The following is a 53,793-nucleotide window of genomic DNA, read 5'->3' on the forward strand; positions in this document are numbered from 1 at the left end:
CCGATCTTGGCAAAGATCGCCGTCAGCGCGGCAAATGCCGCCGAGAACAACGCCCAGAACTGCCAGGAGGCCAGCACGACTTTCATGGGCATCTCCGAAAGTCGGAACCGAAAGGGGTCGTGACGAGCAGCCGCCGAACCGAGCAACATGCAACGCTGTTCGACGGTCTTATGCGGATGCCGATGACCCACGGCGCCGTGGCGCTGCCTCGCCCCGGCAAGATGGAGCGGGGCGAGGCTGCCGCCTCAGCATTCCGCCGGCGCCGGAAGGGAGGTCGCCCCGGCCTGCCCGCCCCTTCGGCATCGGTGAAGCCCTCACGCATCTGGGGTTGACGTGGACCGGGAGCAGGAAGGAAACACGGGTCGCTCGCTTAAACCGGGCGGCGGGTCGGTCAGAGGCGGTCGAACACGGAACCCATCCTCGGGCTGAACAAGCGCTCGTAAGTGCGCATGAGGAAGGCGTCGGTCATGCCGGCCACGTGGTCGCAGATTACGCGCCGACCGTCAGGCGCCTTTTCGTACGCCTCGTAGGTCGACCGCGGCAGGAACGACTTCGGCTCCGAGGCGAGGGCCTCGAACACCGCGACGACCATACCCTGACCCTTGAATTCGAGGTGCTGGACCCCCGGGCTGCGAATGACGACCTCCCGGACCAGTTCCTTCAGCGCTTCCAGGAAGGTGTTCGCTCCGGCTTCGATGGCAGCCCGATATCGAACGAGGGGCTCGTCGAACTCCTCCCTGGTCTCGATCACGCAGTTCGTGATCAGGTGATGGACCATCCGGCCGATGCACCTCTTCCGGGTATCGCCGGCACCGAACAGCCGATCAAGGAATCCCTCATAGACGTTGTTGCCGAACTCCTCCGGGTATTTCTCCTTGAGACTGTTGAGGAAACTTGAGCTCTTCTCCTCGGTCACGTGCGCCTCGAAATCCACCCGCGTTACCAGGCCAAGGGCGAGGGCATCCTCCAGGTCATGGATGCCGAAGCCGATGTCGTCGGCGACGTCCATAATGCTGCAATCGAACGACTTGTGGAGGGGCTTGCGGTGCTTGCCCTCCTGATCGCGGGCCTCGGTGAAGGCGTTGCGGTCCTTTTCGCTGAGTGGGGCGAGGATCCAGTCGACGACGTCTTGCTCGCAATCCAGGTAGCACTTGGGCGGCTTGGAGGCCTCGCGGTCGATGATCCGGATCGACTCCGGGCCGACGTGGAGGGCGGGGCGGATGTCCACGTTCATCGCGAGGCTGAAGGGCACGGGATACTTCAGAACCCCGAGCAGGGTGCGCCGCATCAGGTTCGCGCCGGCGACCTTGGAGAACTTTTCCAGCCTGGACAGGATGCGCAGGGTCTGGCCGTTGCCCTCGAAACCGCCGGCACCGCGCATGCAGAAATTCAGGGCAACCTCGCCGCCGTGGCCGAACGGGGGGTGGCCGAGGTCGTGGGTCATGCCCACGGCCTGGATCATGCTGAGGTCCGGGATGTATTGCCGGGCGGCATGGTCGGCATAAACCTTCTCGAACCGCCGCGCGATCCCGCCGGCAATCTGCGCGACCTCAAGCGAATGGGTGAGCCTCGTCCGGTAGAAGTCGCTGTCGCCGAGGTTCAGGATTTGCGTCTTGCCCTGCAAACGCCGGAACGACGCGGAGTGGATGACCCGGCTGTAATCGGTGGCGGCCCCATCGCGGGCGTCGTCGGCCTGGGCCTGCCATGGTTCGCGGCGGTCGTACCAATCCATATGCAATTACTTTCGCGGCTAAACTCGATCCAGGCAGCCGGTACCTCTCGGCTGCGCTGAATACCAACGGAAAGCGTCGATGCCGCCGCGGTTCCTTGCTCACGGCGCCTCCGTCCTCTTAGGAGCCTCGGCAGTTGGATGTGCGGGTCTTCCACCGTCGGTGTTTCGAGCCGCGGGACAAGGGCCGCTACGCCCGTAAGGGAGGCTGACAGCGCAATCCGCAGGCCGGGACCGAGGCTCGCTCCACGGGGGAACGGTCCGTCTACCGCTTCACGAACCCGATGTCGGCGGCGACGCCCTTGAGGCGCTCGGGCTCGCGCTCCTTACGCTCGGAGTAGCGGTCGACGAGGTAGTCGGCCCGTCCACGCATCAGGAGAGTGAACTTCATCAGCTCCTCGCAGACGTCCACCACCCGGTCGTAGAGCGGCCCGGGCTTCATTCGGCCGGCGTCATCGAACTCCTTGTAGGCCATCGGCACCGACGACTGGTTCGGGATGGTGATCATCCGCATCCAGCGCCCCAGCACCCGCAGGCTGTTGACCGCATTGAAACTCTGCGATCCGCCCGAGACCTGCATCACCGCAAGCGTCCGCCCCTGCGTCGGGCGCACCGAGCCCTCGCTCAGCGGCAGCCAGTCGACCTGGGCCTTCATCACCCCGGTCATGTTGCCGTGCCGCTCCGGGCTGACCCAGACCTGCCCCTCCGACCAGATCGAGAGCTGCCGGAGTTCCTGCACCTTCGGATGTTCGACGGGCGCGTCGTCGGGCAGCGGTAGCCCGTCCGCGTGGAATATGCGGACCTCCCCGCCCATCGCCTCCAGCAGCCGTGCCGCCTCGTAGGCCAGGAACCGGCTGAAGGACCGATCCCGGAGCGACCCGTAGAGGACGAGGAATCGAGGCGCATGGTCGAGCGGCGTCGGCGGCGCCATCCGTTCCTCGGTCGGCACCTCGAAATGCGCCTCGGAGAGGTTCGGCACCCCGTCGGCGAACGGCTGCTGGGGCTTGTCCAAGGCGCTTAACTCCTCTATGTTTCAACGATAGTTGATATGTAGGTCATTCGATGGACGAACGGCAAGCCCTCGCCGCCTTCGCCGCCCTCGGCCAGGAGCATAGGCTCCGGGTCGTGCGCGCCCTGGTCACCGCCGGTCCGGGCGGCCTCGCCGCGGGCGTCCTCGCCGAGACGGTGAACGTCGCCGGCAACAACCTGTCCTTCCACCTGAAGGAGCTCTCGCACGCCGGGCTGATCACCTCCCGGCGCGAGGGCAAGTCGGTCATCTACAGCGCCGCCTACGCCGGCCTGTCCGACCTCGTCCAGTTCCTCATGCGTGACTGCTGCCAGGGCCACCCCGAGGTGTGCGCCCCGGCCGTCGCCGCGCTCGCCGCCTGCGACTGCACCACCGGGGACACCCTCCATGCCTGAGCCAGTCTACAACGTCCTGTTCCTCTGCACCGGCAACTCGGCCCGCTCGATCCTGGCCGAGGCCATGCTCAAAAAGGAGGGCGGCGGGCGCTTCCGCGCCTTCTCGGCCGGCAGCCGACCGAAGGGCGAGCCGCACTCGCTGGCGCTGCAGGTCCTGCGGGAAAGCGACTACCCGACGGAGGGCCTGCGCTCGAAGTCGTGGGACGAGTTCGCCGGTCCCGAAGTCCCCGTCATGGATTTCGTCTTCACCGTCTGTGACAACGCCGCCGGCGAGACGTGCCCGTACTGGCCGGGCCAGCCGGTGACGGCCCACTGGGGCATCGAGGACCCCGCCGCGGCGGAGGGCTCGGAGATGGAGCGCAAGCGCGCCTTCGTCACCGCCCAGCGCTACCTCAAGAATCGGATCGCGGCCTTCGTCGCCCTGCCGCTCGGCAGCCTCGACCAGGTCGCCCTGTCGTCGAAGGTCCGCGAGATCGGCCAGATGGCCGGCGCGACCTCGGCCCGCCCGGAGGTCGCGTGATGGACGTCGTCATCTACCACAACCCCGCCTGCGGCACGTCCCGCAACACCCTGGCGATGATCCGCAACGCCGGCATCGAGCCGCACGTGGTCGAGTACCTGAAGACGCCACCGAACCGGGCGCTCCTCAAGCAGATGCTCGCCCGCGCGGGCCTCTCGGTCCGGGATGTCCTGCGCGAGAAGGGCACGCCCTACGCCGAGCTCGGCCTCGCCGACCCGGCGCTGACCGACGAGCAACTCCTCGACGCGGTCGAGGCGCACCCCGTCCTGCTCAACCGTCCGTTGGTGGTGAGCCCGATGGGCGTGCGCCTGTGCCGGCCGTCGGAGGCGGTGCTCGACCTCCTGCCGGACCAGCAGGGGGAGTTCGTGAAGGAGGACGGCGAGCGCGTCGTCGACGAGCGCGGCCGCCGCGTCGCCACCGCTTGAGGACACCATGAGCACCTTCGAACGCTACCTGACCCTCTGGGTCGCCCTCTGCATCGTGGCCGGCATCGCGCTCGGCCACGTCATGCCGGGCTTCTTCCACGCCGTCGGCGCGGCCGAGGTCGCCAAGGTGAACCTGCCGGTCGCCGTCCTGATCTGGCTCATGGTCATCCCCATGCTGCTCAAGATCGACTTCGCCTCGCTGCGCCACGTCGGGCGGCACTGGCGCGGCATCGGCGTGACGCTGTTCATCAACTGGGCGGTGAAGCCCTTCTCGATGGCCGCGCTCGGCTGGCTGTTCATCGGCACCCTGTTCCGGCCCTACCTGCCGGCCGACCAGGTCGACAGCTACATCGCCGGGCTCATCATCCTGGCGGCGGCCCCCTGCACCGCCATGGTGTTCGTCTGGTCGAACCTGACCCGAGGCGAGCCGTACTTCACCCTGAGCCAGGTGGCGCTCAACGACACCATCATGGTGGTGGCCTTCGCCCCCATCGTTGGCCTGCTTCTCGGGCTCTCGGCCATCACCGTGCCTTGGGGGACGCTGGTGTTGTCGGTGGCGCTCTACATCGTCATCCCGGTCGTCGTCGCGCAAGTGATCCGCCGTGGCCTCCTGGCCTCCGGCGGGCGGGCCGCCCTCGACCGGCTGCTCGCCAGGCTCGGGCCCACCTCGCTCGCCGCACTTCTGGCGACCCTGGTGCTGCTGTTCGGCTTCCAGGGCGAGCAGATCCTGGCCCAGCCCGCGGTCATCGGGCTGCTCGCGGTCCCCATCCTCATCCAGGTTTACCTGAACTCGGGGCTGGCCTACCTCCTGAACCGGGTCGCCGGGGAGCAGCACTGCGTGGCCGGGCCCTCGGCACTGATTGGCGCCTCGAACTTCTTCGAGCTCGCGGTGGCGGCCGCGATCAGCCTGTTCGGCTTCAACTCGGGCGCGGCGCTGGCCACCGTGGTCGGCGTCCTCATCGAGGTCCCAGTCATGCTTTCCGTCGTATGGATCGTGAACCGCTCGCAGGGCTGGTACGAGCGTGGCGCGGCCGGCAAGGCAGCGGCGCTGAAGCCTGCCTCCCGTGAGGTCTGAGGTCCACAACCGCCTCGTCGTCATCTCGGCCCTGGGCGTGGTGGAGATCCTCGCCTGGGGCTCGTCCTTCTACTTGCCGGCGGTGCTGGCGGGGCCCATCGCCGCCGACACGGGTTGGCCGCTCGCATGGGTGGTCGGGGGGCTGTCCATCGGCCTGCTGGTGGCGGCAATCGCCTCGCCCCGGGTCGGAATCGCCATCCACCGGCACGGGGGTCGGCCGGTCCTTGTATCGGCGGCCTTGCTGCTAGCGGGTGGCCACTTGGTGATCGGACTGGCACCGAACCTTCCGGTGTTCCTGTCCGGCTGGCTGGTCATTGGGCTCGGGATGGGCTGCGGCCTCTACGACCCGGCCTTCGCCACCCTCGGCCGGCTCTACGGCGACGAGGCGCGCCCGGCCATCACCACCCTGACCCTATGGGGTGGGTTCGCCAGCACCGTCTGCTGGCCGCTCTCGGCCCTTCTCGTCGAGCAGGTCGGCTGGCGCTCGACATGTCTTGCCTATGCCGGGCTGCACCTCTTCGTCACGCTTCCCCTGGTGCTCGGTCTGATCCCTGAGGCGCCTGCCTTGGCTAACGGCGGGGACGTAAAACACCTTGGCGAAGCGCCGCTCACCTCGCGGGAACGGCGCGCCTTCGCGCTGATGGCCGGCGTGTTGGTTTTCGGCGGCACCGTGATGACGTTGATCTCGGTCCACCTGATTACCTTGCTGCAGGCACGCGGCGTGGCCTTTGCCGCCGCCGTATCCTACGGCGCCCTGATCGGGCCGTCCCAGGTCGGAGCCCGCGTTATCGAGATGGCCAATAAGGGGCGGCACCACCCGCTCTGGACGCTAAACGTGGCCATGGCCCTCGTGGCGCTCGGGCTGGCAATCCTGGCAGTGGGCATTCCTGCGGTCGGCATCGCCTTGGTGCTCTACGGTGCCGGCAACGGGATCTACTCGATCGCGAGAGGCACGGTGCCGCTCGCCCTGTTCGGGTCGGAACGCTACCCGGTTCTGGCGGGGCGGCTCGCCCGGCCGAGCCTGATCGCCCAGGCTCTTGCTCCGTCGCTGGGGGCCACGGTCCTCACCTACGGCGGCCCCGATTTGGCCTATGCCCTTCTGGCGGTGCTCGCGCTCGCGAACGTCGGTTTGGCAGGCGCCTTGTGGGGCACACGACCGGAAGCGGTCGGCATCCCCGGCGAGGCCGAGGCGGGCTCGAAGAACAGGTGCTTCGCTTCAGCAGCCAAGCCGAAGGGCCGCCTTCGAAACGGCCCCCCTTCTTCGCTCTAGGTTGCTTCAGTGCAGAATAATGGTGCTCGGCACCGGAATGCCGGGTTGACCAAATGAGGTGGCCGGTTCGGCACCACACTCCTGGCGGCAATGATCCGTCCACGTCGGCCTCTGGCGACCGCAAGTCCTCGCAAATCGCCCGATGTCATTGATCTTTGAATAATTTTTGGCAGACATCTCGCAATTGGGCGAACGGTCTCCGCTGGCTCCCGAGCCTCCGCTTGGGAGCCAGCGGAGACCGGTCGCCCAAATGTCTGCTCTCTGCGATATCTATCTGTACATGCGCGTTTTTTTGATGTTGGGTGTTTATGTGTCCTCAGGATCCTGCAGTAGATAACTGGCCTCCTACGCCCGGGCCCGGAAACCGAAACGAAGAACGGCATCTCGGCAGTTTCGTGTGATGCATGGCTGCCGCCGCCTTGTCGCTAGATTGGTGTTCAAGTCTGCTAACCGCAGCAATCGGAGCACCGCGGCCGAGCGCTTACCGAAACCAGCCAGTGCGCAGCATCCGTGTGATCCCGTGCGCCCTCATGGGCCATCGCCCCGCGGGCGCGACGCACGTCCATGCACACGACGTGGAACACCGCGACTTCGGTCATCCGCCCGCACGGCCGGCCCGCCAGCGCCCGTCTCCTGTCCGCAGCCGATCAGCGACAGGCCGAGGCCACCCAGCGACGCCGCCGCGCACGCGCGATATTGGCTTCGCTGATGATGCCGTCGTCCTCGCCGACGACGCATGCGCAGGTCTCAAGCCAGCGAGGCGTCGATATGGGTATAGCAGCGCATGAGCCACGCCCGTACGGTCGGTCGCGAGCGGAACCCGGCAGACCGGCCGGCCATCTCGGCAGCTTGCCACGATCCGCGGCTCGCGGGGGGGCTGGCGATGGCTCGACCACTCGATCCAAGTCGTGACCGTTCCGCCCGAAACCGCTGGCCCGCCCCGGGCGACGTGACCGGCACGTCGGAGCCCTTCGATCAGCGTGGTCGATCCGGCGGAAGCGGAAACCGCTGCGGCGCCTCCCGCGACCGTCGCTGATGGTCCAGGAGATCCAGGGCCCAATCCGGCCTCGGCGCGACGGACGCCTCATACAATTCACGGTATGCTTCAGGTGTCAGCCAAGTGCCGACGGGATGACGTCCGGTCAGGCGCAGGAAGGCGCTCAGCGATAGGCAAACCGGCGGCGGCAGGCCGACGACGGTCTGGAGAGCGCAGCTGGAACTCTTGCTGCGCTGTCCCACGATACGCGTGTTGAGGAGGCCCATGGCCCCGGCCCGGGCATCCGGGCCGACGAGTTCCTCGTCGAGCGGCGTGGGCGTGCCGGGCGTCTCAAGCGCCGAAAGCAACTCGCTCCAGGACTGCCACCCCCACGCCAGCGCGACGACCTGTCGAGCGGTCGCCTCGGCGATAGGCTGCCGGACATTGGCGAGTTGCGCGCGCAGGGCGTGCACCTTGCGGTTTGCGAAGAAGATCGAGGACGGGCGGAACATCGCGGACCATGGGACTGCGTACGGTGAGCCAATGGATTCAGCTCGCTACGGAGCGGTCAAGGCAACGCCGCGTCGGAAGCTTCGTCGGGTCGCCCCGGCCAGGACGAGGTCCGGCTGGAAAGGCGCCTTGCCCCTTCAACGCCGCCGCCCAGGCGGCGACTTGGTCCGCGACCTGGGCGACGGTTCCGTCGCCGAGCGCGGAAGCGGTCGGGTATGTTGTCGCCTGCTCCTCGGCGGCGGCCGACCCACGTCCACCAGGATCTCTGCAATTCGCTGTGGCCATCCCTCCGCCGTGACGCGAAACTCCCTGTGGATAAATCGCGTCGCCTCGAACCCCGCTTAGATATCCATGTGGACGTGTAACCGTCGGAGGTTAGTGTGGCGCAACGGAGGTACGGCACCATGGGCGACTCGGATTGGGCGGCGGAGCGGGCGGAGGAATACTGGCGGCTCCACGCGGAGCCCGTGCTCAAGCGCGTCGTCATCGACGCCTTCCTGTCCGGAACGGCGGCCGTGCCCCCTGCCTTGGCGAACTGGCTGGCTTCGGCGCCCATCGGGCGCGGTGCCGAGGCTGTCACGCCGCCTCCACCCCCGGAGCCTGCGCAGCAGGTGCCGCCCGGCGCCAAGGAGGTCGCGGCACCGCAAGCCGGTCCTCGGCCCAAGAGGTCCCCCCGCCCGCTCAAGGGGGTGAGCGCCGCTGCGTACGACCTCGTCAAGCGCGCAGGCAAGCCCCTGACATCCCGGGAGCTGCTCGGACAGCTGAGGGACTGGGACGGGGGCGAGCGGACCGAGGCGCGCGACAATTCCCTTCTGGCCGCGATGCGGCGGCTTCGCAAGGCCGGTTGGGTCGACTTCGACGGGACGCATTACAGCCCGTCGGCGAAGAGGCCCCGCAGCAAAGGCAGGTCCGGTCCCGCCGGGCCGGGTCGGGTCTGATCGCCCGCCCATGGCAAGGCCAATCCATCGCCTCGCAGATCGGCTCCCTGCGCAGGAAGGCAGGGCGCTGGCGGAGATCGAGACCCGGCAAGCCCGCGGCCTACCGCCCGTTCGACCATCCAACGCAAACATGGACTCGGAGCGCACATGACCACCTCGTTCGGCGACGCGCGTCGCCTGCACGTCCTGTCTCTCGTCGCCCTGCTCTCGGTCGTGACGCCGCCGCGCAGCCGGGCCGCCGACGGAACCATGAGCGAGCACGAGATCGCTCCCGGCATGGTCATCCGCGGCCTGGTCACCGCGGCGGGCGCGCGGGCCTTTCGCCTGATCGTGCGGGGAACGCTCGTTGCCTCCTTGACCGCGAGGGATGGGGCGCCGCCGACCGGGTACTGCCTCGTTGGAGAGTGGTTGTCCGTGCTGGAGGCACTGGCTGCGCCATGGCGCGCGTTCGCCGGCGAGACCTCGCCGCGGAACTTCGGACCGCCGCGCCGGTCGCATTCCGAGCGCTCACCCTTCGTCGCACGGTTCCCGGCGCGCCAAGCCCGCCTCACGGGCCCGAAGCTCGTTCGGTTCCTCGCCGAGTGCACCGCTTCCCTAGGAGCGAAGGACTCGATGCGCGGCGATGAGATCGCCCTCGTCGTCGGCACGCCGGAGACCCGAGTTCGGATCGCGTGCAGCGGTGCCGAACTTCACGTCCTGGTCCATCGAGAGCGGCGCTTGGTCATGGCCGGCACCCTGTCGCGCCTCGACCTGAGTCGGCCCGGGCGCACGCGCTGCTGCATCGGTCGCCAGTGGCTGCCCGAGTTGTTGGATTGGTTCTGGGCCGTATCCGACGATGTCGATCCTGCAGACCTCGTTCGGTTCTGCCAGGGTGCCGCCTCGGATCGGCCCTAGCCGGCGTCGGCCGATGGCGCCGACGCCCGGATGCAGGGCCGGCCCTCGCCAAGCTTAAGCTCTCGCCTCTCGGGCCGTGACGTGTGCCAGGAAGGAGCGCAGCGTGGGTGTACGGCGGTCCTTGTGCGTTCGAGGCGCATACCGCCAACGAAAAAGCCCCGCCTGAGCGGAGCTTTCGTTTGAGGGGAATACCCGCGGGCAAACCCCGACCTCCGATGGCGAGCATCTTCGGTCAGCTGAAAAGACGGTGTGACCCGCCTCCAGCGAGTGAGAGGGATATCGCATATCCGCCTCGCCGGGTCAATGATCGAGGCCCAGCACGGTTCCGAGGAGCGCTCGGATGCCGGCGAGCTCGGCGGGCGAGATGGACGGCAGCGCCGGGCGGCGGTTCACGTTGACCTGCCACAGCCGGACCAGGGAAACGGTATAGATGTGGTCGCAGACGGCCCAAACCGGGTCGGTCTGGTGGAAGAAGGGATACGTGCCCGGCTCGAACCGGAAATGATGGGTGTTGTTCTCCCGGGGCGGGCTCTTGCTCACCGGCACCACCGTGCAGCGCCCGGCGGCGCCGGCCGAGCGCGAGGACACGACGATCGCCCGCCGTTCCTTCTGCATCTCCGGCTTCACGAGGTAGGTGAAATCGCACATCACGACCCGGCCGGGGCTCGGAGCGTGCGGAACCGGCCGCCTGACCTCGGCCGTGCGGCGCGTGACGACCGAACCTTCCAGCGTCGTCAGGAACGCGTCCGCCTTCGCGGCGGCGATGCCGCCGCGAACCAGCGCCGTCTTCAGCTTGGTCCGCTCGTACTGCGCGGTGGCCTTCTCCGACAGGAAGCAGTGGCGCAACGCGCTGGCCACCGCCTCCGCGGCCTCTTCGGCGAAGCCTCCCTCGCACAGCCGGTCGAGGCAAGCCTCGCCGTCGAAGCGGGTATCGGGATGCCGGGAAATCTCCATCAATCCGCCGACGGCGAGCGCCTCGCCCTGGGCGAAGCCGAGATCCGTCATGGCCTTGAACATGCGAAAGGCGTGGGGCACCCCGAGACAAATGCTCCTGCCGATGGGAAGGCGATGGCGTAGCCCGGGCGACGTCGCGTCGGGCAGGCCGAGGGCGAGCCGATCCGTTCGAAGTCGGCAAACACCTCGGCCGACGCCGTATCCGCACGCCGGACCATTGTCATCCCACGCCGAAGGGGCCGAGCGCCGCCGGCGCCCGGGCGCCGCGATCATGCCGGGGCCTACCCGCCGTGGATGCATTCGTTTGAGCGACCAGGCCCGGGGGGGGCGGCACCCGCGCTCGTCATCGAGGCGCCGGGTCCCGCCGCCCGGGCGCGCCGCCTCGGCCTGGTCCCGGGGCACGTTCCATCCGGCGCCGAGAACGACGGTTCCCGACCTTGCCGCACCGCCCGGCGCGGCTATTCGTTTTCATTCAAGAGCGCCACCGCGGCCTCCAGGAGCGCTCGGAACGCGACCGACTGCCGTGCAGCCGCCTCCACGCGCAGCGTCAGGTTCGAGAAAGCCGCGGGATCCTCCGACGGGTGCGCACCGATGAACCGAACCGCGGCGAGATGCAGCGCGGGTCTAGGCTTATGTTGCCCTGCCAATAGCTTCGATATGGTCGCCTGGCTCGCGCCGAGGATCTTGGCAAGGGCAGCCTGCGTAAGCCCGCGCTCTCGACGCACGCGACCGAGGGCAATCGCCAGCGCATGCGCATCCCCGCCGTCAGCCGCCCGCTTGCTTCCGCTCATGAAGTCAATAAAATCGAATGATAACGAATAATCAAGGCGCGCAGGATGCAGGCTCAGACGTCCGGGAGGACGCGGTCGGTCGCGACGATTCCCGCGGACCCGGAGGCCGAATTGATGCCGGGGGTGCGGTGGGGGCGCCCGGAATGGGTGCCGAGTGCCGCGTTCTGGGCTTTCATGGTCGGTCGGGCCAGCGAGCCGGTCGACGGGTTCGTGGGGCGGGAGGTCAGCCTGGCCCACGAGATCGGCTTCTGTCTGCTCGGGGGCTACGGCATCACGGCCGAGGTCAACCACGCGGTCCATCGCGCGCTCGCCGCGGATGGGATCTTCGAGCCGGGCCGTCGTCCCGGGGCCGATGAGATCGAGGCCCTCCTGCGCAGGCCGGTCCGCATCGGCGAAAGGTCGGTGCGCTACCGCTTCCCGAAGCAGAGGGCGGGCAGGCTCGCCGACGCGCTGACGCTCATCGAGACCGATCCTCCGCCGTCGAGCGACGCCCTGGCCTTCCGACGCCACCTGATGCGCCTGCCCGGCGTCGGTCCGAAGACCGCCTCGTGGGTCACCCGGAACTGGCTGGGCTCGGACGAGGTCGCCATCCTCGACATTCACATCATCCGTGCAGGCCTCCTGATCGGCCTGTTCGAGCGGCCGATCCGCCTCCCGCGGGACTACGAGGCGCTCGAACGGCGCTTCCTGCAGTTCTGCGTGGCCCTGGACGCGAAGCCGTCGCTGGTCGATGCCGTCATGTGGCGGGCGATGCGCAACATCGGCCGGGGACCGGTTTGACCGGCGACGGCGGAGGCCGATAAGAAATCAGGTCTCCTTCACCAGTGGCCGGGCAAGCGGGATGTCGGGGGGCAGCAAGAAAAGTTCGGGCCGTCGCCTGGTCGCGCCGGCCGGTGCAGGGCCGGGCGCGCCGAGCTCGACCGCCGGATCGGAGGGCGGGAATGCGCCGACGGGCTCGCCCTGCGACCTCAGTTACGACGTCGAACTGACCGGGGTCCGGGCCGACGTCGTCGCCGTCGTGCGCATCGGCGACGTCCTGGACGTCGCGCTGCACAGGGCGGGTGCGTTCGAGACCGCCGTGTGCCGTACCCGCCCCGCCGGGCAGGTGGTCGGCACGCTGGCGAACGTCGAAGGCCTCGACGAACTTCTCGGTTGCCTGCGCACCCACCACCGCTACGCGGCGACCGTGACGCAGGTCGGCCGCCTCCTCTGTCGCGTCGCCATCGCACCGGTGCTGGGTTGATCGTCGCCGGAGGGTCCTACCTGGAGATCTGCGAGATCCCGCGCTGGCGCCGGCTGTTCGGTTCGGGCGGCCGTGCCGCCGCGGCGGTCGGGCAGCTCTCGCCGGGCAGCAGCCTTCACACCTATGCCTTCGCAGGCTGGGCCCGCGACGTCGAGAGCTCGATGCACGCCTGCGGGGTGACGGCGACGGTAATGCCCATCGCCGAGGAGATCAGCTTCGGCTACTTCCATGCCCTGTCGCCGGCCACGCTGCGGCCCGGCGTGCCGACGCGACACCCGGCCCTCTCGGTCGACGGGCGGGTCGTGCTGCGTTTCGGCTTCGTGGAGGGCGACGCGGTCGTGTCCGCGGAGCGGGCGGTCCACGACCCGCAGGGCGACGACGTTGTCCCGTTCCGCGCCAACGGGTCCCGGGCCGAGGCCCTGGCCGTAGTCCTGAACGAGGGGGAGGCGGAGGGGGCGACGGGCGAGGAGGGGCCGGCCGCAGGCGAGGCCGTTCTCGCCCTGCACGCGGCCGACGTGGTCGTGGTCAAGCGTGGCTGCTCGGGCGCGACCGTCCACCGGCCTGGTCGCGACCCCGTCGCGGTGCCCGCTTATCGATCCGCCCGCGTGTTCAAGATCGGCTCGGGCGACGTCTTCAGCGCCGCCTTCGCGCATCACTGGGGCGAGCGCGGCCTCGACGCCGCGGCGGCGGCCGACCTGGCGTCGCGCGCGGTCCACCATTTCGTCGACACGCGCTCGCTGCCGCTGCCCGCGGCCGCCGACCTCGCCGACCAGGCGCTCGCACCCGTGGGCGGGGAGCCCGGCCGCGTCTACCTCGCGGCCCCGTTCTTCCACATCGCCCAACGCTGGCTCGTCGAGGAGGCACGGGACCGGCTGCACGCCCTCGGCGCGTCTGTCTTCTCGCCGTTGCACGACGTGGGCACGGGGGGCGGCGCCGTCGCCCTCGCCACCGCCGACCTCGCGGGGCTCGACGGCTGCCAAGCCGTGCTCGCCCTGCTCGACGGGGCGGACCCGGGCTCGATCTTCGAGGTTGGACATGCGCGGGCGCGCGGCATCCCAGTGGTCGTGCTGGCCGAACGCCTCGACGAGCATCACCTGACCATGCTGGCCGGCACCGGCTGCGAGGTCGTCGACGATTTCGCCTCCGCCCTCTATCGGGTCGTGTGGGCCTCGCTGCGATGAGGGTTCTGCTGTTTTCCGGCGGCCTCGATTCGACCGCCCTCGCTTGGTGGCAGAGGCCGGACGCCTGCCTGTTCGTCGATTACGGCCAGCGGCCGGCGGCGGGCGAAAGGGCGGCTGCGACGTCCATCGCGGCCGAGTTCGGGCTGCGGCTCGAAACGCTTCAGGTCGACCTGTCCGGGCTTGGCCTCGGGCCCCTGGCCGGCGGGGAGCCCGCCGCGCTCGCGCGTGCCCCCGAATGGTGGCCCTACCGCAACCAGATCCTGGTCACCCTCGCAGGCATGCGCTTCGTCGCGGAAGGCCTGTCGGAGATCCTCATCGGAACGGTGGCGACCGATGTCCACGCCGACGGACGCGCCCCATTCCTGCGGACGCTCGACCGACTGATGCGGCTCCAGGAGGGTGGGGTGCGCGTCGTGGCGCCCGCACGGCACCTGAGCGGGCCGGCCCTTCTCGCGGCGTCCGGCCTTCCCGCCTCGGCGCTCGGTGCGACATTCTCCTGTCACGTCATGGAATATGCCTGCGGGCAGTGCCGCGGATGCGAGAAGCATCGCGAGACCTTGCGGTCGTTCGGCCTGCGGTCCGACGTGAAGGCATCCCGCGCGGCCCCGGACCGACCGGACGCGGCGCGGGCGGAGGGTTGACGAATGGGCGGAGGGCTCCCACCCAAACGCCGCCGCATGCCGTACGGCATGGGACAGGTCCGGACAGGGTCCGACGAGTGCGACCTGACCTTCACGGTCGACCTGATCGGTGTCCGCCGCGACGCCACGCGCGGCCTGCAGGCCGGAGACGTGTTGGAGGTGGACCTCGTGGCCGGCGCGGGCGCCAGCACCGCAGTCTGCCGCACCGCCGACGGGGCGACCGTCGGCGCCCTCGCCGCGTTCCGCGGCCTCGTGAGCCTGCTCGGCTGCCTCGACCAGGGGGTGCGGTTCGAGGCCCTCATCGAGGATGTCGGCGCGACGCGCTGCACCGTTACGGTCACGAGGGCCGAGGCGTGAACGTCGTCGGCGGCACATATTTCGAGAGCTGCGCGTTCCCCGCCTGGGCCGGCCTGTTCGGTTCGGGCGCGCGCGCCGCCATGGCGGTGAGCGCGCTGTCCCCGGGCACCCGCCTGAGCACGTATGCTTACGCCGAGTCGGCCGGCGACCTCCGGGCGACCATGGCCGCCTTCGAGGTCGAGACGGACATCGTCGCCATCGGGGAGCGGCTCGAATTCGAGTATTGGCATCCCCTTCGCAAGAGCTGGGTTCCCGAGGCCGGCCGGCGCTACGCCGACCTGGCCGTCACCGGCGACGTCGTGCTCGGGTTCGGCATGCTGGAGGGCACGGCCCGGCTCACGGCCGGCCGGGCGGTCTACGACCCGCGCTCCGCCGACCCCGCGTCCTCCTTCGTGCGTTCCGGCTCGCGGGCGACGGAGCAACTCGCCTACGTGGTGCAGGATGCCGACTTGGTCCGGCTCGGGCCGCTCCCGGACCCGCGCGACGCCGCGACCGGCGTCATGGCCCGCGAGGGCGCCACGCTCGTCGTGTCGCGCCACGCATTCGGCGGTGCCACGGTGTACCGGGGCGACGCCCCCGGCATCCCGGTGCCGGCGTACGCCGCCCGCCGCTGGTTCAGGATCGGGGCCGGCGACGTCTTCTGCGCGGCCTTCGCGCATTATTGGGGCGAGCGTGGCTTCGACGCCGTGGGGGCGGCCGACCTCGCGTCCCGCTGCGTGGCGTGGTTCAACGACGGGGCTCGGTTGCCGCTGCCTCCGCCGGACGAGCTCGAAGGGATGGAGGCGGTGCCCGGGCGCCCCGCGTCGGGTTGCCGGGTCTACCTGTCCGGACCGCGCCGGACCATGGCCCAAAGATGGCTCTTCGACGAGGCGGCCGCTTACCTCGACGCGCTCGGGTTCAGGACGGAGACGGCGTTTGCGGACGACGGCCCCCGCTCACCCACGCGAGCGAATTGGCCGCCCCGGCCTCGCGTGCCCCATTCAGCCCTCCTAGCCCTGGGCGACGTCGCCGACCTCGGGACGAACCTTCACGTCGGCTACGCGCAAGCCAACGGCATGCCGGTGGTGCTGCTCGCCGAGACGGCCTCCGGCGGGGATTTGACGATGTTCTCGGGAAGCGGCTGCGAGGTGACGCACGATCTCGCCACGGCGCTCTACCGGACGTGTGTGGCATGCCTGCGGTGATCGGCGGCCGGGAGGGCACCCGTTGAGGCCGCCACGGTTTCCACCCGCTCCGGCGCGCCTGCGGGCGCCTGATCGCACGCCGTCCCCGTCCGGACCATCGGGGTCCGGCGATGGAGAGGGCGGGCCGGCGCAGGAGCGCTGGCAGGCGTTCCACGCCTTCCTGGCGGCACGCATGAACTCACGATGGGTGTTCCGCGGCTGCGCGTCGAAGGCCTTCGAGTGCAAGCCCAGCGCCGGCCGGGGCGCCGAGTTCGACCCGCGCCACGAACGGCAACTGTTCCAGGATTTCAAGCGCGAGGCCAGGCTGCACGTCGCGATGCCCGGGGCGACGGATTGGGACTGGCTGGCGCTGGGTCAGCATTACGGTCTCCCGACCCGCTTGCTCGACTGGACGACCAATCCGCTCATCGCCTGCTTCTTCGCCGTTGCCAGCCAGCCCGCGAACGAGGACGCCATCGTGTACGCGCATCCGCTCGGCGGCAGTTCCATGATCGACCCCGAGCGGGGTCCCGGCCCCTTCGAGATCGCCGAGGTCGGCTTCCTGCTGCCCTCCGCCCTGGCGCCCCGCATCGCGAGCCAGAAGGGCCTGTTCTCGGCCCACCCCGATCCGGCCTCGGCGTGGACGCCGCCCGGCATGGCGGAGAACAGCTTCGAGATCCCGCGGGACACCCGCGCGGTCTTCCAGCGCAACCTGTTCCAGCTCGGCGTGGATGCGGCCCACATCTGGGCCAGCCTCGAAGGCGTCTGCCTCTCGCTGACGTGGCAGTACCGCCTCCGAATCGGGCTCGGCGCGGCCTTGTAGCCCCCGCCGCTCGGAATCCCTGGATCATCCGGTCCGGACGACGGCGGTCCCGCCAAGCCGGTGCAGGCTTCGATATTCACCGGCCGGCGCGCCCTCTACCAACGCGCACGGCGTGGGTCAGGCACAGCAAGGGTTGCCCCGTAGCTGCGCGGGGGTGGTGTGGATATCCTGTCGAAAACCGGACCACGCCTGGGATTTAGCGAAACGGAAGCGTGGGAGGAATTGGGATTTATCCGGGAGCTGCCACTCCCCAAGTCCTTGATGCCACACACCAATTTTCAAGCGAAAGTCGGTGGTGGAGCTGAGGGGATTCGAACCCCTGACCTCCGCAGTGCGATTGCGGCGCTCTCCCATCTGAGCTACAGCCCCGTCCGGGACGCCGGCCTTGTAGGCTTGGGCGGCTCAGCCTGTCAATTCCCGATTTTCAACCTTTCGACGCGCCGCCCGTGCGGGCCACCGGCGGCGCCCAGATCTGAGGATACGACGCCGCGCATGTTTGCCCTGCTCTGGCTCATCAACACGGTCATCAACCTGTTCATCTACGTCCTCATCGCGAGCGCCGTGCTGAGCTGGCTCGTGGCCTTCAACGTGGTGAACGTGCGCAACCCCATCGTCGCCCAGATCGGCGAGGTGCTCTACCGCCTCACCGAGCCGGTGCTGCGCCCGATCCGCAACCTGCTGCCGAACCTCGGCGGCGTCGACATCTCGCCCGTCATCCTGATCCTGCTGCTGCTCTTCGTGCAGCGGCTGATCACGGTCGATCTCGCGCGCTTCCTGGTCTGAAGCCCGGTCCTGGCCGGCGGTCACGGCCGCCCAACGAACAACAAACGAACGACACCAGGGGGAACGCCCATGAAGACCAATCCCGGCCGCTTCTTCGAGGATTACCGCCTCGGCGAGACCATCCGGCACGCGACGCCCCGCACCGTGACCGCGGGCGACGTGGCGCTCTACACCGCCCTCTATGGGCCGCGCTTCGCCGTGCAGTCCTCGGACGCCTTCGCGCAGGCCATCGGCTATCCGCGGAGTCCGCTCGACGACCTGCTCACCTTCCACGTGGTGTTCGGCAAGACCGTGCCGGACATCTCGCTCAACGCGGTGGCCAATCTGGGCTACGCGGAGGGCGGCTTCCGCCGGCCGGTCTATCCGGGCGAGACGCTCTCCACCGTCTCCGAGGTGATCGGCCTCAAGGAGAGCTCCAACAGGCAGACCGGCGTCGTCTACGTGCGCTCGGTCGGCTCGGACGCCGCGGGTGAGACCGTGCTGAGCTATTGCCGCTGGGTCCTCGTGCGCAAGCGCGATCCGCAAGCCGCGATCGCCGAGGAGCACGTGCCGAGTCTCGCCAAGGTGGTCGATCCGCAGGATCTCGCGGGCGCCCTGCCCCGCCTGGACGCGTCCGCCTACGACCTCGACCTCGCGGGCAGCCCGCACCGCTTCGGCGACTACCAGCGGGGCGAGCGCATCGACCACGTCGACGGCATGACCGTCGAGGAGGCCGAGCACCAGATCGCCACCCGCCTGTTCCAGAACACCGCCAAGGTGCATTTCGACAACCACGCGGCGAAGGACACCCGCTTCGGCCGGCGGCTGATCTACGGCGGCCACGTGATCTCGCTCGCCCGCGCGCTCAGCTTCAACGGGCTCGCCAATGCCTTCGCGCTGGCCGGCATCAATGCGGGCCGGCACGTGGCGCCGCTGTTCTCCGGCGACACCGTCTACGCCTGGAGCGAGGTGCTCGACACGGCCGATGTGGGCCGCGACGATGTCGGCCTGCTGCGCCTGCGCACGGTGGCGACGAAGAACCAGCCCTGCGGCGCCCATCCGGACCGTCAGGGCGAGGGTTACGACCCGGCCGTCATCCTCGACCTCGACTACTGGGCCTTCATGCCGAAGTGACCGATCGGGGGATCCCCAAGGGCCTCAGGCCCTTTCGGCGCCCAAGGCCGCTTTTCGGCGGGGGCCCGGGGCGCGCAGCCCCGGAGCACGCGGCGTTTCAGTCGTGCACGACGACCTTCGTGCCGACCCGCACCCGGTCGTAGAGATCGACCACGTCCTTGTTGGTCATCCGGATGCAGCCCGAGGAGACCGCCGCGCCCATGGTCTCGGGCTCGTTCGAGCCGTGGATGCGGTAGAGCGAGGAGCCGAGATAGAGGGCGCGCGCGCCCAGCGGGTTGTCCTGGCCGCCCGCCATGTAGCGCGGCAGGTCCGGGCGGCGGGCGAGCATCTGGGCCGGCGGGCGCCAAGCCGGCCATTCCTTCTTCATGGTGACGGTCTTCACGCCCGACCACGAGAAGCCCTGGCGGCCGACGCCGACGCCGTAGCGGATCGCCGCGCCGTTGCCGAGCACGTAGTAGAGCCGGCGCTGGCGGGTCGAGACCACGATCGTGCCGGGCTTCTCCTTGCCGGCATAGGCCACGGTCTCGCGCGGGATCGCCTGCGTTTTGAAGATGTTCATGAAATCGGCCAGCGGGCCGCTGTCGAAGGGGCCGGCCGAGGCGGGCCCGGCGGCGAGCGCCAGCCCGGCCCCGAGGGCAAGGGCGGCGATGCGCGTCGTCATGGAGGTCTCCTCTGCGAATGGGTGGGCGGAGAAGCCCAGCGCTTTGCGGCAGCTTCTGGCCCGCTGCACCGGATCCGGGCCGCGCGACGACGTCTGTGTGATCTGCGCAACACCGCCTTGACGCGGCGCCTCATGTGTGGGCCGCATCCGCGGACGGCCCGGAAGCGCTTGGTTCGGCGGAGGAAACCGATCCTGGGCTCCGTGCGATTCGGTTCCCTCGCCCCGCGTCCTGGAATCATGCCAGGATGTCGCAGGCGATTGCGCCGGACCGTCCTCGTCCCCTACTCTGGGCGCGTGCCCCACGGTTACGAGACAGAGACCCGGCGTCGACGACGCGCCCCGAGACCCGCGCTGCCAGCCGCGCTGCTGTCCCTGCTCGCCGTGCTGTCGCTCCTCGTCCTCGCCGGCCTGCCGGCCACGGCGGATGCCGAGATGAGGCCCGTGCGGCCTTGCGCGGCCGCCAAGGTGCGCGATCCCGCCTGTCCCGTCCAGCGCTACGCCGTTCAGGTGTCGGTCGATGCCGACGAGCCGGCGGGCGAGTCCCGCACGCTCGCGCCCCGGGCCTCGAGCCGGGTGAGCGCGGACCGCACCCCTCTCTTCGCGCCGCGTACCGATCCGGTCCCGCCCTCGGCCGCCGCGCGCCTCCCCGAGCGTCCGCCCCGGCGCGCCTGACGGCCGGGGAGCCGCCTAGGATCCGTTTCCCGAGAAACGGACTCGAAGGGATGAGGATGCTATTCGGCACGCCCGATGCGTCGTGCGAATGCCAAGATCCGCGTCCATAGCGCCCGGACCGATCCGCCGCGTGCCGGTCTCCGCGAGGACGGCACCGCGCGCCGCGCCCTGCACGCCCCGCCCGGCACCGCCATGCCGGCGGCCGCGCCCCGCGCTCGAAACTCCGGACGGCCGATCGTCAGCGGCCCTCCTCCCCAGACGCCCGTCGCAGGAGCGAAGTGATCGTGACCTCCAACCCCCTCCCCGCCCGTCGTTCGCTGACCCGGCCGGTCCTGCGGCCCGTCTCTCGGCCCGTCTCTTGGCCCGTCGCGGCGCTCCTGGGCGCGGTGCTCGTCTCGGTCTCCGCCTGCAACCAGCGTCAGGCCGCCGCCCCCGTTCCGCAAGCCCCGCCCGAGGTCGGCGTGGTCACGGTGGCGCCGCAGCCGATCCCCTACGTGCGCGACCTGCCCGGCCGCGTCGCGCCGATGCGCATCGCCGAGGTGCGCTCGCGCGTCTCGGGCCTCGTGGTGAAGCGGCTGTTCGAGCAGGGTTCGGCGGTGAAGGAGGGCGATGTCCTCTACAAGATCGACCCGGCCCCCTACGAGGTCGAGCTGATGAGCGCCGAGGCGACGCTCGCCAACAGGGAGGCGGCGCTGGTGCTCGCCAACCAGCAGGCCGAGCGCCTGGAGACCCTGCTCGCCCGCAACACCGCGAGCCAGGCCCAGTACGACACCGCCTTCGCGGGCAAGAAGCAGGCGGAGGCCGAGGTGGCGGGCGCCAAGGCGGCGCGCGACCGGGCGAAGCTCAACCTCGGCTGGACCGATGTGCGCGCCCCGATCTCGGGCCGCATCGGCCGGGCGCTCCTCACCGAGGGCACCTTGATCGAGCAGGGCTCGACGGGCGTGCTCGCCACGATCCAGCAGCTCGACCCGATCTACGTCGACATCACGCAGTCGGTGGGCGAGCTGAACAAGCTGCGGCGGGATCTGGCCAGCGGCGAGCTGTCGAAGCTCGAGAACGACACGGCCAACGTCCACCTGATCATGGACGACGGCGAGCTCTACCCGCTCGCCGGCCGCCTGCTCTTCTCGGACGTGACCGCCGACCCGAGCACCGGCCAGGTGACGCTCCGCGTCCTGATCCCGAACCCGAACGACGAGCTCTTCCCCGGCATGTATGTCCGCGCCCGGATCAAGCAGGGCATCGACTCCGACGCGATCGCGGTGCCGCAGCAGGCGATCCAGCGCACCGCCGACGGCAAGCCCGAGGTCTGGGTGGTGAAGGAGGGGAACAAGGTCGCCCTCCAGCCGGTCGAGGTCGGCCCGGTGGTCGGCCAGAACTGGCTGATCCGCGACGGCCTCAAGGCCGGCGAGCGCATCGTGGTCGAGGGGTTCCAGAAGATCTCCGCCGGCATCGAGGTGAAGCCGGTCGATCAGACCGCGCCCCACGAGAGCGAGGCCGGCAAGCCGCACGATCCGGACGAGGCCGAGAGCGAGGCCAAGCGCCAGGCCGCGAGCCAGGTCCGCTGAGCGCGCGCCGAGGAGTCTGAACCATGGCACGCTTCTTCATCGACCGCCCGGTCTTCGCCTGGGTCGTCGCGCTGTTCATCATCCTCGGGGGCGCCCTCTCGATCCCGATGCTGCCGATCGCGCAGTACCCGGTGATCGCGCCGCCCTCGATCGCCCTGTCCACCGCCTTCCCGGGCGCCTCGGTCGAGAGCCTCTACACGGGCACGACCCGGCTCATCGAGGACGAGCTGAACGGGGCTGCCAACATCATGAGCTTCGAGTCGACCACCGACTCGTTCGGCTCGATCAACATCACGGCGACCTTCGAGCCCGGCACCGACCCGGCGCTGGCCTCCGTCGAGGTGCAGAACCGCCTGAAGCGCGTGGAAGCGCGCCTGCCGGCGGAGGTGCGCCAGAACGGCATCCTGGTCGAGGAGGCCTCCGCCGCGACCCTCAACATCATCACGCTGGTCTCGACCGACGGGAAGATGGACGAGATCGGCCTCGGCGACTTCCTGATGCGCAACGTGATCAACGAGATCCGCCGCATCCCGGGCGTCGGGCGCGCGACCCTCTACTCGACGGAGCGCTCGCTTCGCGTCTGGGTCGACCCGGACAAGCTGCGCGGCCTCTCGCTGACGCCGGAGGACGTCACCGACGCGATCCGCAACCAGAATATCCAGATCGCGTCCGGCGCGGTCGGCGCGCAGCCGAGCCCGGTTAACCACGCGGTCTTCGCGCCGATCATCGTGAAGGGCCAGCTCAGCACGGTCGACGATTTCGGCGCGATCGTGCTGCGGGCCAACCCCGACGGCTCGAACGTGCGCCTGCGCGACGTCTCGCGGATCGAGCTCGGCGGCGATGCCTACCAGTTCTCGACGCGCCTCAACGGCGGCGAGGCCGCCGGCATCTCGGTGACGCTGGCGCCGGACGGCAACGCGCTGGAGACCGCCAAGGGCATCCGCGCCAAGATGGAGGAGCTGGCCCAGTTCTTCCCGCCGGGCCTGAAGTGGGATATCCCCTACGACATCACGCCCGCCGTCGAGGCCTCGATCGAGAAGGTGCTGCACACCCTCGTCGAGGCGGTGGTGCTGGTCTTCATCGTGATGTTCCTGTTCCTGCAGAACATCCGCTACACCCTGATCCCGACCATCGTCGTGCCGATCGCCCTGATGGGCACCGTCACGGTGATGCTGCTCGCGGGCTTCTCGATCAACGTGCTCACCATGTTCGGCATGGTGCTGGCGATCGGCATCCTGGTCGACGACGCGATCGTCGTGGTCGAGAATGTCGAGCGCATCATGAACGAGGAGGGCCTCCACCCGAAGGAGGCCACCCGCAAGGCCATGGACCAGATCACCGGCGCCATCATCGGCATCACGCTGGTGCTCGTCGCGGTGTTCATCCCGATGGCCTTCTTCCCCGGCTCGGTCGGCATCATCTACCGGCAGTTCTCGATCGCGATGGTCACCTCCATCGGCTTCTCGGCCCTGCTGGCGCTGACCCTGACCCCGGCCCTCTGCGCCACGCTGCTGAAGCCCATCGAGAAGGGCCACGGCCACGCCAAGGGCGGGTTCTTCGGCTGGTTCAACCGGGTGGTGGACCGCGAGACCGCGCGCTACGGCCGCGGCACCCGCTGGTTCATCAAGAAGTCGGGCCGGGTGATGCTGGTCTACCTCGCGCTGGTCGCGGGCGTCGGCTACGCCTTCCTGCGCCTGCCCGAGGGCTTCCTGCCGATCGAGGACCAGGGCTTCTTCACGGTCGACATCCAGACCCCGCCCGGCGCCTCCTACAACCGGACGCAGGCCGCGGTGCGCAAGGTCGAGGAGCATCTGCTGGCCCAACCGGGCGTCGCCACCGTGACCACGCTCAATGGCTTCTCGTTCTCCGGCCAGGGCCCGAACCTGAGCCAGGCCTTCGTGACCCTGAAGCCGTGGGGCGAGCGCGACGCGAAGAACTCGGCCGCCGCGCTGGTCGCCGGCACCAACGCGGCGCTCAGTGGGTACCGGGACGCGATCATCGACGCGCAGGAGCCGCCGCCGGTCGACAACCTCGGCAACGCGGCGGGCTTCTCCTTCCGCCTGCAGGACCGGGCGCAACGGGGCTACTCGGCGCTCGCCGCTGCCGAGGCGCAGCTTCTCAAGATCGCGCAGCAGAGCCCGATCCTGCAGAAGGTGAAGATCGAGGGCCTGCCGGCGACGCCGCAGGCCGAACTGATCATCGACCGCGAGAAGGCGGCGGCGCTCGGCGTGAAATTCGAGGACATCAACGCCACGATCCAGGTGAACCTCGGCTCGGTCTACACCAACGACTTCCCGAACCGGGGGAAGATGCAGCGCGTCTACGTGCAGGCGGAGCAGCTGCAGCGCATGCAGGCCTCGGACATCCTCAACTACGCGGTGAAGAACAGCCAGGGCACCATGGTGCCGATGTCCTCCTTCGCCGACCTGAAGTGGAGCATGGGCCCGAGCCAGATCGTCGGCTTCAACGGCTACCAGTCGGTGCGCTTCACCGGCGAGCCGGCGCCGGGCCACACCTCGGGCGAGGCGATCAGTGAGATGGAGCGGCTGATGCAGCAGTTGCCCAAGGGCTTCGGCTACACCTGGACCGGCCAGTCCCTGCAGGAGAAGCAGGCGGGCTCGCAGGCCTCGCTGCTCCTCGCCCTCTCGGTCTTGATCGTGTTCCTGTGCCTGGCGGCGCTCTACGAGAGCTGGGCGATCCCATTCTCGGTGCTGCTCGTCATCCCGCTCGGCGTGATCGGCTCGGTGGCGGCGGTGTACCTGCGCGGCATGCCGAACGACGTCTACTTCAAGATCGGGCTCATCACGATCATCGGCCTCTCGGCCAAGAACGCGATCCTGATCGTGGAGTTCGCCAAGGACCTCTGGAAGCCCGGGACCAACATCATCGAGGCGACGATCCAGGCCTCCACCCTGCGCTTCCGGCCGATCGTGATGACCTCGCTCGCCTTCATCTTCGGCGTGGTGCCGCTGGCGATTGCCACGGGCGCGGCCTCGAAGAGCCAGCAGGCGATCGGCACCGGCGTGATGGGCGGCATGATCTCGGCCACCGTGCTCGCGGTGTTCTTCGTGCCGGTCTTCTTCGTGGTGGTGATGCGGCTCTTCCGCCGCCGCGACGTCGAGGCCGGGATGCGGGCGGAGGCCGAGCCCGGCGCGGTGCGCCCGCCGCAGCACGGCGTGCCGGCGGAGTGACGGGCGTCCTGTCGGATCGCGCCGACCCCTCGCAGGCTGTCCGGATAGCAGCGTGCGACGGGGTTGCCGGCGCGGTTCGTGACTGTACAGGCGCAGACCAAGTCGAGCCCAGGCTCTGACTTGGTCTCATTTGGCCTCGCACGCCGGATCACATGTTGATCCGGGTCGCGCGACGCGTGGACGCGCGGCCATGCTTTCGGTAGTCTTTCGCGCATGACGAGCCGGATCCCCGATCCGCGCCGCCATGCGGAGGGACGCCGATGCCGATCCGATCCCCTCTCGGCCTGGGCTTCGCCCTCGCCGCCCTCGTCCTCGCACAGTCCGGAGCGCGTGCCGAACCGTCGGCCGGAACCTGGACGGATCCGCCGCCGAGGACCGGCGCCCCGGCCGCCGTCTCGCCGCCCCGCACGGAGCCGGCGCAGGCGGCCGAACGCACCAAGGCGACCGCGACATCGGCTGCCAAGCCTGCCGCGGCTGCGGCACCCGCACGGGCCGAGTCTTCAGTGAGGAAATCCGCGCGGGCGGCGCGTGCCGCTCCGGCCCGCCGTGCGGTGGCGGCCCGGGCGGTCGTGGTACGGCCCGAACGGACCGTGCGGCGCGGGGCGGTGCGTCCGGTCCGGGTCGCGCGGCCGCTCGACCGGGACTGGCCGCCGGCCGAACCGGCGGCGCAGCCGTACTATCCCATGCCGCGTGCCTACGACCCGCGGGACCCGCGGCTGGAGCGTCTCTGGAGCGCCGAGGAAGCCGGCTATCTCGCGGTGCGCGGCCGCCACGTCGCCTATCCGGACGGGCGCGTCCTCAGGATCTACCGGCCGGGCCGCGACGACGAGGATCTCGACTGAGGACGGCTACCGGCGTTCTCAGCGGATGCGGCCGGGGCGGGTCGGCTCGAAGACGATGCGGCGATGGTAGGCGCACCAGCTCTTGCCGTCCTGCACGGGCGCGCCGCAGCACACGGCGCGCTCGGTCGGCTCGCCGATGATGAACTTGCAGACGAAGGCCCCCGACTGCGCGAAGGGCACGCGCAGGTCGGCCGAGGGCTCCTTGATGGTCTCGGCTTCGCCGATCTGGGACATGCGGACGAGTTGATTCATCGGACGACTTGAGAGGGTTCGGGGATCCTGCCGTCGCGGAGCGCCGGCCCGGCAGGGACAAAGCCGTGGGTCTGCGCGGCCAGTGCCGGGTCGGGCACCGCCCCGGACCCGTTCGGGCCGGTGCGCAGGCATCATCGTATTGTTATAGCTGGGATTCCGGTGCGGGAAAACAAGACCGGCCGGGCGTCGGTGCGCCCGCGCACGAGCGTTGCGGTTCTATACCGCCGCCCGTCTCGGCGCTGTCTTGCTCGATAGGACAGTCATCGCGCGAGCCGATAGTGGTCTCGCGGTGATCTGGATTGGTGTGCGGAGACTCGTGCGAGGTTTCGGCCCTCCTCGGCGCCGCGCCGTGCAGCAGGGCCGAGCGGCCCCGCCATGCCCGAGCCGCAACCCTATCCCCTTCTTTTTGCGAGCCGTCCCGCCTCGTCGGGCTTGGACCCGTGCCGAATCAGGCCCTCGGCGGTCCGCTTGAGCCGTGCCGCGCGGCAGTGTAGGCGTCCGGCGGACGGCCCTGCGCGGCGTTCCGGGCCGCGGGAGACTGGCGATGCGCGTCCTCGTGACCGGTTCGGCCGGGTTCATCGGCTACCATCTCGGCCGGCGCCTGCTCGCCGAGGGCCACGCCGTCACCGGCCTCGACGCCTTCTCGGACTACTACGATGTCGGCCTGAAGCGTGCCCGGCACGCGGACCTCGCGAACCGGCCCGGCTTCACGCCCGTCGAGGGCCGCCTCGAGACGCCCGGCCTGCTGCGCGACCTCCTGACAGGGATGAAGCCCGAGATCGTGGTGCACCTCGCCGCCCAGGCGGGCGTGCGCTACAGCCTGGAGAACCCGCAGGCCTACGCCGATTCCAACCTCACCGGCAGCTTCAACCTGCTGGAGGCAGTGCGCGCCAACCCCGTGCGCCACCTGCTCCTCGCCTCGACGAGCTCGGCCTATGGCGGCAATACCGCCCTGCCCTTCCGCGAGACCGACCGCGCGGTGAGCCCGCTGACCTTCTACGCGGCGACCAAGCTCGCCATGGAGGCGATGGCGCATTCCTACAGCCACCTCTTCGGCATCCCGACTACGGCCTTCCGCTTCTTCACCGTCTACGGGCCGTGGGGCCGGCCCGACATGGCGCTGTTCCTGTTCACCCGGAAGATCCTGGCGGGCGAGCCGATCGAGGTCTTCGCGGGCGGCGCGGCGGAGCGGGACTTCACCTATATCGACGACTTGGTCGAGGCGGTGCGCCGCCTCGTCGACGCAGTCCCGCCGCTGCCCGGAGAGGGCGAGCCGGTCGGGCCCGAGGACACGCTGAGCCCGAGCGCGGCCTACCGGCTCGTCAATATCGGCGGCGGCCGGCCGGTGCGCCTCGACGCGATGATCGACACGCTGGAGCGGGCACTCGGCCGGCCGGCGGAGCGCATCCTGAAGCCGCTGCCGCCCGGCGACGTGCCGCGCACCCAGGCCTCGACCGAGCTGCTGCGCCGTCTCGTCGGCGCGGTGCCGGAGACGCCGATCACGACGGGCATCCCGGCCTTCGTCACATGGTACCGGGACTATTACGCCGCCCGCTGACGGTCCGGTCGCGCCGCGCGGCCGGATATGGTTCAGTGGTGCCCTGATCACAGGACACGGATCCCTGCATGGCCTCGCCCCTCGTCTCCGCCGACTGGCTGCACCAACGCCTCGACGCGCCCGACCTCGTGGTGCTCGACGGCTCCTGGTACCTGCCCGCGGCCGGGCGCGATCCGGAGGCGGAGTATCGGGCGGCCCACATCCCGCGGGCCGTGCGCTTCGACATCGACCGGATGAGCGACGAGACATCCGGGCTGCCCCACATGCTGCCGCGCCCCGAGGTCTTCGCCTCGCGCATGCGCGCGCTCGGCGTCGGCGACGGCCAGCAGATCGTGGTCTACGATGGGATGGGGCTGTTCTCGGCCCCGCGGGTCTGGTGGATGCTGCGCACCTTCGGGGTGCGCGACGCGCTGGTGCTCGACGGCGGCCTGCCGGCCTGGGTCGCGGCGGGCTACCCGACCGAGGACGGCGCCCCGGCCCCGCGGGAGCGGCGCCATTTCAGCGCCCGGCTCGACCACGGCGCGGTGGCGGATGCGGGCGATGTCGCCCGGGCGCTGGCGGGCGGCTCGACCCAGGTGGTCGATGCCCGCTCGGCCCCGCGCTTCCGCGGCGAGGAGGCCGAGCCCCGCCCCGGCGTGCGCCCCGGGCATATGCCGGGCGCGCGGAACCTGCACTACGCCAGCCTCCTGCGCGACGGGCACATGAAAAGCCCGGACGCGCTGCGCGCGGTGCTGGAAGCGGCCGGCGTCGATCCGGAGCGGCCGGTGCTCACCACCTGCGGCTCGGGCGTGACCGCGGCGATCATCTCGCTGGCGTTGGAGACGCTGGGGCATCCGGCCCGCAGCCTCTACGACGGGTCGTGGTCGGAATGGGGGGCGGACCAGAGCCGGCCCGTGGCGACCGGGAGCGCGTGAGCGCGAAGCTCTCCCTCCCCCGCAGAAGGGGGAGGGCTGGGCTGGCGTTCAGGCCCACTCGCCCCGGCGCATCACCGGCACGGCCTGCCCGTCCTCGCGGATGCCGTCCACGTCGATCTCCGCCGAGCCGATCATCCAGTCGATGTGGATCAGGCTGCGGTTGGCGCCGCGGGCCGCGAGGTCGTCCTCGCTGAAGTCGGCGCCACCGTTGCGAAAACACTTGCTGTAGGCCTGGCCCAGCGCGATGTGGCTCGCCGCGTTCTCGTCGTAGAGCGTGTTGTAGAACAAGAGCCCCGAGGCCGAGATCGCCGAGGAGGCCGGCACCAGCGCGACCTCGCCGAGGCGGCGCGCGCCCTCGTCGGTGTCGAGTACCCGGGCGAGCACGTCGGCGCCGGTGCGGGCGCTCGATTCCACGATCCGTCCCTCCGCGAAGCGCACCGCGATCCCGTCGATCAGCGTGCCCTGGTAGGAGAGCGGCTTGGTGCTGGTGACGTGGCCGTCCACCCGCAGCTTGTGCGGCGTGGTGAAGACCTCCTCGGTCGGGATGTTGGCGTTGCAGGTGATGCCGCTGCGCGACGTCGCCGCGCCGCCGCACCACTCGTGGTCGTCGGCGAGCCCCACCGTCAGGTCGGTGCCGGGGCCGCGGAAGCGGAGGGCTGCGAAGTGCTCCGCGTTGAGCCGGTCCTTGCGGGCGTGGAGATCCGCGTTGTGCTTCGCCCAGGCGCCGAGCGGGTCCGGCCCGTTGACGCGCGAGGCCGCGAAGACTGCGTCCCAGAGCCGGGCCACCGCCTCCGCCTCGGGCAGGTCGGGGAAGACGGTGCGGGCCCAGGCCGGGGTCGCGGCCGAGACGATGGTCCAGTTGGTGGCGAAGTTGGCGATGAGTTCCAGCGCCGGCACGTAGGCCTTGGAGCGGGCGCGGTTGGCGCGCGCGACCTTCTCGGGATCCTGGCCGACGAGCAGGGACGGGTCGTCGCCGCTGATCGCGAGCCGCGCGGCGCCGTTGCGGTAGGCCTCGGCCATGCCGGCGTAGAGCCAGCCGGCGGCCGTGTCGAAGGCGGCGTCCGGCGCGTGGGCGAAGCGGGCGAGCGTGGCGACGTCGTCGCCGAGCAGGGTGGTGACCAGCGAGGCGCCCGCCGCATAGGCCTCGCGGGTGATCGCGCGGGCGAGCGGCAGCGCTTCCAGGGGCGCCGTCAGCACGAGTTCCTGGCCGGGCTGCAGGTTGAGCCCGACCCGCACGGCCACCGTGGCCAGCCGGTCGAGCCGCGGATCCGTCTGCGGCTCGGCGTGTCCCGTCATCGTCCCTGTCCCTCGCGTCCGGCCCTCAGGCGGGGCCGGACCCAAGATCGGTGCAGGGGACTCAGAAAATCAAGCGGCCCGTGACCAGGTGATGTCGCCGAGGCTCTCCCGGAAGGCGAAGCGCGCGAGGTGGTCGGCGACCACGTTCTCCAGCCGCGTCAGGCCGACCGGGTCGGACGTGGCGATGCGCATCACCAGCGCGTCGGGCTCGGCCTCGAAGGTGCAGACCCGGTCGTCGCCGAACGGCACCGTGCCGCGCTCGGGCGTGCTCTCGACCGGGAACTTGTGGCTCCAATGCCGGCAGAGCTGCTGCAGGTAGCGGCTCGCCTCGGCGGTGTGGACGCGGGCCTGAGAGGTGGGCATCGGGTGGTCTCCTGAACGTGTGTTCTCGCGGGAGCCGTCGTCGTCTTCGCATGATCTTCGCATGTGCGAAGGCGCCGGACCGGAGAAGCAAGTGGCGGGCCCGATCGCCGGAAGGCTGCCGGGCCTTTGAGGAACAAACTCCGTGAGAGCCGTTAAAGCCCGGATAACGCTGAAGCTCTCCTGAACGAAGGGCGCGTGTGCCCCGGGGCCAGCGACAACCCGCGACGGGTGTCATATGGGGCGCAGGATCGAGCGACTTTGTGGCGTGGTGCGGCGCTTTTCGTGGCCGTGTGCTGCGGCGCACCACGATGGAGCGGTGGGCGCCCCCGTGGTCTCTCCCCCTCTGCGGGGAGGGAGAGCGGCGTGGTGGAATCGTCCTCCGTCGCACGCCCCATACGCGCGACAAGAGCAGCGCCTCACCGGCCCGGATCGGCCGCCCCCTCCCCCACCACCTTGCCCGGATTGAGGATCCCATCAGGGTCGAGCGCCGTCTTGAGGCGCCGCATCAGGTCGAGCCCGACCGGGTCGCCGTAGCGCTCCAGCTCCGCGCGCTTGAGCAGGCCGACCCCGTGCTCGGCGGCGATCGAGCCGCCCCGGGCGTGCACGATGTCGTGCACGATGCGGTTGAAGCGGCCCCATTCCGCCAGGAAGGTCTCGCGCGCCATGCCGGGCGGCTGGCTCAGGTTGAAGTGGATGTTGCCGTCGCCGAAATGGCCGAAGGCGCAGACCCGGATGCCCGGCATCGCGGCCTCGCAGGCGGCGGTGGCCTCGGAGAGGAAGGCGGGCAGGCTTGAGAGCGGCACCGAGACGTCGTGCTTGATCGAGGCGCCCGCCCGCTTCTGCGCCTCGGGCATCGCCTCGCGCAAGCGCCAGAGCGCCCGGTTCTGCGCCTCGCTCGCGCCGACGGTCGCGTCCTCGACGATGCCCGCCTCGAGCGTGGCGGCGAGCGCCGCCTCCATCTCGGCCCGGGTATCGGCGTCGGGCCGGGCGGAGGCCAGCTCGATCAGCGCGTAGGCCCCGTGGGCGCCCGCGAGGGGGCGCACCGCTCCGGGGGTGTGGGCCAGGACGAGGTCGAGCCCGAAGGGCGGCATCACCTCGAAGGCGGTGAGATCCCGGTCGCAGGCGTCGCGCAGCCGCGCGAACAGGGCGAGCGCCCGCTCCGGCGAGGCGAGCCCCGCGAAGGCGACCGTCGTCGAGCGCGGCCGCGGGAACAGCCGGAGCACGGCCGCCGTGACGATGCCGAGCGTCCCCTCCGAGCCGATGAAGAGCTGCTTCAGGTCGTAGCCCGCATTGTCCTTGCGCAGGGCCCGTAGGCCGTTCCAGACCCGGCCGTCGGCGAGGACCACCTCGAGCCCCAGCACGAGGTCGCGGGCGTTGCCGTACGAGAGGACCTGCACGCCGCCCGCGTTGGTCGCGATGCCGCCGCCGATCCGGGCCGAGCCGCGCGAGGCGTAGGAGAGCGGGAACAGCAGACCCGCCGCCTCCGCGGCGTCCTGGAGGTCTTGAAGGATCACCCCGGCCTCGACCGTCGCGGTGGCGCCGACCGGGTCGATCGCCCGCACGCCGTTCATCCGGGCGAGCGACAGCACGAGGCCGCCCCGCGGCACGCCGCCGCCCACGAGCCCGGTATTGCCGCCCTGCGCCACCACCGGCACGCCGGCCTCCGCGCAGGCGCGCACCACGAAGGCGACCTCCTCCGTGCTGCCCGGCCGCGCGACGGCGCGCGCCTCGCCCCGGTAGAGGCGGCGCTGCTCGGCGAGGTAGGGCTCCACGTCCTCCGGTGCGGTGAGGAGATGGGCCGCCCCGAGCCGGGCGCGCAGGGCGTCGAGCAAGCCGTCCATCCGGGATCCCCTCCGCGTCCCTCTTGCCGGCCGGCCACAGCCGCTGCGCCGCGTGCCGGATCTCCGCCCCGGCCCTGCCGCGCGGGCTGGCGCGGACGGCGTCCTGGCCTAATGTGGGCCCGCGGCGATGTGGGCGTAGCCCGTCCGCGCCGGCCGCGGAAGTCCGGGGATGTCCCCCGGGCCCTGACCCGCCGACCGTTCTGCCAGAGGCGACGTATGCTCTCCGTCATCCCGAACCCGCCGCGCACGGCCCTGCCGATCGTCGGCAGCCCGGATCTCTTCCCGGTGCGGCGGGTCTACTGCGTCGGGCGCAACTACGCGGCGCATGCCCGCGAGATGGGCGCCAACCCCGACCGCGAGCCGCCCTTCTTCTTCATGAAGCCCGCCGACGCGCTTCTGAACGTGGGTCCGGAACCGACCGAGCTGCCCTATCCGCCCCGCACGGAGAATTACCATTTCGAGATCGAGCTGGTGGTCGGGCTCGGCAAGGGCGGCCGCGACGTGCCCGTCGCGCAGGCGCTCGACCACGTCTACGGCTACGCGATCGGCCTCGACATGACCCGGCGCGACCTGCAGGACGAGGCCAAGGCGCTGCGCCGGCCCTGGGATCTCGGCAAGGCGGCCGACGCCTCCGGGCCGATCGGCCCACTCCACCCGGCCGCCGCGGTCGGCCATCCGGAATCCGGCGCGATCACGCTCGCGGTCGACGGGCAGGTGCGCCAGAGCGGCGACCTCTCGGAGATGATCTGGTCGGTGGCCGAGCAGATCGCCTACCTGTCGGGCTATTTCGAGCTGGCGCCGGGCGACCTGATCTTCACCGGCACGCCCTCGGGCGTCGGCCCGGTGCGCCGCGGCGAGCGCATGACCGGCGCGGTCGCCGGGCTCGGCACGATCGTGCTCGACGTGGTCTGACCACGTGCTGCTCGACAACGCCATCGCCCGGCGGCTCTTCCACTTCGGGGCGCTCGCGCTCCGGGGCATGACGCTCGGCGTGCGCGGCGCGGCCTTCGACGAGGTGGGCCGCGTCTGCCTCGTGCGCCACACCTACGTGGCGGGCTGGCACCTGCCGGGTGGCGGCGTCGAGGTCGGCGAGAGCGCGGCCGAGGCGATGCTGCGCGAGTTCCGCGAGGAGGCGGAACTCGCCGTCGCCCCGGAGGCGCTGCGCCTGCGCGGCTTCTACCGCAACCTCGCGGGCTCCAGCCGCGACCACGTCGCACTCTACGTGGCCGAGGCCGCAACCCGGCTGCGCGAGAAGGCGCCGGACCGCGAGATCGCCGCCTGCGCCTACTTCCCCCTCGACGCCCTGCCGGAGGGCACGACGCGGGGCACCGCCGCGCGGCTGCGCGAGATCCGGGACGGGCTCGACCCCGCCGCGCACTGGTAGGGAGACGGCGAAGATTTCCGCCGTGCCGCCCTTGCGCCGGCCGGCGGAATGGTGTTTAGAGACCGGCGTCGGCGGGGCGCCGGCCGGACCTTCCGGCGAGCGCCAGCAGGACATGTGAGCGGGTGTAGCTCAGGGGTAGAGCACAACCTTGCCAAGGTTGGGGTCGAGGGTTCGAATCCCTTCGCCCGCTCCAGTTTTCCCAGCCGAACCATCCACGATAGGCCGCCCTCGGGCGGCCTTCGTCGTTTCAGGCCTCAGGCCGCCGCGGTCTCGGCCTTGTACCACGTGTAGTGCTTCTTCACCGGCTCGGTGACGGTCCAGGTGCCCGACCAGCCGCGCGGGGACACGAAGGCGTCGCCCGCCCTGTAGCTGCGCGAGATGCCCGCCGCATCCGTCGTGGTGACGGCGCCCGCGATCAGGTGGATGAACTCGTCGTGCTCGAAATCGATGCGGAAGGCGCCGACCCCGCAGGTCCAGATGCCCGCGGCGTAGCGCGCGTCAGGGCTCTCGAAGACCACGGTGTTGGTCTGGCGCGGATTGCCCGAGACGATGTGCGAGGGCAGCGGCAGGTAGGACTTCGCGCGCGGCTGGGCGGCCGGGAAATCGTGGTTCTGCTTCAGCGGTCCGTCGAGCAGCGGCGGGGCGGCGCCCCGCGGGCGCAGAAGGACCGGCAGGCTGCCGAGGAGGGCCATCGCGGGGCCGCCGAAGGTGTAGAGAAGCCGCGGGATTTCCATTCGATCCCCTCAGATCGCCCGGACGTATCGGGTCCGGCCGCCGGTCTCCGTCGGCGGCCGCGCGGGACTCGTCCTGTCATCCGGCGCGATCGAGACCGTACAGGGAAACAACCGCGATACAATTCGATTGTCGAAGAGCAGAACTTCTGGCTGCAACTATAGATACCAGTTTCCGAATCGAACCCTTGTGTAAGGTTAAGCGCTTCTTTCGATGTGCGCGGCGTTTCTACCGAGCCGGGCCAATGGGAGGCGTGCGGCCACCGCGCGCGAGGCTGCGGATCAGCGATGCCGGGAATCTGCTCGACGCGCGTCGGCGGAGCGGGAACCTGCGCGCGGGCCATCGGGCGCCGCTCACGAGATTCGAATCATATTGAGTGAGGGAAGCATCAACCGGTAAAGGTTGGTGCGGCCAAGAGGACTCGAACCTCCACCCCTCGCGGGACTAGCACCTCAAGCTAGCGCGTCTACCAATTCCGCCATGGCCGCATCGGCACCCCGAGGGGAGACCGCTGGTCCGATCCAGAGGCCGTGTGGGCCGGTCCGTCTCGGTGAGCGGCGCAATAACAGATCGATTTCGGCCCGACAAGCGCCGTCGCGCGAAACGGGCCGAAAATCACGCGGCCTGCGTTCCGGGCTCGAACAGGGGGGCGGCCCCCTCCCCGATCGAGGTGCCGGGCGCGCGCAGGGTCTCGGGCTTGCGGATGAGCTCCGTCACCTCCACGGAGATGCGGCTGCCCGTCACCACGATCTGGCCGCGGGCGATCGGGTGGTCGTTGGCCAGGATCTCGACCATGTCGGTCTCGCTCGCCTCCAGCTCGATCACCGCGCCGCGGCCCATGCGCAGCAGCATGTGCAGCGGCATGCGGCAGCGCCCGAGCACCACCGTGACATCGACCTTCAGATTGTCCAGAACCGCCACGCGCCGCGCTCTCGTCACCCGGGGCACCGGCCGGCGCTTGCTCTCGCGCGCGGAGCGGTGCTCCGGGGAGCTTCCGCGCAACATGGTGAAGCCTTGGTAAACGCCTCGCGCCTCGAGACCGCACCGGAGACCTTTCGGCCCCGCCCCGGAGCGCCCCCGGTGGCGTGGCGGGTCAGCGACGGGCTCGTCGATTACGAGGCGGCGGTCGCCTGGATGGAGGCGCGCGCCGCCGCGATCGCCAAGGGAGAAGCGGACGAGTGCGTCTGGCTTCTCGAGCACCCGCCCCTCTACACGGCCGGTACCTCGGCCAAGCCCGCCGACCTCGTCGCGCCGGACCGCTTCCCGGTCTACCCGTCGGGCCGGGGTGGGCAGTACACCTATCACGGGCCGGGCCAGCGGGTGGCCTACGTGATCCTCGATCTCAACCGCCGCCGTACGGACCTGCGCGCCTACGTGGCCTGCCTGGAGGCGTGGCTGATCGCGACGCTCGAGGCCTTCAACGTGCGGGCGGAGCGGCGCGAGGACCGGGTCGGCGTCTGGGTGCGGCGGCCCGAAAAGGGCGCGGGCGTCGAGGACAAGATCGCGGCGATCGGCATCCGGGTGCGGCGCTGGGTGAGCTTCCACGGCATCAGCCTCAACGTCGAGCCGGATCTCTCCCACTTCGCCGGCATCGTGCCCTGCGGCGTGCGCGAGCACGGGGTGACGAGCCTCGTCGATCTCGGCCAGATCGTAAGCCTGCCCGAGGTGGACATGCAGTTGCGCGCCGCCTTCGAACCGATCTTCGGCGCGACCGCGCTGGACCCGGCCGGCTGAGGCGCCCGGTCCTGGTTTCGAAAGGTCGAGACCTTTCGCGGGTGCAGGGCAGAGCCCTGCTGTCGGCTCCCTCGCCCTGGCAGAGCCAGGACGAAGGAGCCGATCCCGGGGCTGCGCGCCCCGGGACCCCGCCAAAGGGTCAGGACCCTTTGGAATCCCCGGACTTGCCGCCTCAGAAGTCCGCGTGCAGCCGCGTGCCGAAGAAATGGGCCGGGCCGCGGTCGCGGTTGTAGGCCGGGTTCGAGACGAGCTGGTAGTCGAAGGTCACGGTGAAGAACTTCGCCAGGCTCAGCGCGTAGTAGGCCTCTACCGCGCGCTCGGGCGCGTAGGTCAGGCGTCCGTCGCCGATGAGGAGGCCGAGCCCCCCGTTGGCGAAGAAGGCCCGGTGGTCACGCGAGATCGCGTTCATGGTGGCGCCGAGCCCGATCGTGTCGAGCGGCCGGTCCCACGCGGCGCCCTTGATCGAGACGCCCCCCGAGAGGCTGGCGTCGATGTCGGTGAAGCTCGCGCTCTCGTTGCGGCCGTCATTGGCGCTGGCACGGGCGAAGACGCCGACATCGTCGGTCACCGCCTGCTCCAGGTTGACGTAGAACCCGCTCTTGCGGCGCGGGCGCCGGGTCGCCTGCACGGCGTCGTTGATGTCCGCGAAGGCGCCGCCCAGCGTCAGGCCCACCACCTGACGGTAGTTCGCCGTGTTGGTCACGTTGGTGAAGGCGCCGAGCCGGACGCGGCCGGGCTGGTCCAGCACCGGCAGGGTGTGGCGCGTCTCCAACTCCACCACGGCGCCCGCCCGCTCGAAGACGCGGGGATCCAGCACGTCGCTGGAGGGCTCCTTCGGCACCTGGGTGTAGGCCGCCCGGATGGCGAATTCCTTGCGGTTGTACTCGACGTAGACGCCTTGCGTGAAACCCGGGAGGTTCGCCGGGAAGTCCCAGGCCGAGGCCGCCCAGAGCGACCAGTTCATGAAGTCGATGCGCGGGTCGTGGGCGTAGACGTTGCCGTCGAAGAAGTCGCCGAGCGCGAACTTGCCGGCCACCACGGTGATGCGCTCGATGTCGCGCCGCGTCGCCACCTGATTGATGCCGTCCGGCACGTCCTCGGTCTCGCCGCCGAGGCCGAAGGTCTGGCGGATGAAGTAGCGGTTGGAGCGCAGCTTCGGGAAGGGCGCGCCCGCCTTCTGGGCCTCGCCGTTGACGAAGCCGGCGACGCCCAGCGTGCGCGAGAGGCCGAAGCCCTGGCTGAACTCGGGATTGTAGTAGAGCTCGGTGCCCTCCAGCAGCTTGAAGCCGATGAAGGCGGTCGCGGTCGTGGTCGCCTGCGCCTGGTGCGGCACGAGGCTCTGCTCGCCCCGGTAGGGCGCGCGGAAGCCGGTCACGCCCTGGTTCACGAAGGTGGTCTGGCCGTGCAGCGTGAAGCGGTCGGAGACGTCATTGTCCGGCACGTTCGGTGCGGTAGCATCGGCCTCCGGCGGCAGGCGGAAGCCCTCCGGGTACCACGAGAGGCGCGCCAGCATCTGGTTCGAGGTGAAGGCCGCCCGCGTCGAGACGGCGCCCCCGGCGGGGCCCGGCACGGTGCCGAGATCGAAGCGCCGGCTCTCGCCGTAGTCGATGTAGCGGTAGTCGAGCCCCAGCGCGATCCGGTCGGTGATGGCGTATTGCAGGCCGGCGCCCAGGGTGAAGCCGAGCGAGGCCTCGTCGCGCCGCGCCGTGGCGGCGGGGCCGCCCGCGCCGTCCGGATAGGTCGCCAGGATGCGCGTCGACGCCCCCGCCAGCCCGAAGGTGGCGTAGACCAGCGCCCGGTCGAAGCTGTAGCCGACGCGTCCCCGCAGCAGGCCGTAAAAGTCGGTCTTGGCGCGGATCACGTCGAAGACCGGGTCGGCCTCCTCGTAGCCGAGGCGGAGCGCGTTCGAGCCGACCGGCCGCTTCAGGTTCGCGGCCGAGACGTCGGCCTCGATGCCGTAGAGCCAGGGACCGCGCTGCCAGTTCCAGCCGCCGAACACCCCGCCGACCGCCGTGGTCGCCTCGCGCCCGCGGTCGGAGCGCCCGGTGGCGTCGCCGGTGCGGAAGTCCGGGATGGCGCGCCCGCCCACCGTGGTCGGGCCGAAGTTCAGCGCGCCGAAGGAGGCGCCCGCGCTGCCCTGCAGGCCGAGATAGGGTCCGGACCAGTCGATGTAGGCGGGCAGGTTGCTGGGCAAGGCGGCCGGATCGGCGGCCCAACCCGCCGTCGGGATCGCCGCAGCGGGGAGCAGGATGGCGAGCAGTGCCCCGGGGTGCCGGAGCCTGCCGGGGCCTCGCACCGCCCGCCCTCTCATCCGCGTCACAGCCCGCATCCCGCCCCTCGCCGAGCGCCCTGATCCGGCGATTCATAGCCTCTGCTATATCTACCGCAAGCCGCGGTGGGCGCCGCCGGTCGAGGCGCGCCGAAGCGTGGCAGAAATGCCCCGCCGGGATGACGAAGACGTGACGCCGGCTCAAGCTTTGCCGCGGGCGTGGAAACATGCCGCCGCATCACCGTTCTGTGAGGGCGGGGTCCGGCGGGCCGCCGGAATGCGAGAGAGGCGGTTCGAGGGTGCGCTCAGGGGCTCTGCGGGACGGGTTGGTGGTGATCGGCGCCGTGGTCGCGACGGTGGCGCTCTGGCGCCTGCTGCCGGTCGAGACCTGGCTGCGCGACTTCGGGAGCTGGAGCGCCGGGCTCGGCCCGTGGGGGCCCGCCGCCTTCGCGGGCATCTTCCTCCTCGCCACGCTCCTGGTGATCCCCTGCACGCCGCTGACCATCGCGGGCGCGGTGGCCTTCGGCTGGTGGGCGATGCCGATCGTGCTGGCCTCCGCCACCGCGGGCTCGCTGCTGGCCTTCCTGGCCGCGCGCTCGGTCCTGCAGGGGCCGGTGCGGCGGATCATCGATCGGCGACCGGCCTGGAAGGCCACGGCCGAGGCGGTCGGCGACGGGGACTGGCGCCTGCTCCTGCTGATGCGGCTGAGCCCCTTCGTGCCCTTCAACGCCCAGAACTACGCGCTCGGCATCACCGACGTCGGGATCGGCGCCTTCCTGCTCTCGACGGTGCTCGGCATGCTGCCGGGCACGGTGGTGTGCATCTATCTCGGGGTGATCGGCCGCGCGGCGGGCAGCGAGGACCCGGTCCACTGGATCTCGCTCGGCCTCGGCCTCGTCGCCACGCTGGGCCTCGTCTGGCTGACGCGGCAGCGGGTCCGGGCAAAGCTGCGGGCCCGCGGCGGTTCCGGCCCGGCGGCGCAGGCTCGGAACCGCCCCGGCCGGGCGCGCGCGTCCGAGCGGGAAACGGACGCGCGGGCGTTGGAACAGGAGCAGGGCGCGGGATCATGACCATCGCGGTGAAGCCGAGCGACCTGCCGGCCCAGGCGCCCGCCGGCCCGTTCCGGCCCGGCGAGACCTGCTGGCGCGTGGAGCGCGCACCCCGCGCCGCCCTCCTGCACGACGGGGCCGCCTATTTCTCGGCGGCGCGGAGCGCGCTCGTGGCGGCCCGGCGCTCGATCCTGCTGATCGGCTGGAGCTTCGACCCGCGCACCGGCCTGCGGCCGGAGAGCGCCGACCCCTCCGGGGACGAGGCGCTCGGCGACCTGCTGCGCCGGCTGAAGCTGCAGCGGCCGGAACTCACGATCCGCCTGCTGATCTGGAACATGCCCTGGCCGATCTCGGCCAACAGCGACATGAAGCCCCCGGCGATCCGCGAGCGGCTCGGCCCCGGCATCGACTACCGCATCGACGACACGCTGCCTTTCGGCGCCTGCCAGCACCAGAAGATCCTGGTGGTGGATGACCGGGTCGCCTTCTGCGGCGGCAGCGACTTCGAGGCGAACCGCTGGGACACGCCCGCCCACCGCGACCGCGACGCCCGCCGCCGCCTGCCCTCGGGAGAGGCCTACCCGCCGCGCCACGACGTCATGCTGGCGGTGGACGGGGCGGCCGCCCGCGCGCTCGCGGCGCTCGCCCGGGAGCGCTGGCACGCGGCAACCGGCGAGGTGCTGGCAGCCGAGCCGGCGCCCGCGGAGGATCCCTCCCATGATCCTTCCTCCGATCCTTCTTCCGATCCTTGGCCCGAGACCCTCGCCGCCGACTTCGCCGACGTGCCGGTGGCGCTCGCCCGCACGGTGCCGGCGCTCGGCCGGGCGCCCGCCATCCGCGAGAACGAGGCCCTGTTCCTCCGGGCGATCGCGGAGGCGCGCCGCAGCATCTACCTGGAGAACCAGTACTTCACCGCGCCGCTGGTGGCCGAGGCCCTCGGCCGGCGGCTGGAGGAGCCGGACGGGCCCGAGATCGTGGTGGTGGTGGCCGAGCGCAGCCCGAACGGCTTCGACCGCCTGACCATGGACAGCGCCCGGCGCGGACTCATCAAGCGGCTGAAGGCGCGCGACCGCTTCGACCGCTTCCGCATCCTGGCGCCGCACACCGCGGCCGGGCAGCCGATCCTGATCCACTCCAAGGTCTCGGTCTTCGACGACACCCTGCTGCGGGTCGGCTCGACCAACCTGAACAACCGCTCCTTCGGCTACGACACCGAGTGCGACCTGGCGCTCGCGGCCGGCAACGGGCCGGACGATGCCGGCCTGCGGGCCGCCATCGCCCGGGTGCGCGACCGGCTGCTCGCCCACCACGCGGGCTGCGACGTGACGACCTTCGCGGCGCGGGTGGCCGAGCGGGGCAGCCTGCGGGCGGCGCTCGACGATGCCGCCCTCGTGCCGCCGCGCCGGCTCTGCCCGGTCGTCCCCTCGCACCGGGGGCTCGTCGCCCGCTTCGTCGAGGCCCTGAACATCGGCGACCCGCACGGGACGGGCGACGCGTGGCGGCCCTGGCGCCGGCCGGCCCTGATGCGGGCACTGGTCCGGGAGAGGCTCGGGGGCTGAGGGCTCAGCCCGCTTCCTCCGCCACCCGCTCCGCCCCTGCGGCGACCGGATCCAGCAGGATCTCGACGCGCAGCGGCCGGTGGTCGGAGGCGATCCGGGCGAGGCCCTCCCCCACCGGTTCCATCCGCGCCACGCCGATGCCGGCGGAGACGAAGACGTGGTCGATGCGCAGGAGCGGCAGGCGAGTCGGGAAGGTCGCGCCGGAGCGCGCGCCCCCCGGCCCGGCGAGGCGGCGCGCGTCGGTGAGGCGCCCCGCCAGCCGCCGGTAGGCGCGCGACCAGGGCGTGGCGTTGAGATCGCCCATGAGCACCACGGGGTCGCGGCAGGCCGGGTTCCCGAGCCAGTCCGGCCCGAGGAGCGCCGCGACTTGCGCCAGCCGCTCGCCGCTCGTCAGCCCCAGATGCGTGTTGAGCACCTGCAGCCGCCGCCCGCCGACCGCGACCTCGACCCAGAGCGCCCCCCGCGGCTCCAGACCGAGCCGGCGCGGGTGGCCCGGCAGGCCGGCCGCCCGCACCAGCCGCGAGGGGTGGGCGGTGAGGATCGCGTCGCCGTAGCGCTCGCCCTCGATGTGGAGCGCCGGGTGGAAATGCTGATCCATCCGCAGGAGGCGGGCGATCTCCTCCGCCTGGTCGAGGCCGCCGGTACGCGCGCGCCCGACATCGACCTCCTGCAGCGCCACGATGTCGGGTTCGCAGGCCGCGACCACCGCGGCGATCCGCTCGGGCGCGATCCGCCCGTCGAGGCCTAGGGCATGCCGGATGTTGTAGCTGAGGAGACGGATCAAGGGCGCGCTCGCGGAGGGGGCCGGCGGCCCCGCTTCCCCTCCAGATAGGGCGCCCCGCCTCAGGCCGCCTCGGCGATCGTGACCGGATCGAGCAGGTCGGTATCGGGCGCCGAGGCGACGGAGGCGGCGAGCAGGAGGAGGAGCGCCGCCGCGACCGCCACCGCCGTCAGCACCGCCGTGACGATGGCGGCGTGGCGGCGTGCGGCGTGGATCAGGGCGCAGCCGAGGGCGAAGGCGCAGACCTGCGCGAGCGGCGCGGCGAGGCTCGGAGCCATGACGTCGTTCCCTCTGTGCGTCCGCCCGTCAGCCCGGGATCGGGCCTCTCCGCTCTCCGGGACGGCGCTGCGGATGCAACCGGGACCCGCGCGCGGCGGATCCCGGCCGGATCGCGGCCCGATCACGATCACGGAAGCCTGAACTTTCATGCCCCGTTTGGGGTATGTGCCCCTGAGAGGTTCGTGAGCGTATGGGCCGGTTGCGTCCGCGTGCGGCCGAAGGAGACGTGCGCGGGCCGGGAAGGTTGCGCGCGATGGAGAGCGAGGACGCGGTCTCCGGGCTGATCGACCGCTTCTACGAGGCGGCCCTGCACCCCGAATTGTGGCGGGAGACGCTGGAGGCCTGCGCGCGGGTCTTCGGCGCCGAGGGCGCGCTGATGCTGCCGGGACCCGACGCGCCGCTGGAACTCGCCTGCAGCCCCTTCCTCGACGCGGCCATCGCGGACGGGCTCGGCCGGGGCTGGCTCGCCCACAACCCGCGGGTGCTGCGCGGCATCCCGGCGATGCGCGACCCTGCGCGGGTGCTCACCGAGCAGCACATCTTCAGCCCGCGCGAGCTCGACCACCTGCCCTTCAACGCCGAGTACGTGAACGCGCACGGCCTGCGCCACTTCGCGGGGTGCTACCTCGTGCCGGCGGGCGGGCGCAGCCTGATGCTGTCGCTGGAGCGCGCGCCCCGCAGCGGCGCCTTCACGCCCGCCGAGGTCGAGGCGATGGAGCGGGTGGTGCCCCATCTTCAGCGGGCGGGGCGCCTCGCGCTGCGGATCGCGGAGGCGCGGGCGGGCTCGACGCTGGAGGCCTTCGACCTGCTGCGCTGCGCGGGACTGCTCCTCGACGGGGCGGGCGCGGTGCTGCGGATGAACGGGCGCGCCGCCGCCCTGATGGGGGCGGGCCTCACCGTGCTGCAGGGGGCGCTGATCGCCCAGCACGGGCCGAGCAACGCCGCGCTCGGGCGGCTGATCGGCAGCGTGCTCGGCGGCGCGGTCGGCCCCCGGCGGGGGAGCCTGGGGCCGGTCTGCCGCCCGGTGGCGGTGCCCCGGCCCGTCGCGCCGGGGGCGCTGCCCGCGGCCCCCCTCCTCGTGCACGCCGCGCCGCTGCCCGGCGCGGCGGGCGACCTGTTCCAGCAGGCGCGCGCGGTGCTGCTGATCGTCGACCCGGCCGAAGCGCACCCGCCCGCCGAGGGGCTGCTGCGCGAGCTCTACGGGCTCACCGCCGCGGAGGGGCGCCTCGCCCGGATGCTCGGCGACGGGCGCGATCTCGGCGAGGCGGCGGTCGCGCTCGGCGTGGCGGTGAGCACGGCGCGCACGCAGCTCAAGGCCGTCTTCGCCAAGACCGGCACGCGGCGCCAAGCCCAGCTCGCGGTGCTGCTCGCCGGGCTCGGGCGCGGGCCGTGAGGCGGCCTCAGGCCGGCTCGAACAGCGGCACCCGGTCCATCTCCGGCACCCGCACGATGCCCCGGTCGGTGATGCGGATCCGCGGGATCACCGCGAGCGGGATCAGGTTGAAGCCCATGTAGGGAATGGCGCAGCCGGCCGCGCGCCACGCCGCCTTCAGGGCCCGCACGGACTCGGCGACCGCCCCGACGCGCCGGTCCGAGATCAGCCCGGCGACCGGCAGTTCGACGAGCGCGGTCACCACCCCGTCCGCCACCACGCAGACGCCCCCCTGCACCGCCGCGATGGCCTGGACGGCGAGCCGCATGTCGGCCTCGTTGACGCCCGCCACCACGATGTTGTGCGCGTCGTGCCCGACGCTGGAGGCCACCGCGCCGCGCGTCAGCCCGAAGGCGCTGAGGAGCCCGTGCGCCACGTTGCCGTTGATCCCGTGCCGCTCGATCACCGCGACGTGGCAGAGGTCGTGCGCGTGAAGCGTCTCCGCCCAGTCCGCCCCCGGCGCCAGCGGCACGCGGGCGTGGGCGAGCTCGATCCCCGGCAGCACCGTGCGGATGGCGTTGACGGTGCAGGGGCCGGAGGGCAGCGGCGGCACCAGCGCGGGCAGCGGCGCGGGCAGGCGTACGGTGCGGTAGGCGGGCTCCGGATAGCGATAGGGCTGCGCCAGGGCCGCCTCCAGCCGGTGCGTCGGCCGGCGGTTCTCCACCACCAGCGCGCCGCCGTACCACGTCGCCTGGGGCACGAGGTCGTCGTCGAGGAGCACGAGGTCGGCCCGGCGCCCGCCGCCGAGCCCGCCGATCTCGCCGTCGAGGCCGAACCGGGTCGCCGGGTGCAGCGAGCCCATCGCCCAGGCGGCGGGCTTCGGGATACCGAGCCGCACCGCCTCCCGCACCACCCAGTCGAGCCCGTAGGCCAGGAGGTCGTCGGCGTCGCGGTCGTCGGTGCAGGCGCAGACCCGCTTCCACGCCGCGCCGTACTCCGTGACCGTGCCGATCGCCTCCGGCAGCGAGTGCCAGGGGGTCGTCGGCGGACCGCCGCGCAGAAAAATCCAGAGGCCGGCTTCCAGGAGGTCGTCGGCGATCTCGGCATCGACCGCCTCGTGCGTGTCGGTGACGCCACTGGCGGCGTACGGCGCCACGAAGTGCCGTCCGTAGATGTGGCCCGAGACCGGGCGCCCCCGCTCCAGCGCCGCCGCCAGGATGGCGTGGGCGCGCGGATCGCCCTCCGCCACCGCGACGAAATCCATCTTCTCGCCGAGCGCGATCGCCTCCGGCCACGCATCGAACAGGGCCGCGATCTTCTCCGGCGTCAGGTCGCCGCCCGCGGTCTCGATGGCGGGGCTCGTCGCCGGCACGGTGCTGGGCACCGAGAGGTAGATGCTGAGCGGCGCCTGCCGCGCGTCCTCCAGCATCCAGGCGACGCCGTCGCTGTCGAGCACGTTGCCGATCTCGTGGCTGTCGCAGACGATCGTGGTGGTGCCGTTGACGAGCGCGGCCTCCGCGTAGGCGCAGGCCGTGACCATGCTGCTCTCGATGTGCAGGTGCGGGTCGACCAGCCCCGGCGCCAGGATGAGTCCCCGCGCGTCGTAGGTGTTGGGTCCCGTGTAGGTCCCGGCGCCCTTGAGCGCGGCGATGCGCCCGCCCGCGATCCAGATCTCGCGGTCGGGCAGGATGCGCTCCGAGTAGGTCGAGAGCGCCCGTGCGTTGGTGATCACGAGGTCCGGCGCGGCCCGGCCCCCGGCGACGTCGGCGAGGCGCCGCGTCATCCGGGCGAGCGGTTCGACGGAGAAGCGGTTCAGCGGAGCGGTCATCGGGGCCCTTCACCGGTTGGGGTGGTGCGTGGCGGGCAGGGAGCGTGCCATGCGGCGGATCGCTTTGCGAGCCGGGCGCCCGGTGCGGCGGGGCGGAGCGCGCCGGAGCCATCCCGATCCATCCCGATCCATCCCGATCCATGCCACGCGTCCGACCCTGCGGGCTCGTGCGGGCGAGAGCGGCTGCCCAACGCGGAGTGGACGGTCCGCGGTTTCCCCTGCGGCAGGCAAAGGATTGCGGGCAAGGGAGCGCGGGCAAGGGAGCGCGGGCAAGGGAGCGCGGGCAAGGGAACGCGGGCAAGGGAGCGCGGGGAGGCTGGAAGGCCGCCGAACGGATGGCGACGGGACGTGGATAGCCGCCTCCGACGACGGAGATTCACCCTCTGGCAGGCGCCCGAGTCGCGTTCCACGGATCGGCATCGGAGCCGCCGCCTCCGGCCTGCCGAGGCCGGTCCCCCGACGACCTCGGGATCTGGATGCCGTCGTTCGGGCCGCCGACCTCGAGAACCTGTCCCGTACCGCGACGGGGCGCCCCGATCGCGGGCGACTTGCGCGGCGAAACCAGTGATCTGACGCCGCGGACCGCAAAATGAGGGGTAAAGGCAATACAATTTTCGATTGTTCGATCGTTTATCCAGGAGTCGTGCAGACAACGAGATTTTTTCTCGCATCGAATGCAACAGAGTCCGAGGGCGGGCGTTCTGAGTGGGTCAAATGAGCGCGCTGAATAAAGGGCATCGTTCCCTGAATTCGCTGCAACGTGGAGAGATGTTCATGACCTACAGAAAATCGTTCGTCGCCGCTCTCGCCATCACCACCATGCTGGGCGGTGCGGCCTACGCCGCCGAGCAGGCGGCCAAGCCGGCGGTGGCGTCCGAGACGGCCGCCCAGAAGGCGGTCGACACGGATGTCGGCAAGCTCTCGAAGGACGGCACCCAGGCCTTCCGCGACATGCATCTCGCCCGCATCGCCATCTTCGACGCCGACCCAACGCAGGCAAAGGACCTGATCGGCAAGGCCCAGGCCGCGCTGACCAAGGCGAAGTCGGACGATGCCGTGTTCATGAAGGCGGAGGCCGATCTGAAGGCACCGACCGACAAGACCGATGCCAAGGCGGACACCAAGGCCGGCACAAAGGCGGCCTCTACCGAGAAGGTCGCGTGGCTGCCCATCGACGCGCAGCTGACGCTGGGCGAGGACTTCGTGGCAACGCCCGAGAAGGCTGCCGCGGTCACGGATGCGAACAAGAGCCTCCAGAAGGGCGACAAGCGGGGCGCCCTGGAGAGGCTCAAGCTCGCCGGGATCGACGTGAACTTCACGATGGCGGTGCTTCCGCTCGACAAGACCACGGCCGACGTGAATCAGGTCGCCACGCTGATCGGTCAGGGCAAGTACTACGAGGCCAACGCGCTCCTGAAGACCGCCGAGGACCGGATGCGCATCGACGTCGTCGATGTGTTCGGCACCCCCCGGAACGCGGCCCATACGGGGAGCGTGACGCAGGGCAAGGCGGCCAAGTGAGGTATGCCGCGCGATCTCTGCAGCATGATCTCGGCCAATTGATCTGACGGAGGCGGGCCGGTGCGTGTTCCATGCATCGGCCCGCCCAATTGTGGGGCGCGGGTGACCGAACTCTCATCGCGCGGGAGGCGAAGCATGAAGTGGGCGGCTCTATCGCTCGCGGTCGCCGTCGGCGGCCTTCTCTGCGGCTCCGCGGCCACGCCGGTCCGGGCGGCGGGGTTCCCGCGCTTCGACATCGCCGGATCCTGCTCACCGGAACGCGGCGCCGAGGTCGGCACCGACGGGAGCGGCGCGAGCTACCGGGGCTGCCTCGCCGACGAGCGCGCGGCGCGGCGCACGTTGCGGCGCGACTGGGCGCGCTTCGCGCCGCGGCTGCGGCGTGCCTGCCGGGCCGAAACCGTCATCGGCGGGTCGCCCTCCTACGTGGAGATGCTGACCTGCCTCAACCTTGATCGCGAGACCCTGCCGTTCCGGCCGCTGCCGATGCGCCCGCCCGGCAGCGCCCCACGATGATCCGGCATCGACCCAGAAAGGAAACACCATGGCGTCCAAGGCCCGCAGCCTGAATCTCGCTTTGGCCGGCTTGCTCGTGCTCGGTGCCGGGACGGCGGAGGCGGCCGGTCTCGCGTGTCCCGGAGGCGGTAAGGCTCCGCCGGACGGCCCTCTGTTCGCGGTGATGAGCGAGCCGGGGCAGGCAGCCGGCTCGAATCAGGCCCTGCGCGCGGCGGTGCAGCGCCTGCGCGGCGAGGGCCTGTCGAGCGGGGCGATCATCGACCATGCCGTGGCCTCCTACTGCCCGGTCCTCGCACGGGACGACAGCCTGTCGCTGCCGCAGAAGCGGTCGGTCCTGCGCAGCTTCGCGGCTCAGGTGACCACGCTCGTCTACGATCCCGCGCAGGACGAGACGCAGATCCTCCTCACCGTACCGATCCCGACCGCCCTGTCCGACCAGATCGACGCCGCTGCCGCGAAGGCCCGCGAGGACCGCGGCACCTGGGTCCTCCGGATTCTGGAGGCGGGCGTCGCGGGACGGTGAGGACGGGCGGGGATCGCGGGCGCTCTACGTGGTCTGGCACGTGCTCCGGCGCGCCCGCGCGGGGAACTTTGGGCACCAAATCCTGTAGTTCAGGTTGCGACTGTCCCGCTTGGCTTCCCGAGGCTCCATGCGCTCCCGCCGCTCCGCCTTCCTCTGCACCGTTCCCGCGTCTCTCGCCTTCTGCCTCGCCCTCGCCCCGGCGCGGGCCGACGTGCTGATCCGGATCGACAAGGACAGGCAGACCATGGCGGTCAGCGTGAACGGGCAGCCGCGCTTCTCCTGGCCGGTCTCGACGGGCAAGGCCGGGCACGACACGCCGAACGGCAGCTACCGGCCGCAGCGCATGGCCCGCACCCATTTCTCGCGGGAATGGGACGACGCGCCGATGCCCCACTCCATCTTCTTCACCGGCTCCGGCCACGCCATCCACGGCTCCTCCCACCTCTCGGCGCTCGGGCGCCCGGCCTCGCACGGCTGCGTCCGCCTCGCGCCCGGCAAGGCCGCCGCCCTGTTCCGGCTGGTGAAGCAGGAGGGGCCGGGCAACACCCGCATCGTGGTCGAGGGCGAGATTGCCCCGCGCGTCGCGAGCCGCGGCGGGGTCCGGGCCGTCCGGGGCCGCGGGCTCTACGAGTCGGACGGGGTGATGTCGGCCGGGATGCAGATGGGCCGCGGCGTCTACGCGCCCGCCCCCGTCCGCCGCGCCCCGCGGGGCTACGCGGCGCCCGACCCCTACGGGTACGGGTACGGCCAGCAATACGGCTACGGCTACGCGCCGGCCTATGGCGGCGCGGTCTACGTCGACGACGGCTACTGAAACCCCCGCACGGCCCCGCCCGCGGGTGCGGCCGTCAGCTCCGCCTGGAAGCCCGCCAGATAAGCGGTCAGCCGGGCGGCCAGGGCGGCGTCGGCGCACTGCACCCAGAGCGGCGCCGGCAGGGCCGAACGGTCGAGGCCGATCAGCAGGTGCTCGACCATCCCGGCGGCGTCCCGCTCGCTCGACGCCGCGAGCAGCCGGGTGCCGGCCGGCGTGCCGACGAGGATCGCGATGCGCGCCATGCGGGGGTAACGGTCGGGACGGTCCTGTCGTTGCGCGCGGCCTGCCGTCGCCCGCGCCGCGGGCCCAAGCTGAACCGTTGCTGTCCGGCGCCTTCAGGCTCCCTGCACGAGCCCCGTCCTAGTCTGCGGATGTGAGCGGCCGGGCGATCCGGCCGCCCCCAGACGAACCGGACCCGAGGCCATGACGAGACTTCCCCTCCTCGCGGCCGCCGCGCTGATCGGCGTCGGCGCCCTCACCTCCACGGCGGCCGAGGCCCGCGGACGCGGCGGCGCGCTCGCTGCCGGCCTGATCGGCGGCCTCGCTGCGGGCGCGCTCATCGGCGCCGCGGCCTCCGCCCATGCCGAGCCGGCCTACGGCTACGATTACGCCCCGCCCCCGCCGCCCCGCCCCTACGGCTACGCCCCCGCCGCGTATGGCCGCCCGCGCGTGGTCTACGAGGAGCCGGTCTACGAGACCCGCCGGGTGATCTCCTACGAGCGCGTGCCCGTCGGCTACGCCCCGGTCCGGCGCGGGTGGGACGGTCCCTACGGCGAGCGGTGGTAGCGCGCGGGTTGCCCGCCTGAAGCCTCGGGTTGCCCGCGCCAAGACGCGGGTTAACCGACGGGAACAGGCGGCCCTTCGCCCCGTTCTGGGAGACGCGAAGGAGAGCATCATGACGACAGGAAAGATCGCGAGTGCCACCGCGCCCGCGGGCGAGAACGGCGAGATCGGCCTCGCCCGGGGCGAGCGCCTCGCCCTCCGGATGTGGCGCGACGAGCCGCCGAACGCCGACAAACCGACCTCGGTCTCGGCCCACGAGACCGTCGGCTACGTGCTGAAGGGCCGCGCCGAGCTGGTTCTGGCGGGCGAGTCCGTGCTGCTAGAACCCGGCGATTCCTGGCTGGTGCCGGCTGGAATCGAGCACACCTACCGTATTCTTGAGACCTTCACAGCCATCGAGGCGACCGCCCCGCCGGCCGTGTAATGTTCGCGCCTCGTCGCGGGTCGAGAGATCCGCGACGATTGCTGCCTCAACCTGGGCTCATCGCATCATCGTCACGGATGCGCCGACCTCGACCCGCTGGTAGAGGTCGACGACGTCCTGGTTGTACATGCGGATACAACCGTAAGACGCGAAGGTGCCGATCGAGCTCGGCCGGTTCGTGCCGTGGATCGCGTACTGCCCGCCTGACAGCGTCAGCGCCGCCGCGCCCATCGGGTTGCCGGGCGAGCCCCCGGCGATCAGGTTCGGCAGGCGCGGGTTGTCGCGCTTCACCTCCGCGGGCGGCGACCAGGCCGGCCGCACGTACTTGCCGTCCACCGCCGTGGTGCCGAACCACTGTTTTCCGGGCTTGCCCACAGCCACCGGATAACGGATCGCCGTGCCGTCCCCGTTGACGAGGTAGAGCTTGCGCTCCGACGCGCTCACCACCACCGAGCCCGGCGCCGCCGCGTAGGGGAACGCCACGACCTCGCGGGCCTCCGCCTGACCCGCGCCCAGAGCCGCCAATCCGAGGCCGGCAAGCCCCGCCCAAACCCTGTATCGACCCGACATCGTACCTCTCCGCCAAGCGTGACCGTGATGCCTGCCGAGTAAGTCGCGGGGCCGCTTACGCGTTCCGGAAAAAGCTTGGTTGACGAGGGGTTTGTGCGCGAGGATCGTGCCGATGGGTGAAAGACGCCGGTGCTTGGTCCCTCGAAGGCGGCGCACGCCCTTCAGCGCTCCGTAAGGATCACCGGTTCACGCGCCTGCCAGCCGTGGCGGGCGAGCTCCGGGTCGGCATGCTCCTCCACCGGCCAGCCGACGCACAGATAGGCCACGAGCTGCCAGGAGACCGGCACGTCGAGCAGCGCCGTGATGGTGGCGGGTTCCAAGATCGAGACCCAACCGACGCCGAGCCCGCGGGCGCGCGCGGCGAGCCAGAAGGTCTGCACCGCGCCGACCACCGAGTAGCGCAGCATTTCCGGCATGGTCGCTCGGCCGAGGCCGTGGCCCGCTTCGGTGCCTGCGTCACAAAACACCGCCAGATGCACGGGCGCCTCGCGCAGGCCGGCGAGCTTCAGCGCGCGGTACTGCTCCCGGCGAGGACCCGCATAGGCGAGCGCCGCGTCGGCATTGCAGCGCGCGAAGCTCGCCGCAACGCCCGCCCGGCGATCCGGATCGGCGACGCGCACGAAGCGCCAGGGCTGGCTGTTGCCGACGGAGGGGCTGAGCTGCGCCTCGTCCAAGCACGCCAGCAGCGCCGCCTCCGGAACTGGTTCGCTGCGGAAGCGGCGCACGTCGCGCCGCCACGCGAACAGGTCGCGCAAGGATCGGCGGAAGGCCTCGTCGAAGGTGGGCGGCGCGCTCATCGTCCCGCAGCTCATAGCGGGATCCGCTGCCCGAGAGCAGCCCGGAAAAAAGGCCGCCCGGGTGGGGCGGCCTGGAGTCCTTGGGTCTCGAAACCTCTGGAGTGCCGGGATCGTGGGAGCCGGACGGCGACCGAGGGCTGGGGAGCTCGGGTTTCGGACGCCGGCCGGGCACGGGCCCGACGAGATTTCAGGGCTCGTTGTGCTGCTGCAACAAGGCTCGGAAAAGGCGCGATCTGGGCGAAATCGTGGTGATTTGTATCTTCCGCGTTGCGTGCGCGACACAGGTGATCCCGCCGCGGCCCCTTGCGGCCGACGCGGCCGCCGCCCATCATCCCGGATCACGAGCCGACTTAAGGACACGGGTGCGGGACGGAGGGGGAATGAGCGAGCGGACGGTCGACGACGCGACGATGCGGGTGATCCCCTTTCCGAACGCGCCGAGCCCACCGCAGATCGCCTTCAACCGCGACGAGCTGCGCACGATCTTCAACCTCTACGGCCGCCGCGTCGCCGATGGCGAGTGGCGCGACTACGCCCTGGATTTCCGGCGCGACAAGGCGGTGTTCTCGATCTACCGCCGCGCCTCCGAGATGCCGCTCTACCGCATCGAGAAGGACCCGAAGCTCGCCCGGCGCCAGGGCGCCTACGCGGTGATCGCGGCGGGTGGCCTCGTGCTGAAGCGCGGGCACGATCTCGCCCGGGTCATCGCCGTGCTGGAGAAGCCGCTTCGGGCGGTCTGAGGGTCGCGGGATCCCAAAGGGCCTCCGGCCCTTTGGCACGGTCCGGGGCTCTGCCCTGCACCCGCGAAAGGTCTCGACCTTTCGAAACCAGGACCCGGGGCACCTCAGAACAGCGCGACGAGCCCCACGCCCACCACCATCAGGGCGGCGCCGAGGACGCGCCAGAGGCTCGCCGGATGCACCGGAAAGCCGATCAGGCCGAAATGGTCGAGGGCGATCGAGGCGCAGACGCCGACCGTCACGATGATGCCGAGGAAGCTCGCCGCGCCGATCGCCGGGGAGGCGTAGAGCTGGGCCAGGATCAGCAGCACGCTGAGGAAGCCGCCGGCCCAGGCCCACCAGGGCACCGCGGTGATCTGCTGCGCGCTTGGGATCGCGAGCTTGCCGGTGGCGAGACCGCCGACGAGAAGCGCGGAGGTGCTCACTAGAAGCGTGATCAGGCCGGCCGTGACCGGCAGGCCGAGGGATTTCGCGAGCGTCGCGTTCTGTCCGGGCTGGATCGCGTTGGCGAGGCCGGCGACGATCGTCAGAGCGTAGAGGAACCACATGGCCGGGCAACGAGCCCGGCACGGTCCGTTTCCCGGCAAACCGCGTGCTGCGGCGGTTCACCGCTGAGGGGCGCGCATGTCGTTCTGCATGAAGGCTCCCATGAAAAAAGCCCCGGCTTGCGCCGGGGCTCTCTCGATCCGTTCCGGATCTCTCGGGCTTAGCGGCGGTCGCCGAGGAGCGAGAGCAGGAACTGGAACATGTTGATGAAGTCGAGGTACAGCGTCAGCGCGCCGTTCACCGACAGCTTAGCCGCGCCCTCGGCATCGAAGCCGCTGTAGAGATACATCTCCTTCAGCTTCTGCGTGTCGTAGGCGGTGAGACCCGCGAAGATCAGCACGCCGAGCACCGAGATCGCGAACTGCAGCGCGCTCGAGGCCAGGAAGATGTTGACCAGCGAGGCGATGATCAGGCCGATCAGACCCATGATCAGGAACGAGCCCATCCCCGAGAGGCTGCGCTTCGTGGTGTAGCCGTAGAGGCTGAGACCGCCGAAGGTCGCCGCGGTGATGAAGAACACCCGCACCACGCTCGCGCCCGTGAAGACGAGGAGCAGCGTCGACATCGACGCGCCCATCACGGCCGCGAAGGCGAAGAACATCATCCGGGCGGATGAGGCCGACATCCGGTCCATCCGCATCGAGAAGACGAAGATGAACACGAGGGGGGCGAACATCAGCACCCACTTGAGGGGGCTGTTATAGAGGGTCTGGCCGAAGGGCGTCAGGGCGAGCCGGCCCGTCTCGGTCGTCGCCGTCGCGGCCATGTTGAGGCCGAGCGCGACGAGGCCCGAGATGCCGAGGCCGACGACCATGTTGTTGTAGACGCCGAGCATGAAGCTGCGCAGGCCCTGGTCGACCTCGACCTGCGTGCCGGCGTATCCCGGCGCCTGGGCGCCGTACCGGAAGGGGCTGTTGTCGAATGCCATGGGAGTTCCCTTGAGGATGCTCTCTCAGCGTGGTGTTCGGGGCGAGGCCCACGCGGGACCTCTGGCGCCGGAGAGCGCCTCGCGACCGAATATGTTGCGTCGCGGGGCTCCACACAAGAGGGCCGCCGAGCTTGCGCGGCCTGTTTTCAGAGGCGGAATGCCGTAAATTTGTTGGTAAAACGCGGGATTAAATTTCGTTTAGCTGACGTCCGGAATGGTTCTGCAGCTTCGTGCAGCTTCCGAATGGATGGTTTCAGGAGCCTGGCCCGCTTCGGCATCTTCGTATCGTGCCGGACGGGCCCGTGTCAGCCCGTCCCGAACCGCGGCACGGGCCGGGCGGGACCCGCCGGTGCTCTCGCTCACAGCCCGCGCAGGTAGGGGGCGGGCTTCTGCCCCAGGATGCGCCACGTTCCCGCGAGGCCGAGGCCGACCGCCAGGACGACCGCGAGGCCCGCGGCCACGAGGGCGCCCGAGAGGTCGAGCACGAAATCGAGCCGCATCACCTTCGTGACGATGACCCAGCCGGCGAGCGCGCCGGCGATCATCCCGAAGAGTGCGGTGGCCAGCCCCAGCGCCCCGTATTCCAGACCGTAGGCGGCGAGCAGGCGCCCGCGGCCGGCGCCCAGCACCTTCAGCACCACGGCGTCGTAGAGCCGGGCGCGGTGGCCAGCCGCGACGGCG

General features: G+C 71.0%; 57 protein-coding genes and 3 tRNA genes (1 of these 60 only partly in view). 36 read left to right on the forward strand and 24 right to left on the reverse strand.

Going from position 1 to position 53,793, the window contains the following annotated elements; translation table 11 throughout:
- Positions 1-391: 391 nt before the first annotated feature.
- Together MFF54_RS04895 and arsH are read right to left on the reverse strand one after the other, a co-directional pair.
- Positions 392-1,732, reverse strand: a complete 1,341-nt coding sequence (locus tag MFF54_RS04895; RefSeq protein ID WP_012455868.1) for an anti-phage deoxyguanosine triphosphatase — start codon at positions 1,730-1,732, stop codon at positions 392-394.
- Positions 1,733-1,994: 262 nt separating this feature from the next.
- Positions 1,995-2,741, reverse strand: a complete 747-nt coding sequence (gene arsH, locus MFF54_RS04900; protein ID WP_012455867.1) for an arsenical resistance protein ArsH — start codon at positions 2,739-2,741, stop codon at positions 1,995-1,997.
- Positions 2,742-2,791: 50 nt separating this feature from the next.
- Here arsH and MFF54_RS04905 point away from each other — a divergent pair, with 50 nt between their 5' ends.
- From MFF54_RS04905 to MFF54_RS04925, 5 genes are read left to right on the forward strand one after another with little or no spacing between them, the layout of a single operon-like run.
- Entirely contained in the window at positions 2,792-3,151 is a 360-nt protein-coding gene (locus tag MFF54_RS04905; protein WP_003596793.1) for an ArsR/SmtB family transcription factor, read from the forward strand.
- Complete coding sequence (locus MFF54_RS04910) at positions 3,144-3,671, forward strand: arsenate reductase ArsC (RefSeq protein WP_003596792.1); 528 nt, start codon at positions 3,144-3,146, stop codon at positions 3,669-3,671. The genes MFF54_RS04905 and MFF54_RS04910 overlap by 8 nt, the downstream gene beginning before the upstream one ends.
- Positions 3,671-4,096 carry an arsenate reductase (glutaredoxin) gene (gene arsC / locus MFF54_RS04915; protein ID WP_012455866.1) on the forward strand — a complete coding sequence of 142 codons (426 nt, stop codon included), beginning with the start codon at positions 3,671-3,673 and terminating at the stop codon, positions 4,094-4,096. The genes MFF54_RS04910 and arsC overlap by 1 nt, the downstream gene beginning before the upstream one ends.
- 7 nt (positions 4,097-4,103) lie before the next feature.
- Complete coding sequence (arsB, locus tag MFF54_RS04920; RefSeq protein ID WP_012455865.1) at positions 4,104-5,171, forward strand: ACR3 family arsenite efflux transporter; 1,068 nt, start codon at positions 4,104-4,106, stop codon at positions 5,169-5,171.
- Entirely contained in the window at positions 5,161-6,441 is a 1,281-nt protein-coding gene (locus MFF54_RS04925; RefSeq protein WP_012455864.1) for an MFS transporter, read from the forward strand. Before arsB ends, MFF54_RS04925 begins: the two co-directional genes overlap by 11 nt.
- A 975-nt stretch (positions 6,442-7,416) precedes the next feature.
- Here the strand turns inward: MFF54_RS04925 and MFF54_RS04930 are convergent.
- Positions 7,417-7,929 carry a hypothetical protein gene (locus tag MFF54_RS04930; protein ID WP_012455863.1) on the reverse strand — a complete coding sequence of 171 codons (513 nt, stop codon included), beginning with the start codon at positions 7,927-7,929 and terminating at the stop codon, positions 7,417-7,419.
- Positions 7,930-8,331: 402 nt separating this feature from the next.
- Here MFF54_RS04930 and MFF54_RS04935 point away from each other — a divergent pair, with 402 nt between their 5' ends.
- Entirely contained in the window at positions 8,332-8,865 is a 534-nt protein-coding gene (locus tag MFF54_RS04935) for a hypothetical protein (protein WP_012455862.1), read from the forward strand.
- 147 nt (positions 8,866-9,012) lie between these two features.
- Positions 9,013-9,759, forward strand: a complete 747-nt coding sequence (locus MFF54_RS04940; RefSeq protein ID WP_012455861.1) for a hypothetical protein — start codon at positions 9,013-9,015, stop codon at positions 9,757-9,759.
- Between the two features lie 300 nt (positions 9,760-10,059).
- Here the strand turns inward: MFF54_RS04940 and MFF54_RS04945 are convergent, their stop codons facing one another.
- Positions 10,060-10,986 carry a type II toxin-antitoxin system PemK/MazF family toxin gene (locus MFF54_RS04945; RefSeq protein WP_238301518.1) on the reverse strand — a complete coding sequence of 309 codons (927 nt, stop codon included), beginning with the start codon at positions 10,984-10,986 and terminating at the stop codon, positions 10,060-10,062.
- Between the two features lie 185 nt (positions 10,987-11,171).
- Entirely contained in the window at positions 11,172-11,504 is a 333-nt protein-coding gene (locus MFF54_RS04950; protein ID WP_003604320.1) for a helix-turn-helix domain-containing protein, read from the reverse strand.
- 114 nt (positions 11,505-11,618) lie between these two features.
- On the opposite strand from MFF54_RS04950, the gene MFF54_RS04955 reads away from it, so the two are divergent.
- From MFF54_RS04955 to MFF54_RS04985, 7 genes are all read left to right on the forward strand, one after another.
- Entirely contained in the window at positions 11,619-12,284 is a 666-nt protein-coding gene (locus MFF54_RS04955; protein WP_012455859.1) for an 8-oxoguanine DNA glycosylase, read from the forward strand.
- Between the two features lie 61 nt (positions 12,285-12,345).
- Complete coding sequence (locus MFF54_RS04960; RefSeq protein WP_003604318.1) at positions 12,346-12,747, forward strand: hypothetical protein; 402 nt, start codon at positions 12,346-12,348, stop codon at positions 12,745-12,747.
- The gene (locus MFF54_RS04965; protein ID WP_003604317.1) at positions 12,744-13,928 is read left to right on the forward strand and encodes a nucleoside 2-deoxyribosyltransferase; all 1,185 of its coding nucleotides are present in this window, start codon (positions 12,744-12,746) and stop codon (positions 13,926-13,928) included. The genes MFF54_RS04960 and MFF54_RS04965 overlap by 4 nt, the downstream gene beginning before the upstream one ends.
- The gene (locus MFF54_RS04970) at positions 13,925-14,569 is read left to right on the forward strand and encodes a 7-cyano-7-deazaguanine synthase (protein WP_003604316.1); all 645 of its coding nucleotides are present in this window, start codon (positions 13,925-13,927) and stop codon (positions 14,567-14,569) included. The genes MFF54_RS04965 and MFF54_RS04970 overlap by 4 nt, the downstream gene beginning before the upstream one ends.
- 3 nt (positions 14,570-14,572) lie before the next feature.
- On the forward strand, positions 14,573-14,926 hold the full coding sequence (locus MFF54_RS04975) for a hypothetical protein (protein WP_003604315.1): 354 nt from the start codon (positions 14,573-14,575) through the stop codon (positions 14,924-14,926).
- Complete coding sequence (locus MFF54_RS04980) at positions 14,923-16,110, forward strand: carbohydrate kinase family protein (protein ID WP_012455858.1); 1,188 nt, start codon at positions 14,923-14,925, stop codon at positions 16,108-16,110. The genes MFF54_RS04975 and MFF54_RS04980 overlap by 4 nt, the downstream gene beginning before the upstream one ends.
- Positions 16,111-16,282: 172 nt before the next feature.
- Complete coding sequence (locus MFF54_RS04985; RefSeq protein WP_003604313.1) at positions 16,283-16,912, forward strand: FRG domain-containing protein; 630 nt, start codon at positions 16,283-16,285, stop codon at positions 16,910-16,912.
- Between the two features lie 293 nt (positions 16,913-17,205).
- On the opposite strand, the gene MFF54_RS04990 is transcribed toward MFF54_RS04985, so the two are convergent.
- Positions 17,206-17,281, reverse strand: a tRNA-Ala gene (locus MFF54_RS04990).
- Between the two features lie 123 nt (positions 17,282-17,404).
- On the opposite strand from MFF54_RS04990, the gene MFF54_RS04995 reads away from it, so the two are divergent.
- On the forward strand, positions 17,405-17,695 hold the full coding sequence (locus MFF54_RS04995) for a YggT family protein (protein ID WP_238301519.1): 291 nt from the start codon (positions 17,405-17,407) through the stop codon (positions 17,693-17,695).
- A gap of 69 nt (positions 17,696-17,764) precedes the next feature.
- A complete protein-coding gene (locus tag MFF54_RS05000; protein WP_238301520.1) occupies positions 17,765-18,808 on the forward strand; it encodes a MaoC family dehydratase in 1,044 nt (347 codons plus the stop codon).
- Positions 18,809-18,905: 97 nt separating this feature from the next.
- Here the strand turns inward: MFF54_RS05000 and MFF54_RS05005 are convergent, their stop codons facing one another.
- Positions 18,906-19,469 carry a L,D-transpeptidase gene (locus MFF54_RS05005; RefSeq protein WP_238301521.1) on the reverse strand — a complete coding sequence of 188 codons (564 nt, stop codon included), beginning with the start codon at positions 19,467-19,469 and terminating at the stop codon, positions 18,906-18,908.
- 258 nt (positions 19,470-19,727) lie between these two features.
- Here MFF54_RS05005 and MFF54_RS05010 point away from each other — a divergent pair, with 258 nt between their 5' ends.
- From MFF54_RS05010 to MFF54_RS05025, 4 genes are all read left to right on the forward strand, one after another.
- Complete coding sequence (locus MFF54_RS05010; protein ID WP_238301522.1) at positions 19,728-20,141, forward strand: hypothetical protein; 414 nt, start codon at positions 19,728-19,730, stop codon at positions 20,139-20,141.
- Between the two features lie 377 nt (positions 20,142-20,518).
- Positions 20,519-21,709, forward strand: a complete 1,191-nt coding sequence (locus MFF54_RS05015; protein WP_465264243.1) for an efflux RND transporter periplasmic adaptor subunit — start codon at positions 20,519-20,521, stop codon at positions 21,707-21,709.
- Positions 21,710-21,732: 23 nt separating this feature from the next.
- The gene (locus MFF54_RS05020) at positions 21,733-24,900 is read left to right on the forward strand and encodes an efflux RND transporter permease subunit (RefSeq protein ID WP_238301523.1); all 3,168 of its coding nucleotides are present in this window, start codon (positions 21,733-21,735) and stop codon (positions 24,898-24,900) included.
- Positions 24,901-25,160: 260 nt separating this feature from the next.
- A complete protein-coding gene (locus tag MFF54_RS05025; protein ID WP_238301524.1) occupies positions 25,161-25,742 on the forward strand; it encodes a hypothetical protein in 582 nt (193 codons plus the stop codon).
- 18 nt (positions 25,743-25,760) lie between these two features.
- Here MFF54_RS05025 and MFF54_RS27600 read toward each other — a convergent pair whose 3' ends face one another.
- A complete protein-coding gene (locus tag MFF54_RS27600) occupies positions 25,761-26,129 on the reverse strand; it encodes a GcrA family cell cycle regulator (protein ID WP_306423949.1) in 369 nt (122 codons plus the stop codon).
- 409 nt (positions 26,130-26,538) lie between these two features.
- On the opposite strand from MFF54_RS27600, the gene MFF54_RS05035 reads away from it, so the two are divergent.
- Complete coding sequence (locus MFF54_RS05035; RefSeq protein ID WP_238301525.1) at positions 26,539-27,552, forward strand: NAD-dependent epimerase/dehydratase family protein; 1,014 nt, start codon at positions 26,539-26,541, stop codon at positions 27,550-27,552.
- A 68-nt stretch (positions 27,553-27,620) separates the two neighbouring features.
- Positions 27,621-28,466 (forward strand): 3-mercaptopyruvate sulfurtransferase, encoded by an 846-nt coding sequence (gene sseA, locus MFF54_RS05040; RefSeq protein WP_238301526.1) that lies wholly within the window; start codon positions 27,621-27,623, stop codon positions 28,464-28,466.
- 48 nt (positions 28,467-28,514) lie between these two features.
- Here the strand turns inward: sseA and MFF54_RS05045 are convergent, their stop codons facing one another.
- From MFF54_RS05045 to MFF54_RS05055, 3 genes are all read right to left on the reverse strand, one after another.
- The gene (locus tag MFF54_RS05045; protein ID WP_238301527.1) at positions 28,515-29,762 is read right to left on the reverse strand and encodes an aminopeptidase; all 1,248 of its coding nucleotides are present in this window, start codon (positions 29,760-29,762) and stop codon (positions 28,515-28,517) included.
- A gap of 69 nt (positions 29,763-29,831) precedes the next feature.
- Positions 29,832-30,125 carry a DUF2218 domain-containing protein gene (locus MFF54_RS05050; protein WP_238301528.1) on the reverse strand — a complete coding sequence of 98 codons (294 nt, stop codon included), beginning with the start codon at positions 30,123-30,125 and terminating at the stop codon, positions 29,832-29,834.
- A 416-nt stretch (positions 30,126-30,541) separates the two neighbouring features.
- Positions 30,542-31,966, reverse strand: a complete 1,425-nt coding sequence (locus tag MFF54_RS05055; protein ID WP_238301529.1) for an FAD-binding oxidoreductase — start codon at positions 31,964-31,966, stop codon at positions 30,542-30,544.
- 216 nt (positions 31,967-32,182) lie between these two features.
- On the opposite strand from MFF54_RS05055, the gene MFF54_RS05060 reads away from it, so the two are divergent.
- The 3 genes from MFF54_RS05060 to MFF54_RS05070 all read left to right on the forward strand — a co-directional run bounded on the left by MFF54_RS05060 (position 32,183) and on the right by MFF54_RS05070 (position 33,543).
- A complete protein-coding gene (locus MFF54_RS05060; RefSeq protein WP_238301530.1) occupies positions 32,183-32,878 on the forward strand; it encodes a fumarylacetoacetate hydrolase family protein in 696 nt (231 codons plus the stop codon).
- Positions 32,879-32,882: 4 nt separating this feature from the next.
- Positions 32,883-33,350: an NUDIX domain-containing protein gene (locus MFF54_RS05065; protein ID WP_238301531.1), complete on the forward strand. Its 468-nt coding sequence runs from the start codon at positions 32,883-32,885 to the stop codon at positions 33,348-33,350.
- Between the two features lie 118 nt (positions 33,351-33,468).
- Positions 33,469-33,543 (forward strand) — tRNA-Gly (locus MFF54_RS05070).
- A 61-nt stretch (positions 33,544-33,604) separates the two neighbouring features.
- Here the strand turns inward: MFF54_RS05070 and MFF54_RS05075 are convergent.
- The 3 genes from MFF54_RS05075 to MFF54_RS05085 form a co-directional block, all read right to left on the reverse strand.
- Positions 33,605-34,084: a cupin domain-containing protein gene (locus MFF54_RS05075; RefSeq protein WP_238301532.1), complete on the reverse strand. Its 480-nt coding sequence runs from the start codon at positions 34,082-34,084 to the stop codon at positions 33,605-33,607.
- Positions 34,085-34,485: 401 nt separating this feature from the next.
- Positions 34,486-34,570, reverse strand: a tRNA-Leu gene (locus MFF54_RS05080).
- Positions 34,571-34,697: 127 nt separating this feature from the next.
- Positions 34,698-35,003 carry a FliM/FliN family flagellar motor switch protein gene (locus MFF54_RS05085; protein ID WP_238301533.1) on the reverse strand — a complete coding sequence of 102 codons (306 nt, stop codon included), beginning with the start codon at positions 35,001-35,003 and terminating at the stop codon, positions 34,698-34,700.
- Positions 35,004-35,096: 93 nt separating this feature from the next.
- Here MFF54_RS05085 and lipB point away from each other — a divergent pair, with 93 nt between their 5' ends.
- On the forward strand, positions 35,097-35,816 hold the full coding sequence (gene lipB, locus MFF54_RS05090) for a lipoyl(octanoyl) transferase LipB (RefSeq protein WP_238301534.1): 720 nt from the start codon (positions 35,097-35,099) through the stop codon (positions 35,814-35,816).
- Positions 35,817-35,988: 172 nt separating this feature from the next.
- On the opposite strand, the gene MFF54_RS05095 is transcribed toward lipB, so the two are convergent.
- Positions 35,989-38,127 carry a carbohydrate porin gene (locus MFF54_RS05095; protein WP_238301561.1) on the reverse strand — a complete coding sequence of 713 codons (2,139 nt, stop codon included), beginning with the start codon at positions 38,125-38,127 and terminating at the stop codon, positions 35,989-35,991.
- 257 nt (positions 38,128-38,384) lie between these two features.
- Here MFF54_RS05095 and MFF54_RS05100 point away from each other — a divergent pair, with 257 nt between their 5' ends.
- Together MFF54_RS05100 and MFF54_RS05105 are read left to right on the forward strand one after the other, a co-directional pair.
- Positions 38,385-39,155 carry a TVP38/TMEM64 family protein gene (locus MFF54_RS05100; RefSeq protein ID WP_370880229.1) on the forward strand — a complete coding sequence of 257 codons (771 nt, stop codon included), beginning with the start codon at positions 38,385-38,387 and terminating at the stop codon, positions 39,153-39,155.
- Positions 39,152-40,693, forward strand: coding sequence for a phospholipase D-like domain-containing protein (locus tag MFF54_RS05105; RefSeq protein ID WP_238301535.1), 1,542 nt, complete (start codon positions 39,152-39,154; stop codon positions 40,691-40,693). Before MFF54_RS05100 ends, MFF54_RS05105 begins: the two co-directional genes overlap by 4 nt.
- 4 nt (positions 40,694-40,697) lie before the next feature.
- Here the strand turns inward: MFF54_RS05105 and MFF54_RS05110 are convergent, their stop codons facing one another.
- Positions 40,698-41,477 carry an endonuclease/exonuclease/phosphatase family protein gene (locus MFF54_RS05110; RefSeq protein WP_238301536.1) on the reverse strand — a complete coding sequence of 260 codons (780 nt, stop codon included), beginning with the start codon at positions 41,475-41,477 and terminating at the stop codon, positions 40,698-40,700.
- Positions 41,478-41,536: 59 nt separating this feature from the next.
- The gene (locus tag MFF54_RS05115) at positions 41,537-41,752 is read right to left on the reverse strand and encodes a hypothetical protein (RefSeq protein ID WP_238301537.1); all 216 of its coding nucleotides are present in this window, start codon (positions 41,750-41,752) and stop codon (positions 41,537-41,539) included.
- A gap of 254 nt (positions 41,753-42,006) precedes the next feature.
- On the opposite strand from MFF54_RS05115, the gene MFF54_RS05120 reads away from it, so the two are divergent.
- Positions 42,007-43,146, forward strand: coding sequence for a helix-turn-helix transcriptional regulator (locus tag MFF54_RS05120; RefSeq protein ID WP_238301538.1), 1,140 nt, complete (start codon positions 42,007-42,009; stop codon positions 43,144-43,146).
- Between the two features lie 7 nt (positions 43,147-43,153).
- Here MFF54_RS05120 and MFF54_RS05125 read toward each other — a convergent pair whose 3' ends face one another.
- On the reverse strand, positions 43,154-44,953 hold the full coding sequence (locus tag MFF54_RS05125; protein ID WP_238301539.1) for an adenine deaminase C-terminal domain-containing protein: 1,800 nt from the start codon (positions 44,951-44,953) through the stop codon (positions 43,154-43,156).
- Between the two features lie 774 nt (positions 44,954-45,727).
- Between MFF54_RS05125 and MFF54_RS05130 the strand changes: the two genes are divergently transcribed.
- From MFF54_RS05130 to MFF54_RS05145, 4 genes are all read left to right on the forward strand, one after another.
- Positions 45,728-46,474: a YfdX family protein gene (locus MFF54_RS05130; protein ID WP_238301540.1), complete on the forward strand. Its 747-nt coding sequence runs from the start codon at positions 45,728-45,730 to the stop codon at positions 46,472-46,474.
- 135 nt (positions 46,475-46,609) lie between these two features.
- On the forward strand, positions 46,610-46,987 hold the full coding sequence (locus tag MFF54_RS05135; protein WP_238301541.1) for a hypothetical protein: 378 nt from the start codon (positions 46,610-46,612) through the stop codon (positions 46,985-46,987).
- Between the two features lie 28 nt (positions 46,988-47,015).
- Positions 47,016-47,510, forward strand: coding sequence for a hypothetical protein (locus tag MFF54_RS05140; RefSeq protein ID WP_238301542.1), 495 nt, complete (start codon positions 47,016-47,018; stop codon positions 47,508-47,510).
- A 127-nt stretch (positions 47,511-47,637) separates the two neighbouring features.
- A complete protein-coding gene (locus tag MFF54_RS05145) occupies positions 47,638-48,324 on the forward strand; it encodes a L,D-transpeptidase (RefSeq protein ID WP_238301543.1) in 687 nt (228 codons plus the stop codon).
- Here MFF54_RS05145 and MFF54_RS05150 read toward each other — a convergent pair.
- Complete coding sequence (locus MFF54_RS05150) at positions 48,318-48,566, reverse strand: hypothetical protein (RefSeq protein WP_238301544.1); 249 nt, start codon at positions 48,564-48,566, stop codon at positions 48,318-48,320. The two genes, MFF54_RS05145 and MFF54_RS05150, sit on opposite strands and share 7 nt — an antisense overlap.
- A gap of 181 nt (positions 48,567-48,747) precedes the next feature.
- Here MFF54_RS05150 and MFF54_RS05155 point away from each other — a divergent pair, with 181 nt between their 5' ends.
- Together MFF54_RS05155 and MFF54_RS05160 are read left to right on the forward strand one after the other, a co-directional pair.
- Positions 48,748-49,110: a hypothetical protein gene (locus MFF54_RS05155; protein ID WP_238301545.1), complete on the forward strand. Its 363-nt coding sequence runs from the start codon at positions 48,748-48,750 to the stop codon at positions 49,108-49,110.
- Positions 49,111-49,219: 109 nt separating this feature from the next.
- Complete coding sequence (locus MFF54_RS05160) at positions 49,220-49,531, forward strand: cupin domain-containing protein (RefSeq protein WP_238301546.1); 312 nt, start codon at positions 49,220-49,222, stop codon at positions 49,529-49,531.
- 57 nt (positions 49,532-49,588) lie between these two features.
- Here the strand turns inward: MFF54_RS05160 and MFF54_RS05165 are convergent, their stop codons facing one another.
- Together MFF54_RS05165 and bluB are read right to left on the reverse strand one after the other, a co-directional pair.
- Positions 49,589-50,101 (reverse strand): L,D-transpeptidase, encoded by a 513-nt coding sequence (locus MFF54_RS05165; protein WP_238301547.1) that lies wholly within the window; start codon positions 50,099-50,101, stop codon positions 49,589-49,591.
- Between the two features lie 161 nt (positions 50,102-50,262).
- Positions 50,263-50,898 (reverse strand): 5,6-dimethylbenzimidazole synthase, encoded by a 636-nt coding sequence (gene bluB / locus MFF54_RS05170; protein WP_238301548.1) that lies wholly within the window; start codon positions 50,896-50,898, stop codon positions 50,263-50,265.
- A gap of 380 nt (positions 50,899-51,278) precedes the next feature.
- Here bluB and MFF54_RS05175 point away from each other — a divergent pair, with 380 nt between their 5' ends.
- A complete protein-coding gene (locus tag MFF54_RS05175; RefSeq protein WP_238301549.1) occupies positions 51,279-51,638 on the forward strand; it encodes a DUF2794 domain-containing protein in 360 nt (119 codons plus the stop codon).
- Between the two features lie 104 nt (positions 51,639-51,742).
- Here MFF54_RS05175 and MFF54_RS05180 read toward each other — a convergent pair whose 3' ends face one another.
- From MFF54_RS05180 to MFF54_RS05190, 3 genes are all read right to left on the reverse strand, one after another.
- On the reverse strand, positions 51,743-52,186 hold the full coding sequence (locus MFF54_RS05180) for a DMT family transporter (RefSeq protein WP_238301550.1): 444 nt from the start codon (positions 52,184-52,186) through the stop codon (positions 51,743-51,745).
- Between the two features lie 158 nt (positions 52,187-52,344).
- Complete coding sequence (locus MFF54_RS05185; protein WP_238301551.1) at positions 52,345-53,112, reverse strand: Bax inhibitor-1/YccA family protein; 768 nt, start codon at positions 53,110-53,112, stop codon at positions 52,345-52,347.
- Between the two features lie 359 nt (positions 53,113-53,471).
- On the reverse strand, positions 53,472-53,793 hold the final stretch of the coding sequence (locus tag MFF54_RS05190) for an ABC transporter permease (protein WP_238301552.1). The gene runs 2,243 nt beyond the window's last position; 322 of the gene's 2,565 nt are visible here — the last part of the coding sequence; its start codon lies off the right edge, out of view — the gene reads right to left on this strand; it ends in the stop codon at positions 53,472-53,474.

The sequence above is a fragment of the Methylobacterium gregans genome, assembly GCF_022179245.1.
Lineage (GTDB): Bacteria > Pseudomonadota > Alphaproteobacteria > Rhizobiales > Beijerinckiaceae > Methylobacterium > Methylobacterium gregans.

Excerpts from the sequence above, each read along its gene's own strand:
- MFF54_RS04970 (WP_003604316.1), top strand. The coding sequence starts at position 13,925 with ATGAGGGTTCTGCTGTTTTCCGGCGGCCTCGATTCGACCGCCCTCGCT.
- MFF54_RS05120 (WP_238301538.1), top strand. The coding sequence starts at position 42,007 with ATGGAGAGCGAGGACGCGGTCTCCGGGCTGATCGACCGCTTCTACGAG.
- MFF54_RS05115 (WP_238301537.1), bottom strand. The coding sequence starts at position 41,752 with ATGGCTCCGAGCCTCGCCGCGCCGCTCGCGCAGGTCTGCGCCTTCGCC.
- MFF54_RS05125 (WP_238301539.1), bottom strand. The coding sequence starts at position 44,953 with ATGACCGCTCCGCTGAACCGCTTCTCCGTCGAACCGCTCGCCCGGATG.
- MFF54_RS04955 (WP_012455859.1), top strand. The coding sequence starts at position 11,619 with ATGCCGGGGGTGCGGTGGGGGCGCCCGGAATGGGTGCCGAGTGCCGCG.
- MFF54_RS04985 (WP_003604313.1), top strand. The coding sequence starts at position 16,283 with ATGAACTCACGATGGGTGTTCCGCGGCTGCGCGTCGAAGGCCTTCGAG.
- MFF54_RS04930 (WP_012455863.1), bottom strand. The coding sequence starts at position 7,929 with ATGTTCCGCCCGTCCTCGATCTTCTTCGCAAACCGCAAGGTGCACGCC.
- MFF54_RS04895 (WP_012455868.1), bottom strand. The coding sequence starts at position 1,732 with ATGGATTGGTACGACCGCCGCGAACCATGGCAGGCCCAGGCCGACGAC.
- MFF54_RS05020 (WP_238301523.1), top strand. The coding sequence starts at position 21,733 with ATGGCACGCTTCTTCATCGACCGCCCGGTCTTCGCCTGGGTCGTCGCG.
- sseA (WP_238301526.1), top strand. The coding sequence starts at position 27,621 with ATGGCCTCGCCCCTCGTCTCCGCCGACTGGCTGCACCAACGCCTCGAC.
- MFF54_RS04950 (WP_003604320.1), bottom strand. The coding sequence starts at position 11,504 with ATGAGCGGAAGCAAGCGGGCGGCTGACGGCGGGGATGCGCATGCGCTG.
- MFF54_RS05140 (WP_238301542.1), top strand. The coding sequence starts at position 47,016 with ATGGCGTCCAAGGCCCGCAGCCTGAATCTCGCTTTGGCCGGCTTGCTC.
- MFF54_RS04975 (WP_003604315.1), top strand. The coding sequence starts at position 14,573 with ATGGGCGGAGGGCTCCCACCCAAACGCCGCCGCATGCCGTACGGCATG.
- MFF54_RS04935 (WP_012455862.1), top strand. The coding sequence starts at position 8,332 with ATGGGCGACTCGGATTGGGCGGCGGAGCGGGCGGAGGAATACTGGCGG.
- MFF54_RS04945 (WP_238301518.1), bottom strand. The coding sequence starts at position 10,986 with ATGATCGCGGCGCCCGGGCGCCGGCGGCGCTCGGCCCCTTCGGCGTGG.
- MFF54_RS05050 (WP_238301528.1), bottom strand. The coding sequence starts at position 30,125 with ATGCCCACCTCTCAGGCCCGCGTCCACACCGCCGAGGCGAGCCGCTAC.
- MFF54_RS05025 (WP_238301524.1), top strand. The coding sequence starts at position 25,161 with ATGCCGATCCGATCCCCTCTCGGCCTGGGCTTCGCCCTCGCCGCCCTC.
- MFF54_RS05055 (WP_238301529.1), bottom strand. The coding sequence starts at position 31,966 with ATGGACGGCTTGCTCGACGCCCTGCGCGCCCGGCTCGGGGCGGCCCAT.
- MFF54_RS27600 (WP_306423949.1), bottom strand. The coding sequence starts at position 26,129 with ATGATGCCTGCGCACCGGCCCGAACGGGTCCGGGGCGGTGCCCGACCC.
- MFF54_RS05005 (WP_238301521.1), bottom strand. The coding sequence starts at position 19,469 with ATGACGACGCGCATCGCCGCCCTTGCCCTCGGGGCCGGGCTGGCGCTC.
- arsC (WP_012455866.1), top strand. The coding sequence starts at position 3,671 with ATGGACGTCGTCATCTACCACAACCCCGCCTGCGGCACGTCCCGCAAC.
- MFF54_RS05180 (WP_238301550.1), bottom strand. The coding sequence starts at position 52,186 with ATGTGGTTCCTCTACGCTCTGACGATCGTCGCCGGCCTCGCCAACGCG.
- MFF54_RS05075 (WP_238301532.1), bottom strand. The coding sequence starts at position 34,084 with ATGGAAATCCCGCGGCTTCTCTACACCTTCGGCGGCCCCGCGATGGCC.
- MFF54_RS05000 (WP_238301520.1), top strand. The coding sequence starts at position 17,765 with ATGAAGACCAATCCCGGCCGCTTCTTCGAGGATTACCGCCTCGGCGAG.
- MFF54_RS05155 (WP_238301545.1), top strand. The coding sequence starts at position 48,748 with ATGACGAGACTTCCCCTCCTCGCGGCCGCCGCGCTGATCGGCGTCGGC.
- arsB (WP_012455865.1), top strand. The coding sequence starts at position 4,104 with ATGAGCACCTTCGAACGCTACCTGACCCTCTGGGTCGCCCTCTGCATC.
- MFF54_RS05150 (WP_238301544.1), bottom strand. The coding sequence starts at position 48,566 with ATGGCGCGCATCGCGATCCTCGTCGGCACGCCGGCCGGCACCCGGCTG.
- MFF54_RS05135 (WP_238301541.1), top strand. The coding sequence starts at position 46,610 with ATGAAGTGGGCGGCTCTATCGCTCGCGGTCGCCGTCGGCGGCCTTCTC.
- MFF54_RS05130 (WP_238301540.1), top strand. The coding sequence starts at position 45,728 with ATGACCTACAGAAAATCGTTCGTCGCCGCTCTCGCCATCACCACCATG.
- MFF54_RS05035 (WP_238301525.1), top strand. The coding sequence starts at position 26,539 with ATGCGCGTCCTCGTGACCGGTTCGGCCGGGTTCATCGGCTACCATCTC.
- MFF54_RS05175 (WP_238301549.1), top strand. The coding sequence starts at position 51,279 with ATGAGCGAGCGGACGGTCGACGACGCGACGATGCGGGTGATCCCCTTT.
- bluB (WP_238301548.1), bottom strand. The coding sequence starts at position 50,898 with ATGAGCGCGCCGCCCACCTTCGACGAGGCCTTCCGCCGATCCTTGCGC.
- MFF54_RS05145 (WP_238301543.1), top strand. The coding sequence starts at position 47,638 with ATGCGCTCCCGCCGCTCCGCCTTCCTCTGCACCGTTCCCGCGTCTCTC.
- MFF54_RS05060 (WP_238301530.1), top strand. The coding sequence starts at position 32,183 with ATGCTCTCCGTCATCCCGAACCCGCCGCGCACGGCCCTGCCGATCGTC.
- MFF54_RS05095 (WP_238301561.1), bottom strand. The coding sequence starts at position 38,127 with ATGAGAGGGCGGGCGGTGCGAGGCCCCGGCAGGCTCCGGCACCCCGGG.
- MFF54_RS04910 (WP_003596792.1), top strand. The coding sequence starts at position 3,144 with ATGCCTGAGCCAGTCTACAACGTCCTGTTCCTCTGCACCGGCAACTCG.
- MFF54_RS04960 (WP_003604318.1), top strand. The coding sequence starts at position 12,346 with ATGTCGGGGGGCAGCAAGAAAAGTTCGGGCCGTCGCCTGGTCGCGCCG.
- MFF54_RS05185 (WP_238301551.1), bottom strand. The coding sequence starts at position 53,112 with ATGGCATTCGACAACAGCCCCTTCCGGTACGGCGCCCAGGCGCCGGGA.
- MFF54_RS05165 (WP_238301547.1), bottom strand. The coding sequence starts at position 50,101 with ATGTCGGGTCGATACAGGGTTTGGGCGGGGCTTGCCGGCCTCGGATTG.
- MFF54_RS04940 (WP_012455861.1), top strand. The coding sequence starts at position 9,013 with ATGACCACCTCGTTCGGCGACGCGCGTCGCCTGCACGTCCTGTCTCTC.
- MFF54_RS05045 (WP_238301527.1), bottom strand. The coding sequence starts at position 29,762 with ATGACGGGACACGCCGAGCCGCAGACGGATCCGCGGCTCGACCGGCTG.
- MFF54_RS05160 (WP_238301546.1), top strand. The coding sequence starts at position 49,220 with ATGACGACAGGAAAGATCGCGAGTGCCACCGCGCCCGCGGGCGAGAAC.
- MFF54_RS05105 (WP_238301535.1), top strand. The coding sequence starts at position 39,152 with ATGACCATCGCGGTGAAGCCGAGCGACCTGCCGGCCCAGGCGCCCGCC.
- MFF54_RS04905 (WP_003596793.1), top strand. The coding sequence starts at position 2,792 with ATGGACGAACGGCAAGCCCTCGCCGCCTTCGCCGCCCTCGGCCAGGAG.
- MFF54_RS04995 (WP_238301519.1), top strand. The coding sequence starts at position 17,405 with ATGTTTGCCCTGCTCTGGCTCATCAACACGGTCATCAACCTGTTCATC.